Here is a 55,891-nt window from a genome sequence, read left to right as displayed (position 1 = left end):
TTCCGGACTTCGTTGAAGCAAACAGCGTCTTCAAGGAAGTTTTCAGCAATAAATTTCGCACGAAGAGGATCCCCAGGAAGAAGAATTTTATCAGCAATTTCACCATGCTTAGCAGCAATATGGATAGACATAGTTTATGATACAAAGAGCGACCAGAAAGCGACTGAAAATTAGGAATCTGACGAGAAATCCTGATTTCTCAGTCAGATTATCTATTTTCCGAGCTTTCCGCTCGTGTTCAAATCAGAACACATGCTCTACCTTTCTTTTTTATTTTTTTAGAATAGGCGTTAAAGAGGCAAAGTAAAAATAGGAAACTGACGACGCATCGCAGATGCTAGACAGTTTATCTTTTTTACACAGTTCTCCGCCCGTATTCAGTTCAGAGAATACGGTTAACCCATCCTTTCTTTTTTAATTGAGTGATTTGAAAAGCTTTCCGCTCGTGTTCAAATCAGAACACATGCTCTACCTTTCTATAAGATACCAAGCCCGTAAAAAGCACAGTGAAAATAGGGGATGGACGCAGCAAGTACTGGACTTGCAAGTCCATCGATCTTTTTCACACAGCTTTTAGGGCGGGGTCAATTGTAAGTTAGTTTTGAAAGTTAAGGCGATTCCGGGTTCAGTTTCAAACCCGAACTCCCTTTCCTTTCTTTTTTATTTAATTTGTTAATGAGTCCAAAAACGCAAAGAGTTTGGCATTCATTTCTCGATAATCGTAAGCACGAATGGCTTCAGGTTTTTGAACAAAGGTCAGGTTTTGGCTTTGATCTTCCAAAACAGCTTCACCGTCTGCAGCAATCAAGAGATCGACTGCTTCTGGATCAAATTCCAAGTGGGCTTGGAAGGCATAGTGTTTAGGACTGAAGCGAATCATCTGACGTGGACACCCTTGACTAGTCGCAAGAACGACAGCATCCTCTGTCAATCCTGGCATATCGCCATGCCAGTGACCAGTTTCAAGAGTTTCTCCAAATTCACCGACATGCGGATCTTTGAGTCCTTCAGGCGTCAAGGTCACAGGAAAAATACCAATCTCACGTTCCGGACTGTGCTCATACTTCGCTCCATAGGCAACAGACAAGAGCTGGGCACCAAGACAGACCCCAACAATATAACGATCAGCCTTCATGGCCTTTTGAATCAGTTCGATCTCTGCCTGAGGATCGTAGTATGGAAAAGCTTCTCGATCTTCATCTGGCGATTGAGGACCTCCCATGACAATCAAAAAGTCGATCTCATCCACTGTCTCTGGTAAGGCTTCATTCTCATAGACTTTGGTCGTGGTCACTTGATGGCCACGCTCCTGTGCCCATTTTAGATAAGCGCCCGGCACTTCAAAAGTTTCATGCAGTACAAAATGTACCTTCATCATTTCTTCTCCCATCTCTTTCGAATCACATAAGACAGACCAGCCGCAAGCACAAGCGGGATAGTCAAATTCCAAGCTTGGCCTGTAAATCCAAGGCTCAGGGCAATGGCTGTCAGAGGAGCTTCTAGGATCGTACCTAAAAAGACTGTCGCTCCAAGTAGCATCCCTAGAGCAGGATCTAAATGAATGCCAACAACTGTCATCAATAAAGTCACTAAGTAGCCAGACCCTATTCCTAAGGCAAATGATGGCGTCAAGGTTCCCCCATAGGCACCATTACGCAAGAGGAGATAAACTATAAGTCCCTTCACTGCTAGAGTCAGTGGAAGATAGGGAATCGACTGGCTAGACAAGAGGGCTTGCGCTAGTACCTGTCCATTTCCCATAAAGATAGGGAAAAAGGCTACTAGACTCCCCAGCACTAGAAAGGCTAGAGGAAGAGCCCAAAGAATCGTCCCATCCTTCCGCCGTTTGTGACTAGCCTGCTTGGCGAGGAAAGCAAAGACCAGAGCCAAGGGAGTGACCAAGAAAGCAATCACAATAGCCTGTAAGAAACTGCTAGCCGACCATGAAACTGCAGACAGGTGATAAATGGCCTCCTGACCAACGATGGACTGAGCGACCCAGGTGGCCAGATAAGTGCTGGTCAAAACCAGTAGAAGGTTCTGCCAACCGTAGGCGAGTCCTAAGGTCTCAAAGACGAACAAGCTACTGGCAAAAGGGACCTGATAGACCGCAGCCAAACCAGCTCCAGCACCACAGGCGATCAAGACTTTTCGTTCTTTGAGAGCTAGTGAAAATCCCTTCGCCAAGCGACCAGCTAGAAGAGCCCCGACCTCACGTGGGGCTCCTTCTTTTCCGACCGATGCGCCTGCTCCGACAATCGCCACCTGCATCCCTGCATGAAGGAGGTGGGCGAAGGGCGCTGGATCCCTGTCTCCAGCTAAGTCAATTTGCTGGCGAATAGACAGGATCTTATAACGCTTTTGCAGGACATACCAGAAGCCAGCTGCCAAGCACCCAGTCACACACAAGACCAGAAACCTACGGAGGCCTCCAGCTTCTTGAAATTGCTGGAGTAAATCCGACGTATCCTGGCCAAAGGCCAGCCCTTGCACCCCTTCTAGTAGATAATGGCAGGCAATTCCGACCAGACCTGTTCCTATTCCCAAGGATAAAGTAGCTAGAAGTAACCTCAGTCCGTAGGGTAGCCTTTGGAGTCGTACTTTCATTGGATTAGAGTTCAGCAAGAATCGCTTTCAGCAATTCTTTGAAGTCGCCTTTGACGCGCTCTGTCACTTCTACTACTTCTTCGTGGTTAAGCTCTTCTTGGAAACCAGCCGCAAAGTTAGTAATACATGAAATACCAAGAACCTTCAAGCCAGAATGCGCTGCAACGATGACTTCAGGAACGGTTGACATTCCGACAGCATCTGCGCCAAGTGTCTTATATGCACGGATTTCAGCTGGAGTTTCGTAGGTAGGACCAGTCACACCGATATAAACCCCATCATCCAACTTGATACCCAATTTGTCAGCCACTTTATGAGCTGTCTCACGGTATTCAGGTGTGTAAGCTTTTGACATATCAGGGAAACGTGGACCAAAGTCATCCAAGTTTTCACCGATCAATGGGTTTTGACCAGTCATGTTGATGTGGTCTGTGATAGCCATCAAAGTACCAGGACCAAAGCCGATACCACCGGCAGCGTTGGTAACAAGAACCCCTTCACAGCCCAAAACTTTCATGACACGAACTGGGAAAGTCACCACTTCTAGTGGGTTTCCTTCGTAGAAGTGGAAACGTCCTTGAAGGGCCAAAACCTTGCGTCCAGCAAGATCACCATAAACCAATTTACCAGCATGGCCGACAACCGTTGAACGACCCCAGTTTGGAATTTCAGAGTAGTCTACTACGACTGGATTTTCGATTTCTTCAGCCAGTTCTCCAAGACCTGATCCAAGGATCAAGCCAAACTCAGGTGCTTCCATTCCTTTACCTTTCAAAAAAGCAGCTGTTTCATTGATTTTTGCTAATAATGTCATTGCATATTTCCTTTATGATTTCCTTAAAAATTGGCCAATTTTGTCAAATGTATTGGCATTGCGAATGGTAAACAGACGGTAATCCGGCATTTTGAGGACTTGTCTGTGGTAAGCGGTCTTTGTATAGGTCTCTTCTGAGTATTTGCCCCAGTAGATCCCAAGGCTTCCACGATGGATGATTTCATCACCGAGCGAAAAAGAGGAGACCAACTCCCAAACAGCATCCTGATCGAGGCCTTCTGTGTAAAAGAGAACATCCTTGCGAGCCAGATTCTCCTGCCACCAGGCTGGTAGAGCAGCGAGATCTTGCGCATAGTCCTCAGCTGAAAAGAGAGAAAAAGACTGGATAAAGGGATAGTGTTCACGAAAGAAATGTCCCAGCAAATCTACCAATTCTTCTTTAGAAGCAGCAGATTCAAAGAAGATATTGCCACTATTGATGTAGGTCTCTACCCCATCCAGCCCGATCGTTTGGAGCTTCTCTCGAAGCTCTGCCATCACAACCTTGTTTTTCCCGCCAACATTGATCCCTCTTACGAGGAGAGCAAAACGTGTCATCTTAGTACAATTTGTCTAAGAAACTTTCGCCGATCATGGCTTTTTCAACACCAAAGTTCTCTGCAATCGTCGCAGAGATATCAGAGAAATGGCCGACTGGAATCACGCCATTGCCCTTGAAGGATGGGCTATAAGCCAAGAATGGAATGTATTCACGCGTATGGTCTGTACCAGCGTAAGTCGGGTCATTTCCGTGGTCTGCAGTGATCATCAAGAGGTCATCTTCACGCATAGCTGCAATGATTTCTGGCAAGCGTTGGTCAAATTCATGCAAGCAATCGCGATAGCCATGAGCATTGCGACGGTGACCGTAAAGAGCATCAAAGTCTACCAAGTTGGTAAATGAGAAGCCTTCTTGGAACTCAGGAAGTCCCATCGTCTTAATCAAGGTATCCATACCGTGGCTATTTGATTTGTTGTGGCCCATGTCGTGGTTAATTCCAGCACCATTGAAGATATCGTTGATCTTACCTACTGCATAGGTATCAATACCAGCTTCGTTCAACTTGTCCAAAACAGTTGGCGCAAATGGTGATACAGCTAAGTCACGACGGTTGGCTGTCCGTGTGAAGTTGCCTGGTTCCCCAACATAAGGACGAGCAATGATTCGACCAAGAAGAGCTGGACGTTCCAAAGTGATGGAACGAGCGTATTCACAGATACGGTACAACTCATCCAAAGGAATGATGTCTTCGTGAGCTGCGATTTGAAGCACAGGGTCTGCTGATGTATAAATGATCAACTCACCAGTTTCCATTTGACGTGGACCAAAGTCATCGATGACCGCTGTACCAGAATAAGGTTTGTTGGCCTCACGGATGACCTTACGTCCTGAGAATTCTTCAATTTTAGTCAAAATTTCTTCAGGGAAACCATTCCAGAAGGTATCAAAAGGTTCTGTAATGTTGAGCCCCATGATTTCCCAGTGACCAGTCATGGTGTCTTTCCCAAGAGAGACTTCTTGCAATTTTGTCGCATAGCCAGTTGGGTTACTTTCAGCTGGCACAGTCTTCAATGGTACTTCACGAGGAATATTTCCAAGACCGATTTTCGCCATGTTTGGTACATTCAAGCCGACGGTTTTAGAGATGTGGCCCAATGTATCAGATGCTCCATCTGGAACACCTGCATTGACAAAGTTATTGGCATCTGGTGCAGCACCGATCCCAACTGAATCCAGCACAACTAAGTGCATGCGTTTAAATTTCGACATATACTGCCTCTTTCCTTTATTAAACTAGCTATATTATACCAAATCCCTATAAGAAGAGAGCCGTGTTAGATCCGGCCCCTCTTTGGAGAAACCTATTTTTCAATGATGACAGGGCCATCTGGTGTCCCTACAATCACTTTTGAAATCATGTTCAAGAATAAACCGTGCTCTACAACCCCGACGGTGTGATCCAGTTCATTGGCTAGAGCTTGTGCATCCTCGATCACCTTGAGATCCAAGTCAATAATGAAGTTGCCTTGGTCGGTTACAAATCGTTGATCATCTGCGAGACGGAAAGCAGGATGGTAGCCCTTTTGCTCAAAGTGACGGAAAAGATTTTCAGCCCCGTATTGTACTACTTCCACTGGAAGTTTGAAAGCCCCAAGGGTTGCGACTTGTTTGGATTCATCCACGATCCAAATGCAGTCTTTAGAATTGGTTGCGACGATTTTTTCCATGAGGAGAGCACCACCGCCACCTTTGATCCCATTCAATTGAGGATCCACTTCATCTGCGCCATCCACTGTCACATCGACCACTTCGACATCGTCGATAGCCTTGAGCGTGATGCCTAAACTTTCAGCCTGATCATAGGTCACACTCGAAGTTGTGACAGCTGTGATCTGCAAGCCTTCTTCCTTGATGCGACGACCCAATTCAGCCACAAAATAATAAGCAGTTGACCCTGTACCGAGACCGACAATCATGCCGTCTTTGACAAACTCAGCCGCTTTAATTCCTACCTGTTCTTTTAGGTTTACCATCATAGACCTCCTTTTATATTCTATTACAGTATAGCATATTCTGAAAGAGATTTCACTAATTATTTGAAAACCTTTCCAGTTTTAGTTCTAAAAGCAAAACCTTGCCCGTCCGCTGACTTTACGATAGAATAGAGATGAATCTACAGGAAAAGAGAAATGACATGATTACTAAAGAATTTGATACCATTGCTGCCATCTCGACTCCTCTTGGTGAGGGGGCTATCGGGATCGTCCGCTTGAGCGGGACAGACAGCTTTGCCATCGCGCAAAAGATCTTCAAAGGGAAAGATTTGACCAGCGTGGCTAGCCACACGCTCAACTACGGCCATATCGTAGATCCAGACAAGAACGAGATCCTCGACGAAGTCATGATTGGAGCCATGCGCTCGCCGAAGACCTTCACCCGTGAGGACATCATCGAGATCAATACCCACGGTGGGATTGCGGTGACCAATGAAATCCTGCAGCTGGTCATCCGCGAAGGCGCTCGATTAGCTGAGCCTGGGGAATTTACCAAGCGGGCCTTCCTCAATGGGCGGGTCGATTTGACCCAGGCTGAGGCGGTCATGGAAATTATCCGAGCTAAGACCGACAAGGCTATGAACATCGCCGTTAAGCAACTAGACGGTTCCCTGTCTGACCTCATCAACAACACGCGCCAAGAAATCCTTAATACCCTGGCCCAGGTCGAAGTCAATATCGACTATCCTGAGTACGATGATGTCGAAGAAGCAACCACTGAGATCATCCGTGAAAAGACCAGTGAATTTGAAGCCCTCTTGACCAACCTCCTCAAGACTGCCCGTCGTGGTAAGATCTTGCGTGAAGGGATCTCTACTGCTATCATCGGTCGTCCAAACGTCGGCAAGTCGAGCCTCCTCAATAATCTTCTTCGCGAAGAAAAAGCCATCGTGACCGATATCGAAGGAACCACCCGTGACGTTATCGAGGAATACGTCAACATCAACGGCGTTCCCCTAAAACTAGTCGATACGGCTGGGATCCGTGAGACCGAAGACATCGTTGAGCAAATCGGTGTCGAACGGTCGAAAAAAGCCCTCAAGGAAGCTGATCTGGTTCTTCTGGTCCTCAATGCAAGCGAGCCTTTGACCGATCAAGACCGCCAACTCCTTGAGATCTCACAAGATAGCAACCGCATCATCCTTCTCAACAAGGTCGACCTCCCAGAGAAGATCGAAATCGACCAACTGCCGGAAGATCATATCAAGATTTCCGTTCTGAAAAACCAAAACATCGATCAAATCGAAGACCGGATCAATGCTCTTTTCTTCGAAAATGCTGGGCTGGTTGAGCAAGATGCGACTTATCTTTCTAATGCTCGTCACATCTCTCTCATCGCGAAAGCTGTTGAAAGCCTGCAAGCGGTCAACGAAGGCTTGGCCCTCGGTATGCCGGTAGACCTGCTTCAAGTCGACCTCACCCGCACCTGGGAAATCCTCGGAGAAATCACAGGGGATGCTGCTCCAGATGAGCTCATCACCCAACTCTTCAGCCAGTTCTGTCTTGGTAAATAACAAAAATGAGGCTGGGACAAAAGTCCTAGCCTCTCAATTATTTTTGGATTGTCGAGCAAGACGCAGTGGTTGAGTGGGCTCTACTACGCTGATTTCATCAGCTTTTACAGCCCTACTCAACTGTGCGGAGGTGGGACGACGAAATCGAATTCTAACGAATAACCGATTTCTGTCCCACTCTCATTCTTTTTTTGTTTTATTTTGCTTGTTCTAATCGCTCGACGGTTTGATAAGCTTGGTAGATTAGGAAGAGCCCACTAGCATTCAAGACTGGAATCGCAATAGGCAACTCGGTCACGATTTGTGAGAAAGGTGAATTGCCAACAAAATGGAGTCCAAACCCAGCTACTAAGTATCCCCAGCCTACTAGACGTAAATCCTTGCGTCCTCTGCTTGCTTGGACAATTAGGAAGAGCCCTAGCATAACAAGACCTGTGTAGACCCAGTGAGACATGGGAGCATTGGCCACACGACCAAGAATCCCTGACACCGTGTAAGAGAAACCTTCCGGCAGATCCTGACGGATATAGGCAAAGTCCTCCACGATCTGGAAACCAAGACCAGAGGCAATAGCCAAGAGGAAAATCGACTTGATGCGACGGACACTGAACAAATAGAGGACAAAGAAGATCGGAATCAACTTAAAGGGTTCCTCAAAGAGTGGCGCAGCAATGGCACTCTCGTACTGGTTCCAAAAGTCGCTATTTGGAGCGATCGCTTGAATCATGTCATGGAAATAGGTATTGGCAAAGCTAGACAACCAACCGGCAACAAAGCCCCCACCTAAAAAAGAAAAGAGAACCGGTACCCAAGACAACTTCCACTTCTTAGAAAAATGAAAGAGAGCCCAAACAGCAGGAAGCGCATAGACCAAAAGGATCAAGGTCGAAAGTCCCACAATCCCGTACTGGCTACCAGACATCCAGCCTTCCGTCAGCGACTGGGTCTCATAGGCCAGTCCAATCGCTAGCAAGAGTAAATAGAGAAACAAAATCGATTTGCGTTTCATAAAAGACCTTTCTATGGTGAAATGAAAAAGGCTGGAAGCCCAGTCTTTTCCGTGTAGTATCATTGTAACAGGATCAGCTCAAAAAAACAATAAACTGATCTCTCAAATCCAGCTCCTACTTCAATACGGCTAGGATCTGGCGAATCATGTCTGGATCCCCATCAGGCAATGTCACCGTTTCAGCATGGTCCAAGATCCCTTGGGTAAATTGCGTCATAAACTCCTCACTATTGAGTTCATCTGCAGACTGTTGCCAGTGGCTCGGTACAGGATAGATCGTCACTGTCCCATCACCGTTGGATGCGTAAGTGATATTTCCTTCAGCTGAATAAGAACCAAATAGATGACGCACATCTTTGGGATAATCAACTCCCAAGCCACCATTATAAATCTTTGTTCCAGCTGCACTATTGAAATATTTAATTCTGATGGCACGTTCTTGATCACATAAGCCCAGACACGCGCAGCTTCGACCTGAGCATCGGTGTAGCCTGGATAATCATTCTGATCCGCCTTCTTCGAAGATTTAACCTCGCTATCCGATCGAGCATTCCACTTCTTGGCCTTACTGGTCTTTGTCGTACTACTGCTATCGTCTGTATCTACTTGCTCCCGATCTTTCGGTTGCTCTTTCTTGCGATAGTAGAAATTGTCATCATCGCCATAAGCTGGTGACTGACCAGCCCAGATCCGATCCTTGGACTTATCCGAAGCATCGTCTTTGCCCGCTTTCTGACCTTTTGGAAGAAGCAAAAGACCGTAGCCTCCAACACCCGACTTAGCACTAACCGTCATCTCAGCAATCTGGTCCTTCTGCTTAAAGCTCGATGCATCAAGCTCAACATCCTCGCTGACCAAGCCTTTGTCATCAAAGACCAGCTCATTGCCACGACCATCGATCCAAGTCCCCTTGATACTCGAGTAGTCCTTAGCCTTAATAGTTTTCAAATCCATACCAGACTGTTTCTTTTCCGAAGTGCTTGTCTGCTTGGTATCCGAACTCTTAGGTGTCACCGTTCTCTGAGGACGACCACACGAAGCCAATACCAGAGCAGAAAGCACAATTACCAAACCTTTTTTCATATCAATCTCCCTTCACATACCTACTATTTTAGAAAAATAAGAAAGGAGAGTCAAAGAAAAAGTGAAAGGGAAGAATTTATAATTGTGATAAGAAAAAAATATGTTAGTTATATAATTGCTTAAATTTCGAGAGTCCTCAAACCACCATTTTGTAACGTATGGTGAAGCAAGAAAAGAGGATGGCTATAGGGTCCTATCGCTAGCCTAGCGGTTCACGGCTATGGAATACCAGCCGGATGTCTTAGCATTAACTGCGTGCATTATCCACCACCGTTTGTTATCGGAATCAATGATATGCCAGATTTGGGTGATGATCTCCAGACTATCTCGCAAGAAGATGCGATTAAAAATGCTAATGCACAGGCCAAACAAAGGGCGATGGAACGATCTATAACGGATCGTAAAGAAAAGCTCCATGTTTCAAAAAAAACTTAGTAACAAAGAGCTGATAAGCAAGTATAAGAGTAAGATACGTACTCAGCAGTGTTTTGTGCGTGATTTTCTGAAAGATAAGTTGTTTCTTTATCGGAATTATGCGAGAGAGAAATATTATACCACCCCTTATACAAAGTCTAACAAACAGATTGAAAAAGCTATAGAAAGTGGTAAAATTGTATGTGTAAATAGTTCAACAGTCGGGCATACTCCGCCAGGCCGTATAGGAACACCTAACACTATTACTATTGTCCAGCACATTAGCGTGAACTGAAAAGCACTAGCAAGAGCCTACTATGATGACCATGGGCTGAAAACATTTCACCAATCACAGTCGATCCGACAAGCACCCTTGTGGATTATAAGACGAGCACGCTCACGATTATGTTTTTGACGACAAAGGAAAATTGGTCAGTCGAAGCACCAGAGATCTATCAGAAAATAAAAGTAGGAGAATTTAGATATATTATGTCGATACTAGATGATTTGCAAGCATTGTATGACAATGGTTGGGACCCTTCTTTTGACTATAAAGGCCAGACGTGTGGTATATTTCCTAATTCTACCAATGACATTTCGATTATGATAGGTGATAAGGAATATAAAGCGACATCGTTTTTCGATTTGATTTCTATTCCGATCAATGGAAAGACTTTACCAGATATCATGAGCAAGGTTGAAGTACAGTATTATTAATTTGCGCTTAGAAAATCTAGGCGCTTTTTTTATTCAATAACTTTAAACCTGTACGATATGACTACTGTCTTACCAGATGTTGTACAGTTACTTAAATCTTGAGAGTACAAAAACCGATAGACGCAGCTTCTTTGCGGCTACCTGGAACGAAAATATTTAGAAAAACTTTAAGAAAGTTCTTGACTTTGTATGACTTTATTTGTATCGTAGGTACATAAGGTTTAGGAGGAATCCTTAGAGAAGAAAACTAGTAGAACAGAATACTAAATGTTTACGTTCAAAAATAAATCAGTCAAAGTCAACACAATAAGATAGTAGTCGAAATGCGTTTATTTATAATTATCATTGCATGGCACATAGAATTTTGATAGTGAGAAATCACTATCGCCCCCTTTCAAGAATGTTATTAAATTAAGGAGGAAAACTATGAAAGTAAATCTAAAAATTAGAAAAACAACAAAGCGTGAAAAAGTTGAATTTATTGTTGGACTTCTTCTACTTCTATTCATGTTTTGGTATTTTATGAGGTAATATATGTCAGTAGATATTGAAGCAATCCGCTGGCTCTTAGACAATGCCACAGCCTATGCTATTAGCAAAAACTGTGGCGTATCTACTCAAGCCGTGGATAAATATAAAAACGGTGTATCAGATATAATGAATATGCGATTAAAGCATGCTATCAATATGACCAATTACGCCTATACATTAAAAGAAAAACAGTGATCATGTTCACTGTTTTTTTGCTACGTTATAAGAAAATAGATAGACTATATGTCCCCTGCCGGAATCGAACCAGCAACTACTCCTTAGGAGGGAGTTGTTATATCCATTGAACTAAGGGGACCGATAAAAAAGAAGCGAGATCACTCCCGCCTCCTTGTTCGTCTTAACGACGGATTTCTTTAATACGAGCTGCTTTACCTTGCAATGCACGAAGGTAGTACAATTTCGCACGACGTACTTTACCGTAACGTACAACTTCAATCTTTTCTACACGTGGAGTGTGTACTGGGAATGTACGTTCAACACCGACACCGTTAGAGATTTTACGAACAGTGTACATTTCAGTGTGTCCTTGACCTTTACGAGCGATAACAACGCCTTCAAAGATCTGGATACGTTCACGAGTTCCTTCGACAACTTTCGCGTGTACACGAACAGTGTCACCAGGACGGAATGCAGGGATATCAGTACGAAGTTGACCTTCAGTCAAGCTTTGGATTAATGGATTCATTTTATTCTCCTATCTTCGTCAATCTTGAGGGACCTCCCTCAGCGGATAAACTGTATTTTTGTGCTTCCATTACGCACAAAAACTATCATATCAGATAATTTCAGGTTTGTAAAGCTCTTTTCTCTACTTTTTCGCAACTTTTTGACCGGAATAAATGCTCCACTCTTTTGGTAGGCAATAGGCAATGGCACAAGCGATGACAAAGAAAGGAAGATTGGCATAGCCAAAAACTTCTCCTCCAATCAAGATCGGTGCGAGCAAGGTCGTGGTCGCACTGCCAAAGACACTGGCATAACCGATAGCGGCCACGACTAAGACTGGTAGACCTAACATCGGAGCAAGAAAGACTCCAAGTGTAGCTCCGATCGCAAAGAGCGGGGTCACTTCTCCTCCTTGGTATCCAGCAGAGATGGTCACCACGGTAAAGAGGAGCTTCAAGATCCAGTCATAACTCTGCGCACTGCCCTGATGAAAAGCCACATCAATCAGATTGGTTCCAAGTCCACTGTATGTTCCGACCTTGGTCAGCTGGAGGGTCAAGAGGACCAAGCTAAGTCCAGCACCTAGAAGCGCAATCCGGATATAAGGATTGGGCAAGACTTGAGCGACCGTTTTCTTCAACCAGGAAAGGCTAATTGCAAAGAGTTTCCCAGCGAGTCCAAAAGCCAAGCCAAGAAGGGCAACTTTGATCAAGGTCTCTGGTGTCCAGCTCAGCGTTTCTCTTAGTGGCACTGCAAATTTCTCTAAACCAAGGGCATGCGAGGTAAAGCTAGCCACAATCGAAGCGATGAGCGCAGGATAGAGAGCCATCAACTGCAGCTCCCCAACTGTCAAGACTTCGAGAGCAAAGAAAGTTGCTGCCAGTGGCGTCTGAAAGAGCCCCGCAAAACCGGCTGCCATCCCGGTCATGAGAAAAATACGCGAAGCATCCGGAATATTGATGTAACGCGCAAAACGATGCGAAAGGGTCGCTCCGATCTGAACCGCTACACCTTCCCGACCGACCGAACCACCAAAGAGATGGCTCATCCAGGTCGTCAGCATAATCAAAGGCACCAAGACCAAGGGGATTTTCTCCTCACGCGCGTGTCCGACATCAAAAATGAGGCCCATCCCTTTTGAAGCTTTGCCACCAAAACGTTTATAGAGATAAACGATGACAAGCCCTGCTAAGGCCAGCAAAAGAATCAAGGGCCAGTGCTGGCTTCGGAAATCGCCAATCAGGAGAAGACCTTGACCAAAAATCATATCAATGGCACCAACCAAGAGACCAATGAAAAGAGCCATCCCTGTTAGGACCACATACTGTTGCGCTTTTTGCTTGATCGATAGACTAGTCACGCGCCCTCACCTCCTCTTGGAAGTCTCTCGAGCGCTTCATCATATCTTGAAACTGAGCTTGAATAGTCGCACGATACTGCTCATCCGTCACGAGAGAGCCGACTTTCTCAAGCACCTCTCTTTCCCTTCCTTGATCAAGCACAGGTAAGCCCTGCTGCTCCTTATATTCTACAATCTGACTGACACAGACCATCCGTCTTTCCAGCAAGGCTACAAGCTCTTGATCGATCTGGTCAATGTCCTTACGAATTTGATCTAAATCCATGTGTCTCCTCTTTATTTTGGATATAAATCGAGGCTGTAATCCATCGATCCAGCCTCTTTGTCATTAATTTGCTTTTGCTACGAGTTCTTCTGCAAAGGCTTCTAATTTTTCAATGTCTTCGTCTTCTGCAGACAAATCAACTTTGACACACTCAGAGCCTTTTTCAGCACCAGTCGCAGCAAAGCAACGGTCGAAATCATCAACTGCTTTACAGAATTCATCGTAGAAGGTATCACCTGAGCCTACAACACCATAAAGTTTGCCTTTGAGATCAAGGCCAGCCAAATCTTCGTAGAAATCTTGGATCTCATCAGGAAGCTCTCCATCACCGTATGTATAAGTCGCTACCACTGCGATATCCACATCAAGGAAGTCCTCCGCATCCACAGTTGTACACTCATCAACATCTACTTCGACACCAAGATCACGGAATTTGTCCGCTACGATATCAGCAATTTCTTCAGTATTTCCAGTCATACTAGCAAAAACAATCTTCGCTACAGTCATAATTTCCTCCAAAAAGCTATTTCCCGTATTATATCACTTTTTCAAGCATTTTGCACGAAACCTTTCCCGATAAGCTGAAAGAAGGGACACGTTTCAAGAATTTGGACCGATTCAACCTAATCGCCCTTGTTTTCATTTAATTGACTGTTTAATTTCTTTCATCATATCCATCCATTCTACCAAAACAATGAACTAATGTAAAACCGCTTCCATAGCTCCTAATTAGTGATAAACGCTTGCTGGATGGGCCTTTCTTATGTTAAAATTGACAGAGAAAATGAGGTAATGTATGAACGTAATGAATGAAATTCTTGAAAAAATTCAAGCTTATGACACAATTATTATCCACCGTCATCAAAATCCGGATCCGGATGCGATTGGTAGCCAAGTGGGCTTGCGTGATCTCCTGCGTGCGCACTTCCCTCAAAAGCGGATTTTGGCAAGTGGCTATGATGAACCGACTTTGACTTGGCTTGCTGAGATGGATACTGTCAGCGATGAGGATTATGATGGAGCTTTGGTGATTGTCTGTGATACGGCCAATACTCCCCGCATCGATGACAAGCGCTATTCGAATGGTGATTTCCTGATCAAGATAGACCACCACCCAAATGACGATGCTTATGGCGATCTGCTCTGGGTCGATACCGACTCAAGCTCTACCAGTGAGTTAATTGCACTTTTTGCAAAGGAAATGGAGCTCGAACTTCCTGTTAGCGCTGCGCGTCTTCTCTATGCTGGGATTGTCGGCGATACAGGTCGCTTCCTTTATCCTGCTACTTCGACTCGGACTTTTGAGATTGCTGCCTTTCTTCGAAGTATTCCCTTTGATTTTACAGCACTTGCTCGGCAGATGGATACGATCAATCTCAAAACCGCTAAGCTTCAAGGCTATGTCTATGACCATCTCGAGATCGATGAACATGGCGCTGCGCGTGTGACCTTGACACAAGAGCTCTTGAAGAAATTCGATCTACGTGATTCAGAGACTGCTGCAATCGTCGGAGCTCCTGGACGCATCGATACCGTGGCTGTTTGGGCTATCTTTGTCGAGCAGGCCGACGGTCACTTCCGTGTCCGGATGCGTAGCAAACGAAAAGTGATCAACGAAATTGCCAAACGTCATGACGGCGGTGGCCATCCACTTGCTAGTGGTGCCAACTCCTATTCCCTTGAAGAAAACGACCAAATCTACCAAGAGCTACAAGAAGTGGCTCGTACGAACGAAGGCTGAGAATGATTTATCAGCCTTTTTTATTCCATTTCTGGGGTTTCCATTTGTCATTTCTTGTGGTAAAATAAAGCTAGTAAAATTATAAGGAGACTTATTATGGAAAAAAATCGTTTGTTTATCATTATCTCTGCTGCAGTAGCGATTCTTAGCTCTTTCTTGCCGTGGGCAAGCCTGAATGCTGGTGCCTTTGGTTCATACAGCGTGAATGGTCTTAACGGAGATGGATGGTTCATCCTTATCTTGGCAGTCGTTGCGATTGTTCTTGCTTGCTTGAGCGATGTGAAAGCTTCATTACCAAAAGGGTTGGCAATTGGTGTTATCGTCTCAGGTGCTATCGCAACTGTCGTTGCATTGATCGATGTATTTGGTGTGAACAAGTACACTGCTAATTTCAATGGCTATGGCGTTTCAATCGGCTTTGGGTTGATCCTTGCTTTGATCGCATCAATCGCTATTGTTGTGACTGGTCTCTTGGCGATGTCAGGTGGTAAAATCACTAAAGGAACCTTCGAAGAACTTGCTGAATCTGGTAAAGGATTTGCCCAAACAGTTGGACGTGTGACAACTTCTACAGTTAAAACTGCTGTAAATGAAATCAAAAAAGAATCACACGAACACACTGAAGGAAAAGCTGATCAACCAGTTGAAGCACCAAAAGATCCAAATCAATCTGAACAATAATCTGATCATCATCACCTTGGCTTAGCCAAGGTGATTTTTTGATCATTATTTTAAATAAAATTAGTGAAAATACTTGTCAAGATCCTAGAAATTTGATAAACTAGCTTAGTAACAATCTATGGCTCGGAAAGAGACCATGGCAGAAAGGAAATATTGCAAAATGAAAAAAGATATCCATCCAGAATATCGCCCTGTTGTCTTCATGGACACTACTACTGGTTATAAGTTCCTCAGCGGTTCAACTAAGTACTCTAACGAAACAGTTGAATTCGAAGGTGAAACTTACCCATTGATCCGTGTTGAAATTTCATCAGACTCACACCCATTCTACACTGGACGTCAAAAGTTCACTCAAGCAGATGGACGTGTGGATCGTTTCAACAAAAAATACGGTCTCAAATAAGAACCAACACAGAACCACTTCCCTTTCGGAGTGGTTTTTTTGATATCTGTTTCTTTTATTGTGAACGCACAAAATAAGAGGTTAGGATGTTGATCCCAACCTCTTTTTTCATCTTAATGGAACTGCATTCCACCATCTACGATAATGGTTTGGCCTGTGATGTAGTTTGAATCAGGTCCAGCAAGGAAGCTGACCGCTGCTGCTACATCTTCTGGTTCTGAAAGACGTTTCAAAGTGATATCTTTAGCGAATGTTTGCATACCCCATTCGTCATCTTTACCTGCGTTCTTACCAACTTCATGGGCAATGTCAAACATCATTGGAGTCTTGACGATACCTGGTGCATAAGCATTGACAGTGATGCCTGAATCCGCCAAGTCACGCGCCAAAGTCTGTGTGATACCACGAACTGCAAATTTAGTACCACCATAAACAGTCAAGTTAGGGTTACCTACAACACCTGCTTGTGAAGTTGCATTGATGATTTTTCCGCCATGGCCAAGCGCTTTGAATTGAGCTTGTGCAGCTTGAGCACCCCAAATCACGCCACCAACGTTAATAGCAAATGTACGTGTAAATTGTTCTTCTGTAATTGTATCAAGTGGTGTAGTTGGCGCAACACCTGCATTGTTCACGACAACATTCAAATCTCCAAAATGGTCAACAACTTTTTGGAAAGCTGCAGCTACTTCTGCTTGTTTGGATACATCAGCAACGACCGCAAAAGCATTTTCTGCGGACAACTCAGCAACTGCTTTTTCAGCTGTTTCAGCATTGTAGTCCAATACACCAACCTTAAAGCCATCTTGTACCAAGCGTTTTGCGATTGCAAAACCAATTCCTTGACCAGCACCTGTGACAATAGCTACTTTAGACATATGATTCCTCCTTGGTATCAACGATACCAGCAAACGTTCCTATCAGAACAGCAAGGGTTGACAACTAGTTTTGATGGGGTCTATCATAAATTCCCGACATAACTATGCTAACAGTATACTCTTTTGTGAAAAACATTTCAAACTCTAGCCTGTTTTTTTGAAAAAAATAGTTTATTTATATGATATTTTTATTTAGTGATAAATGAACTGGAACGTGAAATAGAATATGGCTTTTAACCAAAACAGATAACTGTTCTATTCTGTAAAAGCTACATGAGGCTGGGACAAAAGTCCTAGCCTCTCAATTATTTTTGGATTGTCGAGCAAGACGCAGTGGTTGAGTGGGCTCTACTACGCTGATTTCATCAGCTTTTACAGCCCTACTCAACTGTGCGGAGGTGGGACGACGAAATCGAATTCTAACGAATTACCGATTTCTGTCCCACTCTCATAAACTATTCGTTTGATTGATCCCTTTAGTCATCAGACTCTGCAAATACTTGAGTGGCTTTGACTGCTTTCTTCCACCCCTTGTACAGCTCTTCCTTTCGAGATTCATTCATCTTGGGTTCAAAGATTTGGGCTGCTCCATGAAGAGATTTTAATTCTTCCAAGTCCTTCCAATAGCCTACGGTCAGACCTGCTAGGAAGGCTGCTCCTAAAGCCGTTGTTTCCAAGTTTTTCGCGCGGGCAATTGCAATTCCAAGAATATCTGCCTGAAACTGCATTAAATAATCATTTTTCGCTGCTCCTCCGTCTACTTTTAGGACAGGGATAGGAGTCTTGGCATCTACCTGCATGGTGTCGATAATATCGCGTACTTGATAAGCAATGGATTGAAGGGTTGCCTTGATAAAATCTTCCTTGGTCGTTCCCCGGGTAAGTCCGAAGACAGAACCACGCGCCTCTTGATTCCAATATGGTGCTCCAAGACCCGTAAAGGCAGGGACCACATAGATTTCATCCTGGTTCTGAGACTTCAGAGCATAGGCCTCGGATTCAGGTGAACTGTCGATCATCCGCAGGCCATCACGAAGCCATTGAATGGCACTTCCAGCGATAAAGATAGATCCTTCAAGGGCATAGTAGACCTTGCCATTGATCCCATAACCAATCGTCGTCAGCAAGTTGTTTTCTGACAACTGCATCTCCTCACCCGTATTCATAATGATGAAGGATCCAGTTCCATAAGTATTCTTGACCATACCAGGTTCAAAGGCCAATTGACCAAAGAGAGCAGCCTGCTGATCTCCCGCCATCCCTGCAATCGGCACTTGTCCACCGTAGAAATGGAAGGGAGCTGTCTTACCATAGATTTCAGAGTTTGAACGCACCTCAGGAAGCATGGCTTTAGGAATGTTGAGAATGTCTAAGATTTCATCGTCCCATTTCAATTCCTTGATATTGTAGAGCATGGTACGGGCTGCATTGGAATAGTCTGTCACGTGGGCTGCTCCATCCGTCAGCTTCCAGACCAGCCAAGTATCAATGGTTCCAAAAAGTAATTCGCCTTTTTCAGCTCGTCCTTGTGCACCTTCTACATGGTCCAAGATCCAACGGACTTTAGTCGCTGAAAAGTAGGCATCGATGACCAAACCTGTCTTTTGGTGAAAGGTTTCTACATAGCCTTGGTTTTTAAGTTCTTCAGCCAGGGAAGCAGTTTGCCGTGATTGCCAGACAATAGCATTGTAAATAGGAAGGCCTGTGTTCTTATCCCAAACAACTGTCGTTTCCCGTTGATTGGTAATGCCGATCGCCTCGATTTGATTGGGCTTGATGCCACTTTCAATAAAGACCTCAGCGATCACCGACTGAACCGAGTTCCAAATCTCATTGGCATTGTGTTCCACCCAACCAGCCTGCGGAAAAATCTGAGTGAATTCCTTTTGACTAGAGCTAACTTGCTCGCCTTTTTTATTAAAAATGATAGCCCGCGAACTAGTGGTTCCCTGGTCAATCGCCATGATGAAAGTTTCTTGAGACATAAACTGCCCTCCTGAATTAGGTACTTAAAAATCTTGTTCTTTCATAAACTAGTATACTCTATTTCATCTAGGATTTGTATCCATTTTTTTAATAAATTCCTGTCTAAATTTTCCTTCTGCTTCCAGCTCTATCAGACAAAGTTAAAAGAGCCCTGAGGCTCTTTTAACTAGTAGTACAAATGCTTATCAAGATCTGCTCTGATCTAACCGATTTAAGAACTCCATGGTCGGACTGTCTTGGTAAAGTTCTTTGAGAGGAATGTTCTGATAGACAGATATTTCGTCCGCAGTCACACCGTAACGAATTAATAGATCATAAATACGACTTAAATCATGACGTAATTCATCCGTTATGAGGACATTATCGCTTGTTTCTTTTGTTTTCCAATAATAAGATGGTAACACTTCCTTGGTTTCAATTAAAATAGTTTGTAACAAAGTCCCACCATGGCTGTCCTTCTGAGAGATATCAGCCCCAAGTTCCAACATTTTCTCAAAAACCTTGAAAGACTGGTCTGCCTTTTCCTTAGACGAATACATCTCATATTGACCATTCCAACGTTTGATCATGCGCCTGCAGTCAAATACAGCTCGTCCACCGGCTGTTTGGATGACTGGTTGACAAAATGGATTCAGCTCTGTCGGTTCTTCGATAAAGTTAAGATCTGCACCTCTATCAATGAGTAAGTCCGCAATATCTAAATGTCCCGATTTAATAGCGACTTGAAGAAGGGATTGGCCTTGATCTCTTTTAGGTTTGTCACCCGAAACAGCATTGACTTCTTCAGGCTTTTTATCCAATATCTGACGGATAGCCTCTAGATCTCCTCTTCGCAACAACTGAAAGGTTTTTTGCATGGTTTTCCCCCTCTCTCATTATAGATAAGAATAACACTGTGTTGATACTTTGATCCTATCTCTAGGTTCTTCGTTAAACTGATTATACCATTTTATGGACTCTACATTGAAGTCCTAAAGGCTAAAGATGACAGACTCCCATCGAAAGAGGGACAACTCTATTTCTCTGATTTTCGTATAGCCACCAGCCAAGAGGCTAGTAGGATTTCGAAGCTAACCAGAAGGATAATCTGAGGAAGAGAGCTCTGAACCAGCATAAGGACAGCCAGACTATCAATCAGCATATGAGCGAGGATACAAGGAATAGCTCCTTTCGAGTACTCCTTGAGCGCTCCAAATAGGAAGGTATTCCCTAAAATCATCAGGTAAAAGATGAGATAGTTGGGCGAACCTGCTGTAATCCAAGGGAGTTGATAGATAGGGATATGCCAGAGGAACCAGACAATGGAGAGAACCATCATTTTAGGTATAAAGTGCTTACTAAAGGAAAGATGATCTTGTAAAAACCAACGCCAACCGACTTCTTCCAGACCTCCATATAAAAAGGTCCAAGGAAAATAGAGGAAGAAGGCCAAGAGGGAGTTCCCAGTAAAGCGAACATTCATAAGCAGGGTGGAAATCCCATAATAGATGACGGGGATGAAGAAAGCTAGGATCCAGGATAGGGAACTTTCTTTTTGAAGAAAAACCTTTTTGAAAAAATCACCCAAGGAGTTGACTTCACTCAACACAAGAGAAAAGACAGCCGCAGTAATCATGGGAATCAAGTTCATTAGGATAAACAGTAGTGAGGCCCCCATACTACTCCTATCTGGGAAAAACCAAAGGATAACTTGCCCGACTAGAAAGGTAGCAAGGAGGGCAGACAGTGCATACCAACTAGCGACTGATTGTTTTGAAATAAATTTGCTCATTTTTCCTCCTTTACAGTTACATACTTCTTTCTTGCAATCATGATTGCTAAACTAATAATAAGAATTTTACTGACGATAGATAGCCATACCTCTTCATTCACTAGAATCTGAGACAAGGAATTAATACAGGCATGAGTCATGACACAGATCCATAAATTTTGCGTTTTATGATACAAGGCCGATAAGATAAAGCAGTTAGTTAGCAGACCTACTAGAAACGGAAGCAACTGAATAACACCTAAAGAACCATCAATGTAAAAGTAAAAAAGATGCCAGCTAGACCAGGCTAAAAAGGTGATCACAGTAGCTGAAAGATAAGGTATTTTTTCCTGCAAAGTTGGTTGAAAGAAATAACGCCAGCCAATTTCTTCAACTCCACCAAAAAGAAGAGCCTTGAAAAAAAGCACTACTGGCAAGACCAACGATTGAGTGGTGATCTTACCACCAAAGATAAAGTGGAAAAAGTCGAGTAGCAAGAAAACGAGCACTAAACAATAATTGGCTAACCTGTCTTTGACTTGAAAAAAATCTTTTAGAATTTGTTTGAAACTAGATTGATGGTAGCCAATACTGGCAAGACTACCCCAAAAAGCAGATGATAAGCCACCTAAAACAACAGCGATCATCCCCATTGGTGATGTAAAATCAACCTTGACTCCTCCTGCTCTTAAAAACCACACCAGAAGGCTAACTCCTAATACTTGACCGAAGGTCCCTATCAAATACATGGATAGGGCTTGCTTTCTATTCATTCGTGATTCCTTTTCTATTCTTTCATCTAGTTCATGACTCTATTAGATTTGGAGCATCCCCCTAATCCGCATCGACCCAAAGATGGTATTGTTCACAGTGTAGACATCGAAAGAGATAGCCACACATAGAACCATCCTTGACTAAGTATTCAGCTACATCCTGAAATTCATTACGTGACTCGTATTCTGCTAAGACTTGCTCAGCAATGCCCATTTCTTCCAGTTCACGAGTGCCAACTGTCCCCAGATAGGCACAGTAGTCTTGGCAACAAGAGAGCCAATATTCGCCCTGCCAGCTACTATATCCTGGAGTTTGACATAATAGGACCTGATCTTTTTCCTTACCCATGACCCCTTGCCAATCAGCATCTTGTATAAACTCTGCTTCAAACTTCTGGGCAGCACGACCTGTAGCAATACAAGTCGGACAGAGATGGCTTAGCTCCTCCACACAATAAGGTCTCAGAACATAATAGATGGTGTGGTCTTCCCCACACGAAGGACAGGTCTTAGGCTCCCCTTCCTTAAAAGCACCAGTCCCTAGTGGATCCGGATGATAGCGGAAGGTTGGCAAGGAACTGATTTTCTCTTTATGAGTCTCTTTTTCTTTTTCAGTCAAGGGACGAGGGAGAGCAAAGCGATCTCCATGACTGAGACTCATCTTTTCTAAGGTAAATAGTTTCTTAACTTGCTTGCGATCAGACTTGTCTACTAACTCTGAGAAGAGATCAAAGGCACTGGCATACAAGCCCAACTCCTGATACACATCCACCAAGACCTGCTTAGCTTCTGGAGTTTCCAGTAAGGTCAGCCGATCCGCAAATTCATAGAAAGCCAGCACGCTGGATGAATCCTTATCTTGCGCTTGGAACTGCTTTTTTAAGTGGATATATTCTTTCATAGAATCGTTCATAGGACTACTCGCTTTCATTTTTAAAGGAAACAAATCGTAGATTCTATTACTACAGATGATTATATTCTAACCTGGATCATGTACTTTAAACCCATACCTGCCTGCATTTCGCTTGAGTTTCGCAACTAACTCTTCATTCCGCTTGCTTTTCCCAAAAAAGAAGGGAATGGTCTTTCCATTTCTGAGTTCGATATAGAAAGCATAGCGAGCCCCACCACCAGATCGTCCACGAAAAATTACATAGGTGATTTGCTTGATCTCTTTCAGTGGGATCATTCGCCGACTGAAACACAGAGCGACATGGATATAGAAGATTCCACGGTTAATATGGAAGGGAGCAAAGAAGGGACCGCTACTACGTCGGCTAGCTAACCAGCGACGAACGAATAACGTAATGCTGAAGAAGCCAATAAAAACAACACCTAATAATAGTGGTCCAGATTCTAAAATCTTCATTCCATTTCTCCCTCCATAAATTCTAAATACACAGTACAATTGTTGACTCGGCTTTAATCAGTATGCTTTTTAGTCTTTGTTAATAAGATGATGACAGCCGCTAAGAAACAAATCCAAATCCGAAAGCAACTAGTTCTAAATCTTTTAATCCTACAATGTAAGGTAGGACATACATACTTGCTTCTACTAATAGAAAACCGATAAGAATAAGGGCTAGAGCAAAGTAGTTCCGTTTTTTATTCATCTTTAGGTCCTTTCCTTAGCTGAAGTTCACACCAACCTCAAATAGCTGAAAATTCTATTTGGTTTCAACCCATTTTTCATTGTCCATGATAAAGGGCTTAGCCAGACCTTCACCCGTGTAATCTTGGTATTTTGTCTCCAAGTATTTGTAGACATCTTCCTTGGTCGCAAACTTGATGGCTTGGTAGGGCTCTTCAAAAGTCAGCTTTTCGACAAAGAGATAGCCGTCCTTGGCAGGAACCAAGACACCGACGTGCCCGACAAAAAGCGTGTTGCCATCTAGATTATCATGAACGATGACGGAAAGCATGCGGGCATTTTCATTAAATTTGAAATTGGCAAAATACTCTTCCATCTTCTTGGCGTGGACCTTGACATCCGTTGTATCCTCTGTCGGAACCCGTGAATACAGAATGTTAAAGGCTTCCTTGTCTGCCTCATCGAAGACTTTCCCTTTTTCAATCGCATCATTGTCCACGAACAAGAGTTCACTGTCCGCTTTCATCTTAGGAATCTCGATGCGATTCTTCAGAAGAGTATAACTATTGATCCGGCAGTTGGTCCCGACGAAATCGCCCTTTTTCTTGGTCCACAAGTCACTGATCTTCTCAACATTGTAGTCTGTTTTCTTGAACTTACTGAAGTCACCCGTCAAGCCGACCGAGCCTACAATGCTATCGTAGTCTGTTACCAGACCTAGAAACTTGTCTACACTTTCCTGATCCAAATAAGCAGACAAGAGAGCCCGCACTTCTTCGACACTCGCCTTGCTGTTGAGGTTGCTGTAGCTTCCTTTGTAGCGCTCCTTATCTGAACTAGATTTCTGCACAGTGGAACTCTCCTGCTTTTCCTTAGATTGCTTTTGGTTGCTACCACAAGCCGCTAAAGCAAAGATCGCCAAGGCGCAGCTTGTAAGGAGCATGATTTTTTTAGATGGTTTCATAAACTGGTTCCTTCTAATAATTGTTGTAAGAATCATTTATTTTAAAGTTTCTTAGCTTCATTATATCAATAAATAGATTGAAACAGAAAGAAAAAACTCTCTACTATAATAATACTGATTTTAAAACAATAGTTGAGGATCTAGTGTTAAAAAAACTATTTTCTTACATACTATTAATTATTTGATATAATACTCCAAAGGAGGTAGGCAAATGGTAGTAGAAACTGTAAAAGAAGGAAATTCAACCAAAGAAGATAACAATCTTGACTCTGATTTGACTAATGATATTTTTGATGAATATGATGATATTTTCAAAGCTTTAGTCGGAAACTGACAATCTATCTAATAGAAAAACAGATTGATAAAAAAGCATGTTTTTGCCAATGTCAATAAACGAACAGCCTTTTACGTTTTGATCCAGCATAAAAAATAAGAAAAAAGACAATATTAGAATTCTGGAATTCAGAAAACTGATATTGTCTTTTTTACGGAATGTTTAATCGTAATTGTAGAAATAAATACATTTCGTTTAATAATCTTATTTAATCTTATGTTTGTTCATCTTTTCTTCAAAGATAGCTGTCATAATCTTGCGGAGCTCTTCTCCTTCTTTTTCAGGAAGGTCTCCTTGGCGCTTGGCCACGGCATAGAGTTCAGGATAGCGCATAGCCACACGTTCAATCGTCTTTGTTGTCGCATGCCCTCTGACAAAGAAAGGAATGCGCTTGATCCATTCTTGCGGTACAAGAGCAAGTAACTTCTTCGCTGCTTCTTTATCAGAAATCTCAGCCGTACTCAATCCTTGCTTGATTTGTTCTTGTTCTTTTTCTGTAAAATCTTTTAATTCCATATGAATCTCCTTATTCTACTTAATTCTTTACCTAAGGACACATTATACACCTATGCAGGAAAAAGTACAACTAAAGGATTTCGGAAAATAGAGCAAGGTTAAGTCATCCCTGACTCTATCTCTTAATCGTTAAATCTTATGAAGTATATTGATTTCCGATTTACTGTGGAGCATCTCCCTTTTGCTTTAAATAATAGTCACTTGCCTCAGTTAGTTTTTTATAATAATGATCGTAACTCTTACTAAATTGTCTAATCAGAGGAATAGCTACTTCATAGTAGTGATGGTTAATCAAAAATGTTTTCAGTTGATCTTGAATATTTTTCATTGGACTTGTTTTGTAATCATCACTGTTCAAATAGCGATCAAAAATAGAAATTGTGTCCTTATTTTCATTATGCCACTTTTCATAACTTTCTACCGCAGCTATCTTAGCTTCATTAACCTCTTTTAAGGTCTTCATATTAAAACTAGAACTCAGTTCATCAACATAATCCTGTTCTTCTCTGCTTAACTCAAAGGTTGGAAGGCTATCTAAATATTGAATATACTTCTTAAATGCTTCTTCTCCATCTTTTGACAAGGGCTCCTGTAAAAAAGGCTGATAGGCAGCAAATAAGCATTGCCCCAAGTATCCTGGAAATGCTCTTTCGAGTCTCTTATAAAGTGAGTCTTCAGCTTCGATGACCGCAAGTTTTTCATTGATCAGATCCGTGTCTGCACCTTTAATATAGAGATCGAACACTACTTTCCGTTTCTCATCACTTTCTAGTTCTTGCTCTTTTCTTCTGAGAATACTAGATGCAGTAGCCCCATCTGACTTCAGACAGTCCTTTATTTCTGTTATGGTTAGCCCTAATTTTTTAAACAAGGTAATCTTATTCAGAATCTCTACATCCTTTTCCGAATATTCCCTATACCCATTTTCTAGTCTTCGAGGATGAATAAAACCTTTTTCTTCATAGTATTCTAGTGCTTTTCGAGTTAAAGCTGTTATTCTTTGAATATCATTTCTTAACATGATCTTGCACCTCCTTTACTATATGATACTCCTGTCCCCAAGGGGCATGTCAACCTTTACCTTATAAACAGAAGACAATCATTTTTCTAATCTCTTTTATCTCTTATTATAACAAGGTTCCACAAATATATCAGTCATTAAAAAAGAAAAACAGCCAACCATTGGGTTAACTGCTTAAAAAAGTTGTCTAGTTAATTATTAGAAGAATCAGTATCCAAATTTACTTTAAATCGTACTTCCAGTCTTCTCCATCTTGGTAGTAGAAAATTCAGATAGGTCTTCTTCAAGAAAAATACGAAGCATATCTTCCATATCTAAGGAGAGGTCTAGATTTGGCAATTCTTTCAGGTTCTCCCACCAGACTTCTCCCTCTTCAGAGTATATTAAGTCTCCTTCAAACTTTTCTGTCTTATAAAAGAGAACTACATAACGAATGTCGTCTTCCACCCAATCTTTCATTCCACACATCTGGGAAGAAGCGATCCTTAAGCCAGTCTCTTCCTTCACTTCACGGATCACTGCTTCCGTAAATGATTCTCCCGCTTCGACATGACCACCAGGAAAGGTTATGCCTGGCCAGTCCTCTTTTTTACGATCCATAACAAGAACTCTATCGCTGTCTCTTACCATACAAAGATTTGTAAACTCAACAGTCTCATTCATACAGATACTTCCTAACTATGTTAGTCTTTTTCTTTAAGGATAGGATAAACAATCTGTACTCTAGTCTTCTTTGGGTTGCACTTGCGTATGGGCTAGCAAGTCTCCTAGATGCCTCTTATCTTTCCTAAATATCGTCATTGCCAGTAAGGAAACGGCGAGTAGAGTCGCTGAAATAGAAAGGACAATGAATAACATATCAAAATCACTATAGAAGCCATGAATCGTGCCCATATGACCGAGTTGCCAAGGTAAAAATTTGATGACATTTCTAATCAAGCTTGCCTGCACTGTTTTTTTCTGGTAGACCAGTTCAAGTCCCGCTTTTACCTTCCCAAAACTGCCATCATTTTTATAATCCAAGAATGTGAAAAGAAGCGTGATTGGCAAAACAGAGGTAAAAAATACAAGCCACTGCGACTGAATTTCTGTAAACTCTGGGACGCCATTAAAAAAGATGATGTAAATAAGCATCGAACCTAAAAATAGAAAAACTAAATAAGCTAGAATGAAAAGATAATCAAACAGAAATTCTGTCATTCTTTTTTTAAACGAAATAGGATTGATTGCTAACATCTTCATCACCGTCTCCCCCCTTCTCATCTCCTATTATAATATAAGACCATGAATAAATAAACCGTATATAAAAAGAAGCCTGCAATCTCTCGATTCCAGGCTTCTTTCTTACTGCTCTTCCCTATAAATAACAAAGCCATTTGGCTGAATGTTCAATCGATCATCAGAGATGCTCCCAAGACTAATCAGATCTGCTTGTCCTCTTTCTAAGACAAAGTCTTTCCTGGAGTGGTTAAAGTAGGCTTTGAGAAGGTGGCCTTCATGCTGCCATTCTACTGCTACTACATCTGGCTCTACTTCTTTCAGACTCACTTTACCATGTTGAATCATGCCCGCCACTTTTTTTCGTAGCTGGATCAAGTCCTTCATAAAGTTTAGCATGTCATTATCCGCTGACACGCGCTCCCATGGCATGACACGGCGGCAATCTGGGTCTGGGCCACCGATGAGGGCTAGCTCCGTTCCATAGTAGATACACGGCGTTCCCCGTTGCAGGTAGAGGAAGGCAAGAGCAGACTTGACAGACTGAAGATCGCCTTTGGCCGTCGTCAAAATGCGCTCTGTATCATGCGAGTCCAAGAGGTTGAACATCACCTCAGAGATTTGCTGCCTGTAGTACATAGACTGGCTATTGATCTCCCAAATGAAGCGTTGCGTCTCCTTATGCCCCCGCAGGAAATAATCCTTGATACTTTCAGAGAGGGGATAGTTCATCACCGCATGAAACTCATCACCATTGAGCCATGGTTGGGACGAATGCCAGATTTCTCCGAGGATATAGAGGTCTGGCTTCTTAGCCAAGACCGCCTTACGGAAATCTCGCCAGAATTGATGGTCAATTTCATTGGCCACGTCCAGTCGCCAAGCATCGATCTCAAACTCTTCAATCCAGTATGTCGCCACCTTCAAGAGATAGGCCTTCACCTCTGGATTAGCCGTATTGAGCTTGGGCATATAGCCCGCAAAGGCAAAAGCATGGTAAGACAAGTCGCGACTATTCCACAGATTTTCTGAGGAGACAGGGAACTTTTTAATATGGAACCAATCCTTGTAAATCGAATCCTCCCCGTGTTTGACCACATCCTGCCATTGGGGTGAATCATAGCCAATATGGTTGAAGACGGCATCCAGCATGATCTTCATCCCACGCGCATGAGCCTCTTTCACTAGTTTGCGGAAGGTCTCTTTATCACCAAAATGTCGATCAATTTCAAAGTAATCAATGGTGTCGTATTTGTGGTTGCTTGGTGATTCAAAAATCGGGCAAAGGTAGAGCCCTGTGATTCCTAGATCCTGCAAATAGTCCAAGTGATCAATGATTCCCTGCAAATCTCCACCAAAGAAATCCAAGATTTGCGGGGCAATAGACGCATCCCAAGGACGAATACCTTCTGGGGAAATGGCTGGATTCCCATTGGCAAAACGCTCAGGAAAAATCTGATACCAAACTGTCTGAGCCACCCAGTCCGGAACAGCACACCCATCAATCTCATGGATAAAAGGAAGCTTAAAGCCATTCATGACGAAGTCCAAGTTCTCCTTGTTGTAGGCTGCCACACCTCGATCTCCGTACAAGATCTTCTCTCCCGCTGTATCCTCTAATTCAAAGAGGTACTGGATCCGTGCATGGCTGACAGATACCGACACTTGCCAATAATCAAAGAGGTCGTCGGTCGTCACCTTGTCCATTTCCTTGGTTGCCTCATATAGATCCTCTATAAAAATAAAAGGATCCCCATAATGCAAGACAATCCGTTTGATATCCTCTTTCTTGGTCCGGATGCGAATATGGAGTTGACCGTCCATATAAAGATAGGCGTACTCCGATTCAGGCCGGTGATAAATCGCTGTTAATTCCATCTGTCTCGTCTCCTACTTTCCTTTCTTTTCTCATCATTCATCAGTTTATGCAAACGATTACACAAAACTCACTCTAGTATACAACTTTAGAAAAAGGTTTGCAAGATCTTGTGAGATAATTTTAGACTACTAACTTTTTAAGATTGTAATGCAACACAAAAAGCCCAGCGATTGGGCTTAAAGATCTTTATTGAAGCAATGACTTTACATTATAAGCATCACTTTATACTGTTTCCTACTAAAATATACTACAGATCTATATTTCTGTTAATAGTTTATTGAACAGTTGTTCGAGTTTACTAGTATCTCCATAAACCGTTCCATCCATATATAAGTGATAGATATCATCATCTAAACCAATTGAAATTTCACATTCATAGCCTTTCATCAAAGCTAAAGAACGGATAACTTCTCGTTGAGTACGACCGTTTCCTTCTCTAAATGGGTGAAAATAATTTAGATTATCTAATATCTCAGCTAAACTTTTACAAATCTCAATTTTATTATTTGCGTTAAGTAGATAGTTTGAAATCAAAGTATTTAAATATTTTTCTGCCATATCAAAAGACTGAACTGGCATAAAAGCATTTCCACTTTTAGAGATATTTACTTGACGGTATTGACCTGCCCAAGTATACATCCCTTCAAAAAGAAACTTGTGAATCTTTAAAATATCTGAAACAGTATTTACTTCAATTGGATTAATAAACAGTTTTAAACTTTGGCTTGCTACTAAACGATATTCTAATTCTCGTGCTTTATTATCATTTTTCTCATTAAATTTATTTATGAGAACAGATGAATGGGGATAGGTGTATAAATTATCAGGGTCTATATAATCATACCCATCATATATTTTTCTGACCATTATCCAACTCCTAATGCAACCGCCTCTTCTCTCAGTCGCTCCACGTCTTCTACCGTGGGATGCCATCCTTCAATCATATTGGTGCTAAGAGCAAACCAGACGCTCTTAAAAACCTTTTTGTTGTCAAAAATCACACCCATAATCATCATTTTTTCTTTATCTACATCTAAGGTCATATTCTACCTCCGTCCTATTATTATAGCATATTTTCAATCATTTTAGTTCTCCTATTTAGAACTTACCCTACACAAAAAGCCCAGCGATTGGGCTTTCTCATCATCTAAATGACTGATACTCATTCCTTACTTGTATGCCGTTTTCCAAGACTGAGCGCTTGCTCTTCTGACATTTCAACTACTTTCGCAAAGTTGGTATTTCGTGGCATGCTATCTTTAGAATACCAATAAACATCAGCACTCCCATTTCTGGCCACATAAACAACTGGAGCTAGTTGACGAGTTGGCTCTGTAGGCTGGACAGGTTGAACTGGCTGTGCAGGCACTGCTGGCTGACTCGGTTGAGGGGCTTGACTTGGTTTCGTCTCTACAGAAGGACTGGCTGGTTGTGGTTGACTACTTGGTTCCGTCGGCACTAAAGATGGCTTGGCTGTCCCCTTCAGATAGTCAATAGTCGCATTCTTAGAGTAGTTATCCAAGGTAACAGTGGTGATCCCATAAGCATCTACCGACTCTTTGGGACTACTTAGATGGATAGGCAGAAGGTTGCCATCTCGATCAATTCCTACATATTGCAAGGTCACCTGCCGAGGGATCAATTCATCCCCCGTATAGACAGGCGTCACCTTATAATCCAGCCAATAATTGGGGTGGGTGGCCAGCCAGCTATCGAGCCGTTTCTCGTAGTAGAGCATGCCTTCCACATTACTATCCGCTGTCCCTTTATAATTCCCCGTATTGGTCCAAGCAGTTAGCGGAACCAGATTTTTCCCTTCATTGGTCAAGCCACTAAATTGATAGCCAATCAGATGCCCTCTATGGAACAGCCAGGCCTTCTTCCCTTTGTTTCCATAAGCAATCTTATAATTGTGCCAGCCAACCGGATTATAGTTGAGATGTGGTTCTCTTTTTTTCTTTGGCTCATCCTTGTCCTGAAGCTGAATATGGGCTGAGGTCGCACGACCTAAATGATCAAAATCCCCCAGTACAAGCTGCTTACTGCCATTAAAAGGCAGTAGATGAAGACTCTGGTAATCGAGACCTATTTGCTCAGCTTGAGCCCCTTGAACAAAAGCCAAGGATATAAAAACCGAGACCAGCGTAACAATAACATTTTTCAAAAACCGTTTTGTAACCATGATTGAAACTCCCACATTTCTATCTAGTGATATTATAGCAGAAAAAAGCGGTTACAAACATAGAAGATAGGCAATTTCTTCTCCTATGTCAATTAGATTTTTCAATAAGTTTATTTTTACTTTAATATTCTTTAGTGTATAACATATTGACTATTATTTTAATACATAAAATGATACACAACTATTCTAAATCAACTTATATTCATACCACTCTTCATCTACTTTCTGAAATCCCAAAGCCAAAAACATTCTTTGACTTTGAGTATTAAAAGGATAAATTTGAGCAGTTACCTTAACCATTTCTTTCTCTTTGGCCAACTGTATCATTTCAGAAACACATCGTCTTCCGATATGTAAATTCTGATACTCTTTGCTGATCACTATAGAAAGCTCTGAATTATCTTGAAGTGTCACATCTCCAACTAACACTCCCTCATATTGGATATAATAGCAAGAACCGTGTGAAGTTAGGTAATCATACATTTTATGAAGTTTTGTTACATCGTAAATCTGATCAGTATTATCCACTTGTTTGCAAACCTCGCTATCTTGATACCAAAAAAGGGAGATCTCATCATTCCTATAATAGGGAATAAGCACTATCTGATCGTCTACTATTCTATTCATACTTACTCATTTCTTTCATCATAATGGGTTCCATTTACTTTTAGCTTAATCTTAATAAAAATATCCAGTCTTATCTCTGATGGATCTACTCCCGAATCACCTTGATTTTTCTTCTATTTGCAATGAAACTACTCAAGAAACTGATAATGGTAATCAGCCCAATGACAAGAGGGAAAATATAAGTGAAATACATTTCAAAGCTTATCTTATTTTCTTGTAGCAATCCTGTTCTCCAAAGACCGATAGCAACAAAAATAGCCAGTCCCATCACAATCAAGGTTTGAAGGAAAGTTCTTTTTAGCATTTTTTTCTTCGCTTCTCCTACTTCATCTTCTGAAACCTCATAGATATCGAGTTACAAACGATGAATCACCTGCTCTTGTTGGTACAGAGAGAAGCAAAATACTAAAAACGTGATCACACCGACACAATCTGTAGTGAACATGAAACTGAGCAGGAAACCAAGGATAATCCCCGACATAAAGAGCATGTACATGTTGTTCCCAAATGTACTCAATTCTTTTTCCTTGTATTCGTCAAGCTCACCTGTAATATCGTAGAAGGCTTTAACACATTTCAATTGCCAGTTTTTATTCATCATCATCGATCCTCCAAAATAAAGAATTCAAATCCGTCCCAAGCTCTTTTGCCAGATTGATACAGAGATCTAAAGAAGGGTTATACTTCCCATTCTCAATCATATTAATCGTTTGCCTGGAAACTCCAATACTTTTTGCCAAAGCCAATTGAGAAAGACCAAGATTGACTCTGTATTCTTTCACCCGGTTCACTTGGCACCTCCTAATCACAAATGTGTCAAATATATTTGATACATTTATTTTACAATATTAGTTGTTTAATGTCAACTATATTTGACATCGTTTTCTAAAAATATTTTCTCAATTTTTTAAAAAAAAATTGAACTGCACCCCAAAAGTTAGATTTTTTTCTGTCTAACTTTTGGGGTGCAGTTCAGATTTCAAAATATTATTTTTAATTCTATTATTTGAATGTATGGTAAAATAACTAAAATAATGCTAAAAATCAACGTTAAAACGATAAATGCCACGCAAAGTAGCAAAAATAATGAGAATGCAACCTCTACTTGCTTGTGCTGTAATCATCGTTTATTCTATACTAAAATCAGTCATATTGCTACTTTATGACAAACTACATCATAAAATATAGAGGAGGTCATACAACATGACATTTGCTGAAAAATTAAAATCCATACGTAAACAAGTAGGGATGTCACAAGAACTTTTAGCTGAAAAAATCGGTGTATCAAGACAGGCTGTAACAAAGTGGGAAACTGGTACTGGTATTCCGGATATCGAAAATATGATTTCCATCTCAAACCTATTTAACATCTCTATCGATGAGCTAATCTGTAATGAAAGAACTAGTCTTAAGACAAGCGAATATCTTTTTGAGAGTATCACAGAGTATGATATCGATAAGATCAAGAGCTATGATATGAAATTTGGAGGCGCAGAAAAGTTTATATTGTCCGGATACAAGGGAGAAAAGATTCGAGTTCGTCTGGTATCCAATCTTCTTTCTACACTTCAAAATGATTTTAAAGTAAAAATTGATGATAGTAGAAAAAGAATTGACCTAGATGTAAAACGTTACAATGGTGTAACAGAGGCAACGGCTAAAGAAACGGTCAGTATCTTTGTGCAAATCCCAACTCGCTATATTAGTCACATTGAATGCGCGGTTCGTGCAGAGTCTGTAGAAATTCACTCCCTAGAATGTGACAATATCGAACTTGACCTTAAAACATCTCGTATTACCCTAGAAGATATTTCAGGTAAAGTAAAAATAAACTGTAATCTTGATATGGAAGTATTATGTCATTCATTAAACGGTGAAGTTGACATTAACCAGATTTCAGCAACATCCAGAATTCGTATTCCTGAAAACAGCCTATTTACTGCTGTTACCAAAGGGATTGGAACAAATATTTATTATGAAAAAAATGGGCAAAAAACTGAACCCTTCGATTCACCCGATGCAGATAATATAATTGAATTGAATGGAATTAAGAGTGAACTGGTTATCTATACAGCTGTAGAAAGAGGGTAACTAAATGAATGTAAATTATTTAAAAAGATACATCATCAGTTCTTATGTACTTGTTTGGGCACTCATTATTTTTGTAGCAGCTCCTGCAAGTTTTATATTTAAGGTTCCACCTGTTATCATGTGGATTGTACGAAATATCATCGCATGGTCTCCATCATACCTGCTTTTATTTGGATGGAAGTATTTCAGGACTGATGAGAAAAGAACAACTTTCCTTAAGCGGTGTTTCTCTGCTAAAGTGTCGTTACTCCCACTTCTATCTTCATTTGGTCTTACATTTGGGCTCAGTATTTTATCACTCTTCCTCTACTCACTTATGACCCAAAAAACAATGTTCTCCTACATCAATCTAGGAACCGTATCATTGCCACTAAGTATATTCTTATCATTTACATCAGGTCCGACTGGTGAAGAATTAGGGTGGCGTGGTTATATGAGAGAAGAATTTAATAAAAAATATCATTTTTTAAAATCTTCTATTTACCAAGGCCTAGTCTGGTGTTTCTGGCATACACTTCTGTGGGTTGTAGATTCAAAATTTACGGACTGGCGCGCGGTTCCTTATATTATTGCTAATATAGTTGTAATTACATCTATTACTATTTGTATGAATATTATTTTGGAAAAATATAATAACTTGATTTATTCTATTTTCATGCATTTTGGCTTTAATATCGTATATGTATTTTTGGATGCTGATATCGGATTTTTTATCATTTTGACCTTGCTATACCTACTTATCACACCGATTGCAATTCATATACGAAATAAAACTGTGGAGAGATTATAATGGGAAAAATCCACCATTAACCGTACAAAATTTTGAGCCTATTCTGAGAAAAAGTCCAACAATTAACTTTTAAAATGAAATAACTTGCAAATTCCTTAGTTTAGTCATTATTTAATCTATCGCTATTTCACTCTATTACTGTTTCAGTAACAAGCTTACCTAATCAACAGTTCGAACTTAACATTTCATCTCGTAGGATCTTAGAGTAAACTACCGAATTTTCAGTGATCTTGCGACAGTGATCATATCCTTGCCAAATGTGGAATATGGCATGAGGATACTTTTTGGGGACAACTTTTTTAGCAGCAAGCAAGTCGAATTCTTTTGAACCATAAAAGAAAACACAGCTTTTTTGTTCCTCTAGCGTAAGGTTGGGCAAAGCCACAAATGCACAATCATGGGAAATATGTTTGATGCTTTCTTCATCCATAGCAATGAAAGAATCCGCCATCATCTCTCCTTTTTCTCCATAAAGTGAAACCATCTTATGAACAGCTATATCTCTATTTCGCAAGGCTTTTCTATGCTTTATTAACAATAAATACCTAGTAAATACATCTAGCAAAGGCGCATTTGTCCATAAACTAACCCCTTCAAAAACAAGTTTCCCAAACTTGATATCCTTATGATTCAATAATTGCAGTAACACAACTCCACCCAAGGAAGCACCGAACGCTAAACGCAAGTCTTTAATATGATGATCCTTTAAATATTCATAAATCATTTGGCTTTCCTTAAGAGCCGATTCGTAAATGGTCGAAGCTGATTGCCCATGTGCAGATAAATCCGGAATGATATATCTAAACTCTTGTCCCATCTGATCTGCAATCAGCGATTTCATCCCTTGTGCAGAAGATAACATTGGATGGATTAATAATATCGTCTCCTTCTGATTAGAATTAAGATCAAGAATGTTCATTTTTTTCCACCAGATTTCCTTCCTTTACTACTCTTCTTAAGTTTCATCCAGATAAATATTGACTGCTAGGTATTCTTGCTTTTTAGCATAAGCAAATACATCTGAGGCTCTAATATAATCAAAAATATTTTCCTCGATATCTTCGTCCCAGGTCGCTTCACTGAAGATTTGATTATCTTCACTAGCTTCATAGAAAATATCAAGGTGAACTTGATAAAACTCTTCATCTTCATTTGGAGCTTGCCTTACTAACGATAGTTGAAACATGGGTTTATTAGATATAGCTGAATATGCCCCTGTCTCAAATAAAATCATCTCATCCTCAATAGGAACGCTACACAAATCTTCAAAGATTTCTACCATATCCTCTAAAGGCATCTTATCAGTGATTCTATCTTTTAAAAATTCAAGTGATTGCTTCATGCTTTTCCTCTTTCTACATAATTGCCATCAGAAACTGACTTAAAATTAAAAATGACTTATAAATCAAAGTAGTATCTTCTTATTGGAGTTGCTACTATAGATGCCATAACAACTATACCGATAACAATCCATAGCCAGATATTCCTTTGGGCCTCTTCGATGACAAAAGCACTAAAATAAAGGATCACCCAAAGTATAGACAGATAGAGAGATCCCACACCTAAAAAAAGCCCTGTCATCCAAGTGTAGGGAAATGGTTTCCTGATAAGATAATTCTCTAAAATAAAATAAGAAACAATCTCTCGAATTCACTTAACTTTCTTATCTCTAATCTAGATTTTAACTCAATAGAATGACTAATATCAGCTTGGAAAAAATCTATTAAAAAGGAGAACCCCTACTCCCTTCATTATACTACATAAATAGGATAAAAGACTGAACCATATAGTTTTCACCTTGGTTTCAGTCTTATTTTTTTATAAGAGCCACGTTGTAAAATGAAGTGCAACACAAAGTTCCTCATCCTACTTATAAAAAATCTTGACCCAATCCTGCTTTGCACTTAGGATACGAGCAACATACACTGTATGCTTCTCCATATAATAAAATGCGAGATAGTTCTCTATTGGCATATAACGATAGGGTTTTCCATCATTCGTCATCTCACCATACCCTCGGCTTGATACCAGAGGACACGCTTCTGGAAAAAGTTCTAAGGTCTCAAGAGCACTTAAAAGCAAATCGACTTTACCATCTGCAGCTTGCTGGCTATAAAAATTCACAAGAATATAGTCGTGAATATCACGCAAGTCCTGCTTAGCTCGATCTGCAAGAAAGACCTGATAGCGTTTCAACTTAGTCAAGACCAAATTCCTTTCTCACATCGGCTACAGAAGTGACTTTCCCTTGAGCAATTTCCTGGTGCCCAACTAAAATCTCCTTCTTCAAATCCTCAAAGGCCACTTGATACTGCGTGTTCTGCAAATCACTTGAAACAAATTCTCTTGGATCCACAGTCCCGTTGGCAATTTTTCGAAGCGCTGCATTCAGGACATCTGACACAGAAATTTTTTCATCTGCAAGTACTTCTTTTGTTTTCTGGTAAAATATCGCATCTGCGCGAAAATTCACTGCTTTCGTGTTTGCCATTTCTACCTCTCCTTTGTACATACAATTTGTATATACATTCTACCATACGAAAGAGAAGAGATTCAAGTGAAAAATAGATTCTTCTTTCACCAAATATAAGGTGAGATAGATAAGAGAGCTGAGTTTATGACTAGCGACAAATAGTTTTAAACAGAAAAAGGTGATAGATTGTTCTGTCTATCACCTTGTGTTTGCTATTGATCATCTTGTAATTGTGCTTTGCTTTTCTAAATCATGACACATACTCATCAATAATATTCTAAAGGGTAGAAATTATGTCATATTTTGGGCTTATTTTGTCACATGTTTCTTTTTTCTATGAAGTCTCTTTCTTTTCTCGAAAATGAAAAGGTCTTTTTCAATCAATTTTTTTTAAAATAATCTTGTTCATGACGTTACGTAACGATGTATAATAGGTATGAGGAGGTGGGTAATGATGGCTAAATATAGAGCAATTCCGGAAGGATTTATGACAGTTGGGGAACTTGCTAAGAAAATGGGCGTTACCATCCGTACTCTACAATATTACGATAAAGAGGGGCTACTTTCCCCATCGGCAGAAAGTGAGGGAGGTCGCAGGCTTTATACCGATAAAGATATAGTGCTACTCCATCAGATTCTATCTTTAAAATCACTGGGCTTTTCTCTCAAGGATATAAAGAGCCGTTTGATCTCTTTAAAAACACCTGATGATGTTGCTAAAGCTCTTACTGAGCAGGCAGATGTTCTTCGTAAAAATATAGAGCAACTTAAGGATTCTTTGATCGCAATAGAGCAGTTAAAGGTAGAAGTTTTACAAATACAAACGGTCAATTTTAAGAAATATGCAGACATTATTGTCAATCTACAGATGAAGAATGACTCCTACTCTCTCATTAAGCGCTTTGATGATGATACGCTCGACCAGATACGCAGTCGATTTGACAAGAAAAGCGGACAAGACTTTATAGACAGGTTGAACCACCTAAGTGATCAAATCGTGGAGCTTCAAAAAGAAAACGTACCAGTTGAAAGCGAACAAAGCCAACAAGTTGTGCAAGAATACTGGAGCTTGATTATGGAGTTTACAAATGGTGATATGAGCATGCTTCCTAAGTTGATGGAGGTCGGGAATATTGGCATCGCTACAAACGCTTGGGAAGAAAAACAAAAAATCGTCAATGATTATTTAGGACCTGCTTTACAAGTCTATTTTTCAAGACTTGGAACCAATCCCCTTGAGGAGGTAGAACCATGAAAGACGCAATAGAGGTTTCTGGATTAAAGAAAAGTTATGGTAGCAATATGGTTCTTAGAGGTCTCGATTTTCAAATCAAACAAGGAGAAATCTTTGCTCTACTCGGAGTGAACGGAGCTGGTAAAACAACAACGCTTGAAGCTATCGAAGGTCTGAGAAAATATGACGAAGGCACTATCGTTGTAAACGGGAAAACCGGAATTCAACTACAGTCCTCCTCTCTACCCGCCCACATCAAACCAATGGAAGCCATAAAGCTCTTTGCAAAATGGAATCATACATACATTGATGATGCTATGCTAAAGGCCCTTGGCATAAAAGAAATGAAGGAGTCGCAATACATAGAATTATCCACCGGTCAAAAAAGAAGATTACATCTTGCTCTTGCACTTATCAGTAATCCAGATATTATTTTTCTCGATGAACCAACAGCGGGACTTGATGTTGAAGGACGACTATCTCTCCATGAACAAATCCGAAAGCTCAAATCACAGGGGAAGACAATCGTCTTGGCAAGCCACGATATGGCCGAAGTTGAAACCTTATGTGACCGCATTGCTATTTTGAATAATGGAAAGATTGTCTTTTGTGGTACTCCTTCAGAACTAACAGACAGGTTGGGAAGAAACTATTTCATCCATTTAAAGACCCGGGACGGAGAAGAATCTTTTGAAACAGATACGATCGAGGACACTTTGATTTCTTTATTGGAAGAATGCAAACAGAAAAATATCCAGGTATTGGATATTAAGGTTGATCGTGGTACACTGGAGCAGCATTTTATCGAAATGGCAAGGAGGGGATCGGAATGAATGGATTCTTATATAGCCTAGCATTACAGTGGAAATTGGACATACGAAGTAAGTCTCTCTTGGTTACTTACTATATTGTACCGCTTATTTTCTTTCTTCTCATGGGTGGTATTTTTACTTCCGTTATGCCTGAAATGGGTAGTACACTCATACAGTCAATGATTGTCATGAGTGTTTCCATGGGGGCCTTTCTCGGCTTACCACCTTCCTTGTTTGAAACATACGGAAGCGACATAAAAAAGATTTATAAAGCAAATGGTGTGCCTATTCACTTAGGATTGGTGACCATGGTTCTCTCTGCCTTTGTTCATTTGATAATGACCTGTATAGTGATCCTACTACTTGCTCCAATTTTATTTAAAGCAAGTCTACCAAGTCAACTTCCCCTATTCTTTCTCGCACTGGCCATCTACATTTTCGTATCGTTGAGTATCGGAAGTATACTGGGCCTTACTGTAAAAAATCAAGCAAAGCTTACCATGATAGCGCAACTTGTCTTTTTACCCTCAATTATGCTCTCAGGAATCATGTTTCCTAGCAACTTACTACCTGATTTTCTTCAAGCAATCGGGCGTCTTTTCCCAGCCTTTTGGGGATTTCGATTGATGGTCAATCATGGTTTTGGTCTTGAAAATCTTTGGTATCTGATTCTTGTATCCTGTATTGCAGTAATATCCTGTATCCTCCTCTTGAATCAGCAAAAATCTAACTAGTGCCTGAATAAATCCATAGCAACATTAACTTTTAAACAAAAGCGACGAGATTGTTACTTATCCCGTCGCTTTAGTGTTTTTGGTTGTTTTTATCTAATCTCTGTTATGTTATTGAAACTTCTTGCTCCCATCGTCTAAGCACATCTTTTAAAGGCTCATCAAGATAGGTATAGGTCTTATCCTTAATCCAATCAGGAATACCATATGCGGCCTCTGCTATACTCCCGGTAATGGCAGCAAGAGTATCACTATCCCCACCAAGAGAGATGGCATTCCTAATAGCATCTTCAAAATCTGTACTTTCAAGAAAAGCAATGATGGCTTGAGGTACCGTATCCTGACAGGTTTCATTGAAATGATAAGTAGGACGAATGTCATCTAGAGACTGAGAGAGATTGTAGCCATACTCTTTCTCTATGTATTCCCTGATGCGTTTTTTACACTCTGTAGGATGATCATTGATTGGTTGCTCGTAGTCGCCACAGTAGCCTCCAAAGTAATAGCGACACATAAAGATAGCATCAGACGTCGCCATAGCTCCCTTGACACCCTCTGGATGGTTATGAGTCACCTCTGCAGAAAGTCGTGCGAGAGATCTTCTAGAAGGCCAGGCTCCTGTTCTGGCACAGAAACTACAATCCATGACCCAAGCACAAGGAGAAACACGCATGGCAGAGCCATTGCCAAAGCTATTATAAGGGGAACGATCATTGCTTTGAATCCATGTATTAAATCTAGCCCCGTACCCAGCATCGGGATACATTCTGCCATATTTCTTCATGGCATCAATAAAGTCATCCTTCTGACCGCCGTTCATGATGGCTTCAGCAACAGCACAGGTCATGACAGTGTCATCTGTGAAAAAACAATCCTCACGAAATAATGGAAAGTCTTTCGTTTTAATATTGCCCCATTCGTAAACAGAACCTACAATGTCTCCTACTATTGCTCCTAACATAAGATTCCTCCTTATGGCATATCAGATTTCCAATGGGTCGCTCTTTAAAAATGGTACCACCAAATCAATCCACTCTTGAGGCAGGTAAGCTGATAAATAGCCATGGTTATAGCCCTTTGCTTCATACAGGATCGTATTGGGATGTAGCTGCTGAAATAATTTCGCCGATGCTTTCACACAGTTTAATTCTTTTTCACCATAGATATACAGAACCTGCGCCTTACTAGCAGAAATCGTGTCCTTTAGCTTGTAACGTCCCATATAGGTTTTGTAAATGGTCACCAATGTTTTGATAGGTGTCCTTGGCAGATGCTCCAAATAATATGCTTTTATTTCCTCTGGATAAGCCAGTTTAGGATAGAGTTTGTTCATCATGCTTAATTGAAGTTTGCAAGAGAATTTACTGAACATCAGTTTACCAAATAGAGCTACTAGAAAGATGCTGATTTTAGCTAACCTTGGTTGAGGAATACAGAGGCTTCCATCTATGATGGACTTCTCAGCTATCTCGCTGTCTAATGACAAAAGTTCCATGGCAATTTGACCACCAAGTGAAACACCACCGATCGCAAACAACTTCCCACCACAGTTTGCTTTGACATAGTCTAGGATCTCCAAAGCGGAATCTTCCGTAGAAACATAATCGATGTGATATTCTTCGCCGTGGCCATTCAAAGTGGGTAGAATAACACGGTATTCTTCTGACAAGATCCGCGCTTGACGAAGATAATTCCACCAAGAACTACCACCGCCATGTATCAGTAAGATAGGAGGCAAATTCCTATCACCAAATTCATGGAATTTCATGTTTAAACTCCTTACTGTATGACTTTCACTAGATACATCCTTCGTTTGACGTAATTGTAATGATATTTTTAGATAGAATTTTTATTATCTATCCCACAAAAAAGAATGAACCTGCCACTCCTTTCTGAAATCTATAGATCCAGCTATTTCTCCAATTTTATTACCTTATCATAGCGCTTCAAGTCCTCTTCACTATAGTGATGAATCACTTCTACAAGTGCTTGAGGGAGGGAGAAGAGAAGGTGACTGATTTTCTCTTGATTTTTAAAGTCCAGATTTGCTTTGACCTCATCAGCTAGGATAAATTGGCGATTGTGATAGAGAGCACGGGCAATTTCCAAGCGCTGCTTCTCACCACCTGACAGAGTCTGGTTGCTAAGATTTTTGTTTTGAAGAGCTTTCAAACCAGTTTGTTGCAGGATTTCGTCCATCCTTACAGAATCTAGTTCTTGTCCCAAAGCAATATTTTCCTCTAGGCTCAAACCATCAAAGATATGACTAGACTGGAGAATGTAAGCTCCCACCTGATAGAGTTCATCCGAGGTTAGCTCTTGCCCATGGTAGCGAATTCGACCATGACTAGGCTCAATTTCACCATAGATTAGGTTCAGTAAGGTTGTTTTTCCTGACCCACTTTCTCCGATAATGGCAATCTTTTCCCCTACCTCAATAGTAAGGTCACAAGGGGCTAGGATTTCTTGACCATCACGCTCTACACTGACTTTCTCTAACTGAATAGGAAAGACGGAACCTTCGAGAACAGAAGGCATATCCAAGTCTACTCCCAACAATTTTTGATATTTATCACAGAGAGACTTGGCTGATTTTCTAGTATTGATAAAGTAAGATAACTCCTGAAATTGATAGCCAATATTATACGATACGAGGTAAATTCCTACAAAGCTGGCTGCAGATAGGTAGTTATAATAGGTCATGAAACCACCAATGACAATAGGCGCAACAGAGCAAAAAGCATCAATTCCATTGATAAAGAGACTATTTATGGTCCGTTGCTTTTCATAGGCGATTTCTTCCTTTAGAGCCTTGTGCAAATCTTTGGAGAACAGTTTGTAAAACAAACTTTGTCCCCGATAATACCGTATGGAACGAGCACCTGCGATCATATTGGTTGCTTGAGAGACATAGGCTTGATTAGCTAAGGACTTCTCCTTCGTAATTTCATCCAAACGTTTAGAGCCAATTCCACTACAAAGGACAGGTATCGAATAAAAAATGATAAAGAGCAAGCCAAGATAAAAATTAGTCCAAAGAGCGTAACAGATAGAGACGGTTGTAAATCCCAAAGAAGAAATGATAATAACAGTCGGCTCAATATAATTATCTTCTAGCTGTTTTACATCATTTTCCAAGTCTGACAAAACTTCTTCATCCGCTATCCGACGGCTATATAAGAAAGTCTGAAAGATCCCCTTCTTAATACCCGACTTGAAGTCTGTCAGCACTCGTGCATAGTAATAACGTTTCCCTGCCAAACCTAGCAAGAGAATCAAATTTCCAACAATCCCCCAAAACAAGACCTGCCATAGCAAATGCAACTGGTGATTGGTAAAACTGGAGACAATATACTGAATCAAAGCTGGTGTAATGATAGCCTCCAGCCAAGTAATCATAATCGCCACAAAATAGAAGAATAAGTGCTTCTTGGTTACATAAGATCTAAGCATAACGTATAAACCTCCTGAAGTTATTTACCAACTTAGATAGTCGCTCTTTAACTCTTTGCTGGGATACAAACACTTTAAAAATATTTCATTCAAAGATTTTTATGCTTTACCAGCAGAACTACAGATGCAGCGTGGTGCTGGAAAGCATCTTTATTATAGAACGAAAGCAACTAGTCTGGCTTTGTTATTATATGATTGAGCGAATTTATCACTCTAAGAAATGTAAAAACCTACCGACAAGTCTTCATCAGATTCATGTGGTTTCCAAGCTACATTAAAACCGTATCTATCGCTCCAATCTGGATGCCAGTCGTTATAATATGGGACACGGCTGTATTTGCCAAGTGTCACTTCATCCTCCTCTGTTGATTCCTGACAGGTTATCCCAAACTGGATACCATCCAGTTCCCAGGAATTTCCCCAAACATATTCATCAGAAATGACATCAACCCAGCGGGAAGCGTCAATCTCAAAGTCAGTACATAACTTCAACGATTGGAAAGTACTGTAGTGCATATTGTAAGGTTTTATATGTATAGCGCAGTCAACGTGATATTTTTCATAGTTGGCATTTAACAAAGTAACCTTCATAGGAATGGGAACGCCATTCAGTTCCAACCACCAGTATCCAAGTTTATTGTGCAAAATATCAAAATATTCGTCTGCTACTACTGATTTAGAAGAATCATCTATTTGCAAACATCTACCTGACCTCAATAATTCCGCTGCAATCTCTTTTGCTTTCTCTTTATCAAAATCAGAATAACGCTTAATCACACGCTTTAACTTGTCAATTGGATATTAGAGGTCTTTTTGCGAAGCCTGAAATATCTTCACAACATGAGCAACCTTTTCGACGTTGTTGATTCCAACAGGTACAACCACAAAATGGTCTTCCCTGATTGATTCATCCTCGCAAATATAGATGTACTCCTCACCAAACTCTGAGAAAGTGACTGATGCAACTCTGTAAACTACATCTGATGAATTTGAATCAGTTTCTTGATCAGTTAACCCCTTCTCTTTACGATCTAAATCTATCCACTTATAGAAAGTATAACGATTTGGATTCTCATCCTCACCGAAAACCATCAAGCTATGACAATTTGGACATTGCCAGGCATAGTACGAAGCCTCAGTAATATCATAATAATCAATCTTATTATTTTCATCTGCGGTATCCGTTATCTCTTCCCATAACTCATCCGAGAATACCGAAAAAGCATTCGGGTCTGGGGCAGCATGGTCATTCATTGGATATCCGCATTGACAAGTCCACTTACCCATAATATAACTCCTACAGCTAGCAACCAATCATACCGTTTATCGTTTTAGCTTATTATACCACGAAACAACACAAAAAACCGCAACCTTTCGATTGCAGTCTCTTACAAGTCAACTTCTGTTCCTTCAAGGAAAGTTACAGTAATCTGCCCACTTTCTGAAATTATGATGTTGTCGAAAATTCGGCACATAATAGTGCTTTCAAAATGGTTAGATCAAAAATCTATTTCATCGCCTTGCTATAATTCATGTGTAAAATATTTATCACCCTCAGACGCATCAGTATCTCCGTTAGCTCCCATTCCAAAACTGGATTTAAAAAGACTTTTCTATAATGATAAATTTTATCACGTACAAAACGGGACAGTTCTCTTTTTCTCATGTTGCATTTTTAAGATGCCTGAACGGAGACCATATGTGCGTAAACACCGTCTTTTTCCATGAGTTTCTCGTGATTTCCACGCTCTATGATTTTTCCGTCAGATATAACAAGGATCTGGTCTGCATCTCTTATCGTCTTTAATCTATGGGCAATGACAAGAAGCGTCTTATTCTTGCATAGTTCCGAAATCGCTTCTTGTATCGCACGTTCATTATCTGCGTCAACACTTGCTGTTGCTTCATCTAAAATAACGATGGGCGAATCCTTCAGGATACATCTAGCAATGGAAAGTCTTTGCTTTTCTCCGCCGGAAAGCGATGCTCCACCTTCTCCGATTACCGTATCAAATCCTTCCGGAAACGACATAATAAAGTCATAACATCTTGCCTTCTTTGCAGCCTCAATTACTTCTTCCCTTGTAGCATCAGGCCTACCAATTACGATGTTGTTGTATATTGTGTCCTTAAAAAGATAAACCCTCTGGAACACCATACTGATTTTATCCATAAGGCTTCCCAAAGAAACATTTTTTATATCTTTGCCATCAACTTTAATCGTTCCCTCCTTGATATCCCAAAATCTTGCAAGAAGAGAGGCTATTGTAGATTTTCCACCACCTGACGGTCCTACAAGAGCAGTCATTTCCCCCTTTTTCATAGTAAAAGAGATATGATTCAACACATTCTTTCCTGTATAGCCAAAGCTTACATCGCTATACTCAACAAGAGAATCATTTCCCCCTGCATCTTTAGATAATGCAATATCAGCAAAATCATGAAGTTCTTCAGCTTCAAACAACTCTTCTATTCTGTCTAAAGATGCCGCTGTTACGGTAAGTCTGGTAATTTGTCCATAATAGCTCTCTATGGAAATAAATAGATCAAATAAGAACAATACCATTCCCACCATATAGTCCGACGCCATTTCTCCCTTCGTATATAATAGGCCTGCTACAGCAAGCATAAAGGATGTGCCAATCCCGTAAGTAAGGTATAAAGCTCTCGCCCACGGCCCATAACTTTTCTCAAAATCAATACTTTCCCTGCAGCTTTTATCAAACTCAGCGGAAAGACTTTTTGATTTTTCCCCTAGCATATTAAATGACTTGATAATTCCTATTCCTTCGGCAAAAGCCAAAACCTCTTCCGTAAGCGATTCACTTCCCTCTTGCTTCGTCTTGGAATGCGCAAGAGTCGTTTTCATCATGCAATTTCCAACGATAAAAAAGGCGATAATGACTAAGCATGCAGCAACCCCTAATCGTATATCCATGACAAACATCATGAGTGTCATGAGCCCCTGGGAAATCATAAAAGTCACAAGTTCCGACAAAACACCCATACAGCACTCTTCAATAAACACCATGTCTGTACATAGAACCGTGCTTATTTTTCCCATATTTCCTTCTGTAAAGTATCCCATAGGAAGATTCCGGAGATGATCTCCGAGTCTCATTCGCATATCCGCAAACACCTCATATCCTGTTGCGGATTGAAGAACATTCGTGATGTGTTCAAAAACAGCTTCTACCGCTATACAAATAACAAGACCAATTCCGAGATAAAGGCATATCTTTTCATTCATCTGCCCCTTCATAAACAGACTGATTGCAAAAAAACTGAAGATTAACGGTGCCTTCATCATAATCCCCTTGATGAAAGAAGTTAGATACGAAGCTCTAATTCTGGAGCTATATTTTCCTGTCATACAAACGATTCTATGCAGTATCTTTAACATGCCTTCTCCCCCTTAATCTTCCATGTACTTGCACTTACAGAGGCCTCCCAGAATTTCATATACTCCGGACATTCTTCCAAGAGCTTCTCATGCTTATCGACTGCCATACACTTGCCCTCCTTTATCACACAAATCTTATCCGCATTTTTTACCGTGGAAAGTCTGTGCGCAATCACAAGCACCGTCTTATTCTTTGTGATTTCATCAAGAGTAGCATTTAATTTTTCTTCATTTTCAGGGTCCATAAAAGCAGTAGCCTCGTCCAAAACAATAATCGGCGCATCCTTCAAAATCGCACGTGCCAAGGAAATTCTCTGGCGCTCCCCTCCGGACAGTTGCTTTCCACCGTCTCCCGCTATAGTATCTATTCCATCTTGAAGTTTCTTCAGAAATTCATCACACTGCGCTCTCTTTGCTGCTTTGAGCACCTCTTCTCTTTTTGCATCGGGCTTTCCGATAAGAATATTTTCATAAAGACTTGTATTAAATAAAAATTGCTCCTGCGAAACATAAGAGACCTCATTATTCAGTGCTTCCAGAGACATGTCTGTGATATCCTGTCCACCGATCCGGATTTTTCCCTCATTCAAGTCATAATAATGCACTAAAAGCTTAGCCAGTGTAGATTTTCCGCTTCCCGATTCTCCCACCAGAGCGGTTGTCGTTCCCTGCTTCAGTTCGAGACTTACCCCATGAAGAATCTCTTTCTCTCCATAAGCGAATCTGACATTTTCAAACTGAACATCCCTATTCACGCCACTAAACTTTTCACTTCCCTCTTTAAGAGCCGGTTTATCCATAAGATGTTCCAGCTCTGTGATTTTATAATTCAGCTGAGGAAACTTTCCTGCATAATTCATCGCCTTCATAAAAGACGGACCGACTGCGAAAGACAAACAAAGCACTAAAATCAGTTTATCTAAAGCAAGACTTCCACTGATAACCCAAAATGCCCCTACTGGAATAATGAAAAGCGAAAGACTCGGCAAAACGCTGGAATACATGGCCATCCAGGGCCAACAAGCTTTGTACCATAAAAGTGTAAAATCTCTGTAGTTCTTTACGACTTCTCTAAATCTTTTATAAGAATCGCCGTCCTTATTGAATACCTTCACCACTTCCATTCCATTTACATATTCAATAATCGTGTTATTCATCACTGCAGCGGATTCATAGTAGGCATCCATTTTCGAGTTGCCCTGCTTCATCATCATGCCCATGGCAAAGATTCCTACGAGAATGGGAATAAAGGAAAGCAAAGCTAAGCGGTAATCCACCGCAAACATCAGAACGAGGATGGCAAACGGAATCAAAATATTGGCAATCCCTTCCGGAATCGCATGAGCAAGTAAAAGCTCGATCATATCAATATCTTCAGTAAATACCTTTTTTATACGTCCTGTACCAAGGCTCTCTATATTTCCGAGAGGCTGTTTTTCCAGTTTCCCCTGCAGAGATATTCTTAAATTTTTTAGGGTATTGTATGCACTGATATGGGAAAATATCAGTCCTTTCACATAGACAAAAGAATAAATGATTTCAGATAAAAGTATCCCTAACACCCTCAGCATCACATATTCCAAACTAATCGATTGCCCCTTTGTCAATGGTGAAACAATCTGATACAGAAAAAAATAGGGCATTATTTTTGCCACAATTCCAATACACATCATCATTACCGCTCTGAACGTGTATTTCTTGTATTCTCCCATATAGGGAGCTACTTTTTTAAACATTTCGCTCTCCTTTCGAGTTAGTTTAAACTAATGCTATTGTTTATTTTAAACCGTCTTTCGACGGTCTGAATTTATTAATCCATTATTCCCACTGCATTTTTCCAATCCATGAATCTGCATACAACTTTGCAATGCTCTTCAATTTCTTTCCAAGACATTTCATGAATGAAAGGCTCATAAACAGATGTCCAGAATATCGTACAGAGAACATGCATTTCCTCATCCGTAATCTCCGCTTTAGCGATATCTCTCTTTTTTGCCTCTTCATAATATTGCTTATAGGCATGCGTCATGCGATAAGCAAAATCATGCCCGAAGTTCTCATGCACTGTCCCGGCGGATTTTTCTAAAAGTAATACAAATTCTTCTCGAATATCCCATAGGATTCGAAACACATCTAAGATGTATTTCTCATTCATAATCCATGTATTTCTTACTTCTTCATCGCTCATAGAGGAGAAATCCACATCTGTTCGTTCCGAAACAAAACTATCTAAAGTTGCTACAGCCTTTTCAACAACTGCTCTAAACAGTTCTTCTTTCCCTTTATATCTTTTATAAACAGCCCCAGTTGTTATCTTTGCATTCTCACATATCGTTTTCAGTTCGGCTTTTATAAATCCCTTTTCAATGAACTCTTTACGAGCACTTTCAATAAGCCTTGAATCAATGCTTGTATCACGGTTTGACATTTACTTTCTCCTCAAGATATTACGATAATTTGATTACCGATAATTCGTTTATCAATTATATTTGTAACATTTCATAGTTTAAATGTCAACTGTTTTTCTTGGCGCTTTGAATTATCGTGTGTATAAAAAATCCCTCCATAGAATATGATTGAAATTCAATCATATTCTATGGAGGGCGGAATATATCATTCCAAATATTGATTTTTCTACACTTATGCTTTATGTCACTGATTCCGGCATTGTAAAATCGGAAATCATCTCTGTTGATGGTGCTATTTTTTTGATATCATGCTTGTCCGAAAAAATGGAAATTCCTTTTTTAATTATTCAAATTATCAATTTTCTACTGCAACAACTTTCGATAAACTCTCCATCGTGAGTTGCCACAATAATCGTCTTTCCCATTGATTGAAGTTCTTTTAAGATTTCTGATATATCCATCATATGCTTATAATCCAAGCCACTTGTTAGTTCATCCAAGAGAATTATATCATTATCTTCAGCTATAGCGCTGGCTATAGCAACTCGTTGCATTTGCCCTCCAGAAAGACTTAGTGGATGTCTTTCCTCTACCATTCATAAATCTAGTTTTTTCAAGATAGTAAGTGCATTATCTCAATCTTCTTCCATTCCTAATCGAACTTCCTCTAATACACTATCGGTAAATAGTTGGTGACTTACATCCTGCATAAGCATTTTAAAAAAGTGGTCTTTCCTCAATTTATTTTCATACCATGATGTAAAATTTCCTGATTGAACATCAATAGAATTCCTGTTAATAGAAATAATATGATTGATACAACCATCCAAAAAATCTCTATCATGAGATATAAGCAAAAAACCTTTTTTACCTTTTAGATATTCGCTTACAATTTTTCTTCCGTCCATATCTAAATGATTTGTTGGTTCATCTATAAGTAAAAAACCATCTTCTCTTGTAAACAAAATAGCTAAAAGTATTTTTTTTTGTTCTCCTTTAGAAAGCGTTTCAAACTTTCTGTAGACAAGACTCTCATCTACATTTAGCAAATTAAGTTCTCTAAATAATTTCCATTCTTCCTCATCTGAAATTAGTTCTTTATATAACTCAATCACCAATTTTGAAGTGTCACTTAAATTGGGTGGAAATTTAAGTGACACTTTTGCTGATTTTGCCTTGATAAACTTCTTGGTTTAGAAGTAGCCTAAATAGTGCTGATTTTCCAATTCCATTTCTTCCTATCAGCCCTGTTTTCCAGTTCGTATCAAATGAAAATGATACATTTTCAAATACAGGTTTGACATAGCCATAATATGAGAACGTGAGGTTTTCAATTTTAATTGTTGACATAAAAACACCCCCTCAAATTCAAATCCTATCATTTCTTTTTCTTTAGTTTTGGTGTGGGCAGCTCATCTGTTTCTACTTCGCTGATGCCTCAGCTCGTACAAGCAGTGACACCGCCTCAACATGGTGCGTTTGTGGACTCAAAAGGTTCAGTGAACCTTTTGAGGATTAACTGCGTTTCACTAACAAACTTACACACTCGACGTGTCCTGACGTTATCTTCCTATACTATGAAACGAAATGATGATTCAAAATATATCCGAATTAAACCATTAAACGTAACTATAATTATTAACCAATTATATTCTAGTCTTGCTTAATTACATGCACCCGCCCAGAGTAAGAATAATTTGTGTGTGTTTAAAGCCCTTATTTTTTTCACTACATTCCATAACAATGTAATAGTCGTCATCCTTCTCTGCTTTCACAACAATCCCCATAGAATAAGGTGTTTTCCAAAGAGGCTTAACACCATAATAACTTGCTACAAACTCATTAGTCGGATTCGGAACCTCAGTGCTAAAACCATTTTCAAACAGCCATGCATGCCAATTTTTGAATGCCGGTGGAAAGCCCATGGTAAAAATAGATTGCATAACTGCTATTGAGAAATCTATCTCTTCTTCTAGGTTTATTACATACTTTTCAGTAGGAACTAGTTTATATCCATCAACAGTTTGGGCTTGTGTCATTCCATCATTAAGTTTAAGTTTCTTCATGATAATTTCCTTTATATATCTTTTGATTTCGGCCTTGCATCAGCATATGGGCGATATTGATTTACAAACTGGTTAACTGTCAAAAACGAATTGCCAAGTTCATTTAAGCTAAGTACTAACATGTACTCCGCAACCTCCCCTGCATGATTAATGCAACGCATTGGGTCTAACTTTTTACGAAAAGTCTCAAATGTATCGCCAACAACTTCCCACTCATCATCTTCTTTATCATAATAACAATGAAGGTCTCGCCATAATTCTTTATCATTTTCTTCAAAAAATTCTTCATCAGCAGAAAAATGAGCCCATGGAAATAGCTTAGGAAAAACCTCTGTGTATGGAGTAAAAGGAAACCAATACGGATACAAATACTCTTTAGTTTCATTCCCATCATTGACAATTAACTTGGTCTCGCCTCTGCCACTTGATTTATTAACCCATTCATTTGAATATAGTTTTACTTTACCACCATTTTGAATAATTTCCATAAACTTTTTCTGAGATAGTAAAAAGTTATAATTCTGTACATGTTGGGGTAAATTTGAATAGGAAAGAAGACTATTTTGAGAAGACTCATTTAAAAAAACCTGATCCAACGGAACCTTAACAAAAAAGCCTTTTCCTTGTCCATCATTGGTTCGTTCAATGGTTTCAGTAGTTAATTTTTGCCAAATGCATGTATCATCCTCAGGGTTATATAAAACTACTATGCAAGGGAGAGAATTCATAGTCCAGTAATTATACTGTCTCTCATTTATACCTCTAAAAATAATACTATTACCACGTTTTTCTTTAAACCAGCTTGACCCTGACTTTATCTGTAATGCAATCAGTTGCTTGGGATTCATATTGTCAATAAATTCCATATGAGCATCTATACCAACATCATCTATTGGTTGTTCTCGGAACATCCATTTATTGCGTTCTGCAATCTCGGCACAGTGGTATATCCCAATTCGTTCAGTCGAATTTGCCATAAACACTTCCTTTTAATTAATTTATATTACCAATTTTTTGTATGTAGTATTTTAACTTAAAATACTATATAAAATATGCTTCAAATTCCATAAAATTAATGCGACGTAATAGTAATTTAGGTACCGAAATGATTGTCAGAATCTCATTTTCACGAGTAAAAAATTTTACTTTATATGTATCTTTATCCTCTTTGGAAAGCACTATTCCTACTAAGCCTTTTTGAAAGCCCTTATAGTTAGCAATCAGCTCGACATACATGTCAGCTACCTTTTTACCATAACTACTTTGATTAATCAAATCTAGTAACGAGGAGCTCTCTGGAATTTCTGATTGATGAAATTCAAACGCCCCAGTACCTATTGTTCTACCAAATCCTCCGTGAAATCCAGTCCCCATTAGGCACCTCCCTGCATATAAGCCAACGAAGTGTTACTTGGATAGTGAAGAATATTAATTCCTTGAAGACGATACCAAGCAAACACATCATCTAGTAAGGCACCATATACAAGAATTGTATGAGGACTAAGTTTATCAACAACATAATCAAGCCCGTTGATAAAATGCTTTCTATCATCTAAATCTCTCATCTGACCATGCGAACCGACAGAAATCACATTATCTTTTGATATACCCAGGCAAGCAATATCGTAAGTTCTCTCATCCCCCCAACGAATATTTGGAATGACTGGAATTCCCATTGATTGAAGCCAATTACCTATAGCACGACTTCTGTATATATTATTTACTTGCATGTTATACGGCATGTCTCTAAATAGACTAAAATCAGGAAGGATAACCCCTTCAAACTTAGAAAGTGTATCCAAATGAAGTTTTGGATTCTTCCAAATATTTTCAAATTTATAATCATCCTCATAAAAACATAGCCATGAAAATTTCTCCTTAGTTTGATGCCTTTTTGAAAATAGAACCATTTTTTCTGGCAAAATGCCATTATAAGGTCTAATAATCGGAATTTCTTCTTTTCCTGCGTAAGCAGCATCTTTCACTAGGAATGCATTAAAAACGTCTTTGCAACCTTTTCGATTACCTTGAATTTTTACCATAGAGTAAACCTTTCTATTGAAATATCCAGACGACTATGGTAAACTGATATTGTGTATGTCGGTTTACCCAGCCGCTCTATCCAAGCCTTGAGTCCCCACTCAAAGGCTTTTTCTTTTACCAACCTTCTTTTTCATATTGTCCAAGTTGAATACTAGCCATTGCTTGTGTAACTTTGCATTGTTCTACGACCTCTTCAACAGATAAATTTTTAACTAATCTTTTTGGAACTAATAATTCTCCTGCGAAGCAGTTGGCTTGCCACTCAGGGTCTTCGTAGGCTTTTCTACTTTTCATTTCTTCAACCGTACGACAAAAAACTATCTCTTCTTGACGATGTTTAAAAAAATGAAGAAGTTCGTGAGCAATTGTGGATCTGGAAAATCCATCATCTTCACAAGCTTTCTCATATATATCTTCACGAATACGAATTAAGTTTTCACCTTTGAGGGTTTCTCCATAGTTATTAGGCATATCCTCAATTGGAACAATCTCATAATCATAATATCCAGTTTCCGCCAATAATTCAAAAACCTCAACAATTGGATAGGCAAGTTCATTAGACAACTTTGTCTTATCACGGAAATAATCAGCATAGTTTCGAATTTCTAATCTAGAACATGGGGCTACTTTATAATTATAGGTCATTAACTTCCTCCGAATTCTTATTAAAAAATTTAGCAAGTTTTGATAAATCTTGAGTATCAAATCTTTCAAGACTTCTCGCAAAAGCAAATGCTGTATCTTTTTGTGCATCAGTTAACATTTCCAGATTGATTTCAATCAACTGTTGACTAGCTTGCTGGGAACGTCTCAATTCAGCTAACTGCTCTCCGTCCAACTTGTACTCCTTTACTAGTTTTTCTTCCCAAGTTTTTGGGATTTTCTTTTTACCATTCTCTACAGCTGATAAAAAGGCTGAGCTGACACCTAGCTTTTCTGCCATTGTTTTGAGGATTTGGCCTTGGTCTATTCTTAATTTTCTTAGAAATTTTCCATATTCTGTAATCATTTTATTTTCCTCCATTTTACCTCTTATAATATAATTATAAACCATTTTCTAATATTAATCAACCTTTTTGGTTAATTATTTTAAATATTATGGTTAATTCAATTACTACACTAATCATAATAGATAATAAATCGTATTTCAAAAATAAAAAGGCCATAGCATGAGCACTTCCTCTCTTAGCTATGGCCTTATAAATTAACTTCTGTTACTTCTAAAAACATGACGGTGATACTGCCGTCTTCTCCTAGACTAATCTTCTCAAGTACCTTACACATCTTTCTTCCATCAAATGCTTCCTACTCGCTATCAAGGAGTTCCTTTAGTTGAGCCGCATGATACTTTTCCAGCCTTTGCTCTTCACTAAAGCTAGCCCACTTCTCTTCTAGCTTTCCCTTATTTTTACGAAGAACCTCTATGGCCCTAAGAAAAGCCTGCTGTAGGGGTTCCTCATCAATATGGAGATTGTTACACACCCACCAAAACTAAAAAGCCACTGTTTCCAGTGACTGCTTAGAAACCTTTCGCTTAAAGATTCCTAGTTTTTCACCAGCAGAGCTATACACTCAACACGTGGTGATAAGCAAACTTCTATATTATAGAACGAAAGTGACTGACTTGTTGTTTAAAATTATACTATAGAATGAAAATATTTTATAGTTACCATTTTTTAACTTTATAGTTTAGAATTATCATTTAATAAATTTACTTGCTAGCTTGTAAACTTGTTGAATCTCTTTACTTTCTAATTTCCAGCTATCAAGCTCAATTTTAATCAACTCCGGGAATTTCTTACTAATATCCCTTAAAGCATTTCCAACTGATTTTCTCACATATTCGCTTGCATCTTCTTTTAAGTTGGCAATCCTTTCAATAGCTTCATCTGGATTATCCTTGAAATATGGTCTACTCGTCCATATTCTCAAACCTTCTGTAACAGCTCTTCTGACATTTGGATTATTATTTTGTAGCCAGTCGTCAATAACCGGAAGAGATTTTTCATAACCTGTTTGCTTACAAAATTCATCAAATGCTTTTGCTAATACTTCTTGAACTCTCCAATTGTCATCCTTTGAAACCTCATCCCTCATAAAGATCAAAATTTCTTCATACGATGACAAATGGCCAAAGAGAAATACACTGTACATTCTAACTTGATATACATTGGATTTAAAAGCTAAAAATGCTAATTCTTTGGTATACACATTATCGTTTGATAGATAATCAGCAAGAGCTCTTTGCTCTTCTTCTTTAAATCCATTTTCTATTAAAGAGAATTC

Annotated in this window: 65 protein-coding genes, 1 tRNA gene and 3 pseudogenes (2 of these 69 only partly in view); 13 read left to right on the top strand and 56 right to left on the bottom strand. The window is 40.0% G+C overall.

Annotated features, from left to right (window positions below):
• From deoD to rpiA, 7 genes are all read right to left on the bottom strand, one after another.
• Positions 1-131 carry the beginning of a purine-nucleoside phosphorylase gene (deoD, locus tag PCY07_RS05375; protein WP_013903492.1) on the bottom strand. The gene continues 580 nt to the left of window position 1, outside the view, so 131 of the gene's 711 nt are visible here — the first part of the coding sequence; the start codon lies at positions 129-131; the stop codon falls past the left edge of the window.
• A 533-nt stretch (positions 132-664) separates the two neighbouring features.
• On the bottom strand, positions 665-1,378 hold the full coding sequence (locus tag PCY07_RS05370) for a type 1 glutamine amidotransferase (protein WP_301356151.1): 714 nt from the start codon (positions 1,376-1,378) through the stop codon (positions 665-667).
• Positions 1,375-2,607, bottom strand: coding sequence for a chloride channel protein (locus tag PCY07_RS05365; protein WP_301356153.1), 1,233 nt, complete (start codon positions 2,605-2,607; stop codon positions 1,375-1,377). Before PCY07_RS05365 ends, PCY07_RS05370 begins: the two co-directional genes overlap by 4 nt.
• 4 nt (positions 2,608-2,611) lie before the next feature.
• A complete protein-coding gene (locus PCY07_RS05360) occupies positions 2,612-3,421 on the bottom strand; it encodes a purine-nucleoside phosphorylase (protein ID WP_215195146.1) in 810 nt (269 codons plus the stop codon).
• A gap of 12 nt (positions 3,422-3,433) precedes the next feature.
• Positions 3,434-3,979, bottom strand: coding sequence for a DUF1697 domain-containing protein (locus PCY07_RS05355; protein ID WP_301356154.1), 546 nt, complete (start codon positions 3,977-3,979; stop codon positions 3,434-3,436).
• A 1-nt stretch (position 3,980) separates the two neighbouring features.
• Entirely contained in the window at positions 3,981-5,192 is a 1,212-nt protein-coding gene (locus PCY07_RS05350) for a phosphopentomutase (protein WP_215195144.1), read from the bottom strand.
• A gap of 92 nt (positions 5,193-5,284) precedes the next feature.
• The gene (rpiA, locus tag PCY07_RS05345; protein WP_215195143.1) at positions 5,285-5,956 is read right to left on the bottom strand and encodes a ribose-5-phosphate isomerase RpiA; all 672 of its coding nucleotides are present in this window, start codon (positions 5,954-5,956) and stop codon (positions 5,285-5,287) included.
• A gap of 161 nt (positions 5,957-6,117) precedes the next feature.
• Between rpiA and mnmE the strand changes: the two genes are divergently transcribed.
• Positions 6,118-7,491: a tRNA uridine-5-carboxymethylaminomethyl(34) synthesis GTPase MnmE gene (gene mnmE, locus PCY07_RS05340; protein ID WP_301356157.1), complete on the top strand. Its 1,374-nt coding sequence runs from the start codon at positions 6,118-6,120 to the stop codon at positions 7,489-7,491.
• A 196-nt stretch (positions 7,492-7,687) separates the two neighbouring features.
• Here the strand turns inward: mnmE and PCY07_RS05335 are convergent, their stop codons facing one another.
• The 3 genes from PCY07_RS05335 to PCY07_RS05325 all read right to left on the bottom strand — a co-directional run bounded on the left by PCY07_RS05335 (position 7,688) and on the right by PCY07_RS05325 (position 9,583).
• A complete protein-coding gene (locus PCY07_RS05335) occupies positions 7,688-8,500 on the bottom strand; it encodes a PrsW family glutamic-type intramembrane protease (protein ID WP_301356159.1) in 813 nt (270 codons plus the stop codon).
• Between the two features lie 115 nt (positions 8,501-8,615).
• Positions 8,616-8,783, bottom strand: a complete 168-nt coding sequence (locus PCY07_RS05330; protein ID WP_301356161.1) for a hypothetical protein — start codon at positions 8,781-8,783, stop codon at positions 8,616-8,618.
• Positions 8,780-9,583: a DUF6287 domain-containing protein gene (locus tag PCY07_RS05325; protein ID WP_301356163.1), complete on the bottom strand. Its 804-nt coding sequence runs from the start codon at positions 9,581-9,583 to the stop codon at positions 8,780-8,782. The genes PCY07_RS05330 and PCY07_RS05325 overlap by 4 nt, the downstream gene beginning before the upstream one ends.
• Before the next feature lie 195 nt (positions 9,584-9,778).
• On the opposite strand from PCY07_RS05325, the gene PCY07_RS05320 reads away from it, so the two are divergent.
• From PCY07_RS05320 to PCY07_RS05310, 3 genes are all read left to right on the top strand, one after another.
• Positions 9,779-10,018: a phage minor capsid protein gene (locus tag PCY07_RS05320; protein WP_301356203.1), complete on the top strand. Its 240-nt coding sequence runs from the start codon at positions 9,779-9,781 to the stop codon at positions 10,016-10,018.
• A 468-nt stretch (positions 10,019-10,486) separates the two neighbouring features.
• On the top strand, positions 10,487-10,714 hold the full coding sequence (locus tag PCY07_RS05315; protein WP_301356164.1) for a 16S rRNA processing protein RimM: 228 nt from the start codon (positions 10,487-10,489) through the stop codon (positions 10,712-10,714).
• A gap of 534 nt (positions 10,715-11,248) precedes the next feature.
• Positions 11,249-11,440, top strand: coding sequence for a hypothetical protein (locus PCY07_RS05310; RefSeq protein WP_014713231.1), 192 nt, complete (start codon positions 11,249-11,251; stop codon positions 11,438-11,440).
• 49 nt (positions 11,441-11,489) lie between these two features.
• On the opposite strand, the gene PCY07_RS05305 is transcribed toward PCY07_RS05310, so the two are convergent.
• From PCY07_RS05305 to PCY07_RS05285, 5 genes are all read right to left on the bottom strand, one after another.
• Positions 11,490-11,561 (bottom strand) — tRNA-Arg (locus tag PCY07_RS05305).
• A 42-nt stretch (positions 11,562-11,603) separates the two neighbouring features.
• On the bottom strand, positions 11,604-11,951 hold the full coding sequence (gene rplS, locus PCY07_RS05300) for a 50S ribosomal protein L19 (protein WP_003016418.1): 348 nt from the start codon (positions 11,949-11,951) through the stop codon (positions 11,604-11,606).
• A 123-nt stretch (positions 11,952-12,074) separates the two neighbouring features.
• Positions 12,075-13,238 (bottom strand): chloride channel protein, encoded by a 1,164-nt coding sequence (locus PCY07_RS05295; RefSeq protein WP_219619844.1) that lies wholly within the window; start codon positions 13,236-13,238, stop codon positions 12,075-12,077.
• A gap of 46 nt (positions 13,239-13,284) precedes the next feature.
• Positions 13,285-13,557, bottom strand: coding sequence for a chorismate mutase (locus tag PCY07_RS05290; protein ID WP_049499793.1), 273 nt, complete (start codon positions 13,555-13,557; stop codon positions 13,285-13,287).
• Positions 13,558-13,620: 63 nt separating this feature from the next.
• Positions 13,621-14,064, bottom strand: coding sequence for a flavodoxin (locus PCY07_RS05285; protein WP_101770543.1), 444 nt, complete (start codon positions 14,062-14,064; stop codon positions 13,621-13,623).
• Between the two features lie 289 nt (positions 14,065-14,353).
• Between PCY07_RS05285 and PCY07_RS05280 the strand changes: the two genes are divergently transcribed.
• From PCY07_RS05280 to PCY07_RS05270, 3 genes are all read left to right on the top strand, one after another.
• Positions 14,354-15,298 (top strand): bifunctional oligoribonuclease/PAP phosphatase NrnA, encoded by a 945-nt coding sequence (locus PCY07_RS05280; protein ID WP_101770542.1) that lies wholly within the window; start codon positions 14,354-14,356, stop codon positions 15,296-15,298.
• Between the two features lie 96 nt (positions 15,299-15,394).
• On the top strand, positions 15,395-15,979 hold the full coding sequence (locus tag PCY07_RS05275) for a DUF5336 domain-containing protein (RefSeq protein WP_101770541.1): 585 nt from the start codon (positions 15,395-15,397) through the stop codon (positions 15,977-15,979).
• A 160-nt stretch (positions 15,980-16,139) separates the two neighbouring features.
• Entirely contained in the window at positions 16,140-16,382 is a 243-nt protein-coding gene (locus PCY07_RS05270) for a type B 50S ribosomal protein L31 (protein WP_023023047.1), read from the top strand.
• 113 nt (positions 16,383-16,495) lie between these two features.
• On the opposite strand, the gene PCY07_RS05265 is transcribed toward PCY07_RS05270, so the two are convergent.
• The 9 genes from PCY07_RS05265 to PCY07_RS05225 all read right to left on the bottom strand — a co-directional run bounded on the left by PCY07_RS05265 (position 16,496) and on the right by PCY07_RS05225 (position 24,324).
• On the bottom strand, positions 16,496-17,260 hold the full coding sequence (locus PCY07_RS05265) for a (S)-acetoin forming diacetyl reductase (protein ID WP_003006860.1): 765 nt from the start codon (positions 17,258-17,260) through the stop codon (positions 16,496-16,498).
• A gap of 476 nt (positions 17,261-17,736) precedes the next feature.
• Entirely contained in the window at positions 17,737-19,245 is a 1,509-nt protein-coding gene (gene glpK, locus PCY07_RS05260; protein ID WP_101770540.1) for a glycerol kinase GlpK, read from the bottom strand.
• A 186-nt stretch (positions 19,246-19,431) separates the two neighbouring features.
• Entirely contained in the window at positions 19,432-20,103 is a 672-nt protein-coding gene (locus PCY07_RS05255) for an ankyrin repeat domain-containing protein (protein WP_101770539.1), read from the bottom strand.
• 158 nt (positions 20,104-20,261) lie between these two features.
• Positions 20,262-21,017, bottom strand: coding sequence for a CPBP family intramembrane glutamic endopeptidase (locus PCY07_RS05250; protein WP_195227720.1), 756 nt, complete (start codon positions 21,015-21,017; stop codon positions 20,262-20,264).
• Positions 21,014-21,769, bottom strand: coding sequence for a CPBP family intramembrane glutamic endopeptidase (locus PCY07_RS05245; RefSeq protein WP_195227719.1), 756 nt, complete (start codon positions 21,767-21,769; stop codon positions 21,014-21,016). The genes PCY07_RS05250 and PCY07_RS05245 overlap by 4 nt, the downstream gene beginning before the upstream one ends.
• Positions 21,770-21,830: 61 nt before the next feature.
• Positions 21,831-22,682: a CbrC family protein gene (locus PCY07_RS05240; RefSeq protein ID WP_101770536.1), complete on the bottom strand. Its 852-nt coding sequence runs from the start codon at positions 22,680-22,682 to the stop codon at positions 21,831-21,833.
• 66 nt (positions 22,683-22,748) lie between these two features.
• Positions 22,749-23,138 (bottom strand): hypothetical protein, encoded by a 390-nt coding sequence (locus tag PCY07_RS05235; RefSeq protein WP_101770535.1) that lies wholly within the window; start codon positions 23,136-23,138, stop codon positions 22,749-22,751.
• A gap of 100 nt (positions 23,139-23,238) precedes the next feature.
• A complete protein-coding gene (locus PCY07_RS05230) occupies positions 23,239-23,382 on the bottom strand; it encodes a hypothetical protein (RefSeq protein WP_225901469.1) in 144 nt (47 codons plus the stop codon).
• A gap of 54 nt (positions 23,383-23,436) precedes the next feature.
• Positions 23,437-24,324 carry a DUF4300 family protein gene (locus PCY07_RS05225; protein ID WP_101770534.1) on the bottom strand — a complete coding sequence of 296 codons (888 nt, stop codon included), beginning with the start codon at positions 24,322-24,324 and terminating at the stop codon, positions 23,437-23,439.
• Between the two features lie 211 nt (positions 24,325-24,535).
• Between PCY07_RS05225 and PCY07_RS05220 the strand changes: the two genes are divergently transcribed.
• Positions 24,536-24,658, top strand: coding sequence for a hypothetical protein (locus PCY07_RS05220; protein ID WP_013903456.1), 123 nt, complete (start codon positions 24,536-24,538; stop codon positions 24,656-24,658).
• A 204-nt stretch (positions 24,659-24,862) separates the two neighbouring features.
• Here PCY07_RS05220 and PCY07_RS05215 read toward each other — a convergent pair whose 3' ends face one another.
• From PCY07_RS05215 to PCY07_RS05160, 12 genes and pseudogenes are all read right to left on the bottom strand, one after another.
• Positions 24,863-25,174: a hypothetical protein gene (locus tag PCY07_RS05215; RefSeq protein WP_101770533.1), complete on the bottom strand. Its 312-nt coding sequence runs from the start codon at positions 25,172-25,174 to the stop codon at positions 24,863-24,865.
• 160 nt (positions 25,175-25,334) lie between these two features.
• Entirely contained in the window at positions 25,335-26,195 is an 861-nt protein-coding gene (locus PCY07_RS05210) for a MerR family transcriptional regulator (RefSeq protein ID WP_101770532.1), read from the bottom strand.
• Between the two features lie 220 nt (positions 26,196-26,415).
• Positions 26,416-26,858 (bottom strand): annotated as a pseudogene (locus tag PCY07_RS05205) (8-oxo-dGTP diphosphatase).
• A 60-nt stretch (positions 26,859-26,918) separates the two neighbouring features.
• Positions 26,919-27,458, bottom strand: a complete 540-nt coding sequence (locus PCY07_RS05200; protein ID WP_101770530.1) for an RDD family protein — start codon at positions 27,456-27,458, stop codon at positions 26,919-26,921.
• Positions 27,459-27,539: 81 nt separating this feature from the next.
• The gene (locus PCY07_RS05195) at positions 27,540-29,291 is read right to left on the bottom strand and encodes a glycoside hydrolase family 13 protein (protein WP_215195006.1); all 1,752 of its coding nucleotides are present in this window, start codon (positions 29,289-29,291) and stop codon (positions 27,540-27,542) included.
• A 256-nt stretch (positions 29,292-29,547) separates the two neighbouring features.
• Complete coding sequence (locus PCY07_RS05190) at positions 29,548-30,159, bottom strand: Fic family protein (protein ID WP_003017315.1); 612 nt, start codon at positions 30,157-30,159, stop codon at positions 29,548-29,550.
• Positions 30,159-30,335 carry a hypothetical protein gene (locus PCY07_RS05185; protein ID WP_003017298.1) on the bottom strand — a complete coding sequence of 59 codons (177 nt, stop codon included), beginning with the start codon at positions 30,333-30,335 and terminating at the stop codon, positions 30,159-30,161. Before PCY07_RS05185 ends, PCY07_RS05190 begins: the two co-directional genes overlap by 1 nt.
• A gap of 119 nt (positions 30,336-30,454) precedes the next feature.
• Positions 30,455-31,474, bottom strand: coding sequence for a DNA/RNA non-specific endonuclease (locus PCY07_RS05180; RefSeq protein ID WP_301356183.1), 1,020 nt, complete (start codon positions 31,472-31,474; stop codon positions 30,455-30,457).
• A gap of 186 nt (positions 31,475-31,660) precedes the next feature.
• Positions 31,661-32,101, bottom strand: coding sequence for a GNAT family N-acetyltransferase (locus PCY07_RS05175; RefSeq protein WP_214260393.1), 441 nt, complete (start codon positions 32,099-32,101; stop codon positions 31,661-31,663).
• 85 nt (positions 32,102-32,186) lie between these two features.
• Entirely contained in the window at positions 32,187-32,405 is a 219-nt protein-coding gene (locus PCY07_RS05170) for a hypothetical protein (protein ID WP_225901470.1), read from the bottom strand.
• A 51-nt stretch (positions 32,406-32,456) separates the two neighbouring features.
• Positions 32,457-32,705: a DUF3278 domain-containing protein gene (locus PCY07_RS05165; protein WP_225901471.1), complete on the bottom strand. Its 249-nt coding sequence runs from the start codon at positions 32,703-32,705 to the stop codon at positions 32,457-32,459.
• The gene (locus PCY07_RS05160; RefSeq protein WP_003003382.1) at positions 32,692-32,892 is read right to left on the bottom strand and encodes a helix-turn-helix transcriptional regulator; all 201 of its coding nucleotides are present in this window, start codon (positions 32,890-32,892) and stop codon (positions 32,692-32,694) included. Before PCY07_RS05160 ends, PCY07_RS05165 begins: the two co-directional genes overlap by 14 nt.
• A 412-nt stretch (positions 32,893-33,304) precedes the next feature.
• Between PCY07_RS05160 and PCY07_RS05155 the strand changes: the two genes are divergently transcribed.
• Both PCY07_RS05155 and PCY07_RS05150 read left to right on the top strand, forming a co-directional pair.
• Positions 33,305-34,192 carry a helix-turn-helix domain-containing protein gene (locus tag PCY07_RS05155; RefSeq protein ID WP_215195011.1) on the top strand — a complete coding sequence of 296 codons (888 nt, stop codon included), beginning with the start codon at positions 33,305-33,307 and terminating at the stop codon, positions 34,190-34,192.
• Positions 34,193-34,196: 4 nt separating this feature from the next.
• On the top strand, positions 34,197-34,982 hold the full coding sequence (locus PCY07_RS05150; protein WP_215195013.1) for a CPBP family intramembrane glutamic endopeptidase: 786 nt from the start codon (positions 34,197-34,199) through the stop codon (positions 34,980-34,982).
• Positions 34,983-35,145: 163 nt separating this feature from the next.
• On the opposite strand, the gene PCY07_RS05145 is transcribed toward PCY07_RS05150, so the two are convergent.
• From PCY07_RS05145 to PCY07_RS05130, 4 genes are all read right to left on the bottom strand, one after another.
• On the bottom strand, positions 35,146-35,901 hold the full coding sequence (locus PCY07_RS05145) for an alpha/beta hydrolase (protein WP_195311498.1): 756 nt from the start codon (positions 35,899-35,901) through the stop codon (positions 35,146-35,148).
• A 36-nt stretch (positions 35,902-35,937) separates the two neighbouring features.
• The gene (locus PCY07_RS05140; protein WP_301356188.1) at positions 35,938-36,324 is read right to left on the bottom strand and encodes a hypothetical protein; all 387 of its coding nucleotides are present in this window, start codon (positions 36,322-36,324) and stop codon (positions 35,938-35,940) included.
• Positions 36,325-36,848: 524 nt separating this feature from the next.
• On the bottom strand, positions 36,849-37,187 hold the full coding sequence (locus PCY07_RS05135; protein WP_049497551.1) for a type II toxin-antitoxin system RelE/ParE family toxin: 339 nt from the start codon (positions 37,185-37,187) through the stop codon (positions 36,849-36,851).
• The gene (locus PCY07_RS05130) at positions 37,180-37,473 is read right to left on the bottom strand and encodes a hypothetical protein (protein ID WP_045001854.1); all 294 of its coding nucleotides are present in this window, start codon (positions 37,471-37,473) and stop codon (positions 37,180-37,182) included. The genes PCY07_RS05135 and PCY07_RS05130 overlap by 8 nt, the downstream gene beginning before the upstream one ends.
• Positions 37,474-37,906: 433 nt before the next feature.
• Between PCY07_RS05130 and PCY07_RS05125 the strand changes: the two genes are divergently transcribed.
• Genes PCY07_RS05125 through PCY07_RS05115 form a run of 3 tightly spaced genes read left to right on the top strand, consistent with a single transcriptional unit; the run spans position 37,907 to position 40,235 of the window.
• Entirely contained in the window at positions 37,907-38,710 is an 804-nt protein-coding gene (locus tag PCY07_RS05125; RefSeq protein ID WP_195311497.1) for a MerR family transcriptional regulator, read from the top strand.
• Positions 38,707-39,522, top strand: coding sequence for an ABC transporter ATP-binding protein (locus tag PCY07_RS05120; RefSeq protein ID WP_195311496.1), 816 nt, complete (start codon positions 38,707-38,709; stop codon positions 39,520-39,522). Before PCY07_RS05125 ends, PCY07_RS05120 begins: the two co-directional genes overlap by 4 nt.
• Positions 39,519-40,235, top strand: coding sequence for an ABC transporter permease (locus tag PCY07_RS05115; protein ID WP_195311495.1), 717 nt, complete (start codon positions 39,519-39,521; stop codon positions 40,233-40,235). Before PCY07_RS05120 ends, PCY07_RS05115 begins: the two co-directional genes overlap by 4 nt.
• A 103-nt stretch (positions 40,236-40,338) precedes the next feature.
• Here PCY07_RS05115 and PCY07_RS05110 read toward each other — a convergent pair whose 3' ends face one another.
• The 16 genes and pseudogenes from PCY07_RS05110 to PCY07_RS05035 form a co-directional block, all read right to left on the bottom strand.
• Positions 40,339-41,193, bottom strand: a complete 855-nt coding sequence (locus PCY07_RS05110) for an ADP-ribosylglycohydrolase family protein (protein ID WP_301356192.1) — start codon at positions 41,191-41,193, stop codon at positions 40,339-40,341.
• A gap of 21 nt (positions 41,194-41,214) precedes the next feature.
• Positions 41,215-42,000, bottom strand: coding sequence for an alpha/beta hydrolase (locus PCY07_RS05105; RefSeq protein WP_195311494.1), 786 nt, complete (start codon positions 41,998-42,000; stop codon positions 41,215-41,217).
• A 143-nt stretch (positions 42,001-42,143) separates the two neighbouring features.
• Complete coding sequence (locus PCY07_RS05100; RefSeq protein ID WP_301356196.1) at positions 42,144-43,685, bottom strand: ABC transporter ATP-binding protein; 1,542 nt, start codon at positions 43,683-43,685, stop codon at positions 42,144-42,146.
• 213 nt (positions 43,686-43,898) lie between these two features.
• Positions 43,899-44,972, bottom strand: a pseudogene (locus tag PCY07_RS05095) (hypothetical protein).
• Positions 44,973-45,360: 388 nt separating this feature from the next.
• Positions 45,361-47,088 (bottom strand): ABC transporter ATP-binding protein, encoded by a 1,728-nt coding sequence (locus PCY07_RS05090; protein ID WP_301356197.1) that lies wholly within the window; start codon positions 47,086-47,088, stop codon positions 45,361-45,363.
• Positions 47,082-48,824, bottom strand: coding sequence for an ABC transporter ATP-binding protein (locus PCY07_RS05085; protein ID WP_195311491.1), 1,743 nt, complete (start codon positions 48,822-48,824; stop codon positions 47,082-47,084). Before PCY07_RS05085 ends, PCY07_RS05090 begins: the two co-directional genes overlap by 7 nt.
• 74 nt (positions 48,825-48,898) lie before the next feature.
• A complete protein-coding gene (locus PCY07_RS05080; protein ID WP_049504439.1) occupies positions 48,899-49,516 on the bottom strand; it encodes a TetR/AcrR family transcriptional regulator in 618 nt (205 codons plus the stop codon).
• A 327-nt stretch (positions 49,517-49,843) separates the two neighbouring features.
• Positions 49,844-50,092: an AAA family ATPase gene (locus tag PCY07_RS05075; RefSeq protein WP_225901472.1), complete on the bottom strand. Its 249-nt coding sequence runs from the start codon at positions 50,090-50,092 to the stop codon at positions 49,844-49,846.
• A gap of 132 nt (positions 50,093-50,224) precedes the next feature.
• Positions 50,225-50,846: pseudogene (locus tag PCY07_RS05070) on the bottom strand (ATP-binding cassette domain-containing protein); the annotation flags it as partial.
• A 317-nt stretch (positions 50,847-51,163) separates the two neighbouring features.
• Positions 51,164-51,562 carry a hypothetical protein gene (locus tag PCY07_RS05065; RefSeq protein ID WP_195311490.1) on the bottom strand — a complete coding sequence of 133 codons (399 nt, stop codon included), beginning with the start codon at positions 51,560-51,562 and terminating at the stop codon, positions 51,164-51,166.
• Positions 51,563-51,573: 11 nt separating this feature from the next.
• Positions 51,574-52,539 carry a DUF4365 domain-containing protein gene (locus PCY07_RS05060; protein ID WP_195311489.1) on the bottom strand — a complete coding sequence of 322 codons (966 nt, stop codon included), beginning with the start codon at positions 52,537-52,539 and terminating at the stop codon, positions 51,574-51,576.
• Between the two features lie 64 nt (positions 52,540-52,603).
• Positions 52,604-52,936 carry a hypothetical protein gene (locus PCY07_RS05055; RefSeq protein ID WP_195311488.1) on the bottom strand — a complete coding sequence of 111 codons (333 nt, stop codon included), beginning with the start codon at positions 52,934-52,936 and terminating at the stop codon, positions 52,604-52,606.
• On the bottom strand, positions 52,936-53,604 hold the full coding sequence (locus PCY07_RS05050) for a DUF4417 domain-containing protein (RefSeq protein ID WP_195311487.1): 669 nt from the start codon (positions 53,602-53,604) through the stop codon (positions 52,936-52,938). The genes PCY07_RS05055 and PCY07_RS05050 overlap by 1 nt, the downstream gene beginning before the upstream one ends.
• A 115-nt stretch (positions 53,605-53,719) precedes the next feature.
• Positions 53,720-54,250, bottom strand: a complete 531-nt coding sequence (locus PCY07_RS05045; protein WP_301556729.1) for an ImmA/IrrE family metallo-endopeptidase — start codon at positions 54,248-54,250, stop codon at positions 53,720-53,722.
• Positions 54,240-54,629 carry a helix-turn-helix transcriptional regulator gene (locus PCY07_RS05040; protein ID WP_301356031.1) on the bottom strand — a complete coding sequence of 130 codons (390 nt, stop codon included), beginning with the start codon at positions 54,627-54,629 and terminating at the stop codon, positions 54,240-54,242. The genes PCY07_RS05045 and PCY07_RS05040 overlap by 11 nt, the downstream gene beginning before the upstream one ends.
• Before the next feature lie 674 nt (positions 54,630-55,303).
• Positions 55,304-55,891 carry the 3' portion of a DNA alkylation repair protein gene (locus PCY07_RS05035; RefSeq protein ID WP_215195018.1) on the bottom strand. It continues 30 nt past the right edge of the window, so only the last 588 of its 618 coding nucleotides appear in the window; the start codon falls outside the window, past its right edge; it ends in the stop codon at positions 55,304-55,306.

The sequence above is a fragment of the Streptococcus sp. SP1 genome (genome assembly GCF_030440005.1).
GTDB classification, from domain to species: domain Bacteria; phylum Bacillota; class Bacilli; order Lactobacillales; family Streptococcaceae; genus Streptococcus; species Streptococcus parasanguinis.
Note: the sequence above shows the minus strand (reverse complement) of the source record. Positions and strands in the feature narration are given on the sequence as shown.

Excerpts from the sequence above, each read along its gene's own strand:
- PCY07_RS05370 (WP_301356151.1), bottom strand. The coding sequence starts at position 1,378 with ATGATGAAGGTACATTTTGTACTGCATGAAACTTTTGAAGTGCCGGGC.
- PCY07_RS05365 (WP_301356153.1), bottom strand. The coding sequence starts at position 2,607 with ATGAAAGTACGACTCCAAAGGCTACCCTACGGACTGAGGTTACTTCTA.
- PCY07_RS05360 (WP_215195146.1), bottom strand. The coding sequence starts at position 3,421 with ATGACATTATTAGCAAAAATCAATGAAACAGCTGCTTTTTTGAAAGGT.
- PCY07_RS05355 (WP_301356154.1), bottom strand. The coding sequence starts at position 3,979 with ATGACACGTTTTGCTCTCCTCGTAAGAGGGATCAATGTTGGCGGGAAA.
- PCY07_RS05350 (WP_215195144.1), bottom strand. The coding sequence starts at position 5,192 with ATGTCGAAATTTAAACGCATGCACTTAGTTGTGCTGGATTCAGTTGGG.
- rpiA (WP_215195143.1), bottom strand. The coding sequence starts at position 5,956 with ATGGTAAACCTAAAAGAACAGGTAGGAATTAAAGCGGCTGAGTTTGTC.
- mnmE (WP_301356157.1), top strand. The coding sequence starts at position 6,118 with ATGATTACTAAAGAATTTGATACCATTGCTGCCATCTCGACTCCTCTT.
- PCY07_RS05335 (WP_301356159.1), bottom strand. The coding sequence starts at position 8,500 with ATGAAACGCAAATCGATTTTGTTTCTCTATTTACTCTTGCTAGCGATT.
- PCY07_RS05325 (WP_301356163.1), bottom strand. The coding sequence starts at position 9,583 with ATGAAAAAAGGTTTGGTAATTGTGCTTTCTGCTCTGGTATTGGCTTCG.
- PCY07_RS05315 (WP_301356164.1), top strand. The coding sequence starts at position 10,487 with ATGTCGATACTAGATGATTTGCAAGCATTGTATGACAATGGTTGGGAC.
- PCY07_RS05310 (WP_014713231.1), top strand. The coding sequence starts at position 11,249 with ATGTCAGTAGATATTGAAGCAATCCGCTGGCTCTTAGACAATGCCACA.
- rplS (WP_003016418.1), bottom strand. The coding sequence starts at position 11,951 with ATGAATCCATTAATCCAAAGCTTGACTGAAGGTCAACTTCGTACTGAT.
- PCY07_RS05295 (WP_219619844.1), bottom strand. The coding sequence starts at position 13,238 with ATGGCTCTTTTCATTGGTCTCTTGGTTGGTGCCATTGATATGATTTTT.
- PCY07_RS05290 (WP_049499793.1), bottom strand. The coding sequence starts at position 13,557 with ATGGATTTAGATCAAATTCGTAAGGACATTGACCAGATCGATCAAGAG.
- PCY07_RS05285 (WP_101770543.1), bottom strand. The coding sequence starts at position 14,064 with ATGACTGTAGCGAAGATTGTTTTTGCTAGTATGACTGGAAATACTGAA.
- PCY07_RS05280 (WP_101770542.1), top strand. The coding sequence starts at position 14,354 with ATGAACGTAATGAATGAAATTCTTGAAAAAATTCAAGCTTATGACACA.
- PCY07_RS05275 (WP_101770541.1), top strand. The coding sequence starts at position 15,395 with ATGGAAAAAAATCGTTTGTTTATCATTATCTCTGCTGCAGTAGCGATT.
- PCY07_RS05270 (WP_023023047.1), top strand. The coding sequence starts at position 16,140 with ATGAAAAAAGATATCCATCCAGAATATCGCCCTGTTGTCTTCATGGAC.
- PCY07_RS05265 (WP_003006860.1), bottom strand. The coding sequence starts at position 17,260 with ATGTCTAAAGTAGCTATTGTCACAGGTGCTGGTCAAGGAATTGGTTTT.
- glpK (WP_101770540.1), bottom strand. The coding sequence starts at position 19,245 with ATGTCTCAAGAAACTTTCATCATGGCGATTGACCAGGGAACCACTAGT.
- PCY07_RS05255 (WP_101770539.1), bottom strand. The coding sequence starts at position 20,103 with ATGCAAAAAACCTTTCAGTTGTTGCGAAGAGGAGATCTAGAGGCTATC.
- PCY07_RS05250 (WP_195227720.1), bottom strand. The coding sequence starts at position 21,017 with ATGAGCAAATTTATTTCAAAACAATCAGTCGCTAGTTGGTATGCACTG.
- PCY07_RS05245 (WP_195227719.1), bottom strand. The coding sequence starts at position 21,769 with ATGAATAGAAAGCAAGCCCTATCCATGTATTTGATAGGGACCTTCGGT.
- PCY07_RS05240 (WP_101770536.1), bottom strand. The coding sequence starts at position 22,682 with ATGAACGATTCTATGAAAGAATATATCCACTTAAAAAAGCAGTTCCAA.
- PCY07_RS05235 (WP_101770535.1), bottom strand. The coding sequence starts at position 23,138 with ATGAAGATTTTAGAATCTGGACCACTATTATTAGGTGTTGTTTTTATT.
- PCY07_RS05230 (WP_225901469.1), bottom strand. The coding sequence starts at position 23,382 with ATGAATAAAAAACGGAACTACTTTGCTCTAGCCCTTATTCTTATCGGT.
- PCY07_RS05225 (WP_101770534.1), bottom strand. The coding sequence starts at position 24,324 with ATGAAACCATCTAAAAAAATCATGCTCCTTACAAGCTGCGCCTTGGCG.
- PCY07_RS05220 (WP_013903456.1), top strand. The coding sequence starts at position 24,536 with ATGGTAGTAGAAACTGTAAAAGAAGGAAATTCAACCAAAGAAGATAAC.
- PCY07_RS05215 (WP_101770533.1), bottom strand. The coding sequence starts at position 25,174 with ATGGAATTAAAAGATTTTACAGAAAAAGAACAAGAACAAATCAAGCAA.
- PCY07_RS05210 (WP_101770532.1), bottom strand. The coding sequence starts at position 26,195 with ATGTTAAGAAATGATATTCAAAGAATAACAGCTTTAACTCGAAAAGCA.
- PCY07_RS05200 (WP_101770530.1), bottom strand. The coding sequence starts at position 27,458 with ATGAGAAGGGGGGAGACGGTGATGAAGATGTTAGCAATCAATCCTATT.
- PCY07_RS05195 (WP_215195006.1), bottom strand. The coding sequence starts at position 29,291 with ATGGAATTAACAGCGATTTATCACCGGCCTGAATCGGAGTACGCCTAT.
- PCY07_RS05190 (WP_003017315.1), bottom strand. The coding sequence starts at position 30,159 with ATGGTCAGAAAAATATATGATGGGTATGATTATATAGACCCTGATAAT.
- PCY07_RS05185 (WP_003017298.1), bottom strand. The coding sequence starts at position 30,335 with ATGACCTTAGATGTAGATAAAGAAAAAATGATGATTATGGGTGTGATT.
- PCY07_RS05180 (WP_301356183.1), bottom strand. The coding sequence starts at position 31,474 with ATGGTTACAAAACGGTTTTTGAAAAATGTTATTGTTACGCTGGTCTCG.
- PCY07_RS05175 (WP_214260393.1), bottom strand. The coding sequence starts at position 32,101 with ATGAATAGAATAGTAGACGATCAGATAGTGCTTATTCCCTATTATAGG.
- PCY07_RS05170 (WP_225901470.1), bottom strand. The coding sequence starts at position 32,405 with ATGCTAAAAAGAACTTTCCTTCAAACCTTGATTGTGATGGGACTGGCT.
- PCY07_RS05165 (WP_225901471.1), bottom strand. The coding sequence starts at position 32,705 with ATGATGATGAATAAAAACTGGCAATTGAAATGTGTTAAAGCCTTCTAC.
- PCY07_RS05155 (WP_215195011.1), top strand. The coding sequence starts at position 33,305 with ATGACATTTGCTGAAAAATTAAAATCCATACGTAAACAAGTAGGGATG.
- PCY07_RS05150 (WP_215195013.1), top strand. The coding sequence starts at position 34,197 with ATGAATGTAAATTATTTAAAAAGATACATCATCAGTTCTTATGTACTT.
- PCY07_RS05145 (WP_195311498.1), bottom strand. The coding sequence starts at position 35,901 with ATGAACATTCTTGATCTTAATTCTAATCAGAAGGAGACGATATTATTA.
- PCY07_RS05140 (WP_301356188.1), bottom strand. The coding sequence starts at position 36,324 with ATGAAGCAATCACTTGAATTTTTAAAAGATAGAATCACTGATAAGATG.
- PCY07_RS05130 (WP_045001854.1), bottom strand. The coding sequence starts at position 37,473 with ATGGCAAACACGAAAGCAGTGAATTTTCGCGCAGATGCGATATTTTAC.
- PCY07_RS05125 (WP_195311497.1), top strand. The coding sequence starts at position 37,907 with ATGATGGCTAAATATAGAGCAATTCCGGAAGGATTTATGACAGTTGGG.
- PCY07_RS05120 (WP_195311496.1), top strand. The coding sequence starts at position 38,707 with ATGAAAGACGCAATAGAGGTTTCTGGATTAAAGAAAAGTTATGGTAGC.
- PCY07_RS05115 (WP_195311495.1), top strand. The coding sequence starts at position 39,519 with ATGAATGGATTCTTATATAGCCTAGCATTACAGTGGAAATTGGACATA.
- PCY07_RS05110 (WP_301356192.1), bottom strand. The coding sequence starts at position 41,193 with ATGTTAGGAGCAATAGTAGGAGACATTGTAGGTTCTGTTTACGAATGG.
- PCY07_RS05105 (WP_195311494.1), bottom strand. The coding sequence starts at position 42,000 with ATGAAATTCCATGAATTTGGTGATAGGAATTTGCCTCCTATCTTACTG.
- PCY07_RS05100 (WP_301356196.1), bottom strand. The coding sequence starts at position 43,685 with ATGCTTAGATCTTATGTAACCAAGAAGCACTTATTCTTCTATTTTGTG.
- PCY07_RS05090 (WP_301356197.1), bottom strand. The coding sequence starts at position 47,088 with ATGTTAAAGATACTGCATAGAATCGTTTGTATGACAGGAAAATATAGC.
- PCY07_RS05085 (WP_195311491.1), bottom strand. The coding sequence starts at position 48,824 with ATGTTTAAAAAAGTAGCTCCCTATATGGGAGAATACAAGAAATACACG.
- PCY07_RS05080 (WP_049504439.1), bottom strand. The coding sequence starts at position 49,516 with ATGTCAAACCGTGATACAAGCATTGATTCAAGGCTTATTGAAAGTGCT.
- PCY07_RS05075 (WP_225901472.1), bottom strand. The coding sequence starts at position 50,092 with ATGGTAGAGGAAAGACATCCACTAAGTCTTTCTGGAGGGCAAATGCAA.
- PCY07_RS05065 (WP_195311490.1), bottom strand. The coding sequence starts at position 51,562 with ATGAAGAAACTTAAACTTAATGATGGAATGACACAAGCCCAAACTGTT.
- PCY07_RS05060 (WP_195311489.1), bottom strand. The coding sequence starts at position 52,539 with ATGGCAAATTCGACTGAACGAATTGGGATATACCACTGTGCCGAGATT.
- PCY07_RS05055 (WP_195311488.1), bottom strand. The coding sequence starts at position 52,936 with ATGGGGACTGGATTTCACGGAGGATTTGGTAGAACAATAGGTACTGGG.
- PCY07_RS05050 (WP_195311487.1), bottom strand. The coding sequence starts at position 53,604 with ATGGTAAAAATTCAAGGTAATCGAAAAGGTTGCAAAGACGTTTTTAAT.
- PCY07_RS05045 (WP_301556729.1), bottom strand. The coding sequence starts at position 54,250 with ATGACCTATAATTATAAAGTAGCCCCATGTTCTAGATTAGAAATTCGA.
- PCY07_RS05040 (WP_301356031.1), bottom strand. The coding sequence starts at position 54,629 with ATGGAGGAAAATAAAATGATTACAGAATATGGAAAATTTCTAAGAAAA.